The following is a 57,052-nucleotide window of genomic DNA, read 5'->3' on the forward strand; positions in this document are numbered from 1 at the left end:
GGTGCGTCGAAGTTGACCGTCTTCTTAACGCGGCGCAGGCCGAGCGTGTTGGTGAAAAACTGGTTGTTGGTACGTGCGTCGTCAGCCATCGAGGTGACGTGATGCAGGCCCTTGATCTGGTTGAGCATGACAAATCCTTTCTGTCCCCTTTGACGTTTCCGGGACAATCTTCATGGCCCATAATTGGCGCTTTCTGCGCGCCATAACAGCCCAGCCGACAGAGACGGATTGTTCTTGCTTTGTGAACGATTACCGGAAAGCGTTCACCCCTGCATCGGATCTTGCGGCAATTGCCAGTCGACCGGTTCGACGCCCCTGGATTCCAGGAAAGCATTGGTCTTGGAGAAGGGCTTGCTGCCAAAGAAGCCGTTATGCGCCGATAGCGGCGAGGGATGCGGCGACTTAAGCACAAGATGGCGTTGCTGGTCGACAAAGGCGGCCTTCTTCTGGGCATAAGAGCCCCAGAGGATGAAGACCACGCTGTCGCATTCCTCGTTGACGACCCTGATCACCGCATCGGTAAACCGCTCCCAGCCGCGGCCTTGATGCGCCGCTGCCTTGCCCTCTTCCACCGTCAGCACGCTGTTGAGCAGCAGCACGCCCTGCCGGGCCCAATGCTCCAAAAATCCATGCTGCGGCGGTTTGATGCCGAGATCGCTTTCCATTTCCTTGTAGATGTTGACGAGCGACGGCGGGATGCGCACGCCGGGCTGCACGCTGAAGCACAGGCCATGGGCTTGGCCTGCGCCGTGATAGGGATCCTGGCCCAGGATGACCACCTTGACCTCGTCGAGCGGGGTCAGATCCAGCGCGCGGAAATATTGCGAACCCTTGGGAAAGACATGCTTACCCTGGGCCTTTTCCTCCTGCAGGAAGGCCTTGAGTTCCCGCATGTATTCGCTCTCGAATTCGGGAGCCAGCGGCTCCTTCCAGCTTTCCTCGAGCTTCACATCACCTGCCGCCATGGCATCATTCCCCTCGTTATTGCCGGTTTAGAGATAGCGCCCGCGCCGCTGCAAAACCTCGATCTTGTAGCCGTCAGGATCGGTCAGGAAGAAGAACCGGGCGAGCGGCGCGCCGCCATGGGCCATGTCGATGATCTTGCCGGGCGCCATCATGGCCTCCGTCAGGCGCGCATGCTCGGCATCGAGGTCATCGACCGACACCGCCAGATGCCCGTAACCATCGCCCAGCGCATAGGGTTCCGTCCGCCCCTTGTTGATCGTCAGCTCCAGCTCGAAGCCGGTCTCGGCATTGCTCATGTAGATCAGCGTGAAGCTGTCGAACTCGACGCGATCCGCCACCGCAAGACCAAAGGCACGGGCGTAGAAGTCGACAGAACGGGCCTCGTCGAGCACCCGGATCATGGAATGGATCATCTTGGCCATTGCGGTACTCCTCGTATTTCCAAATCAACCATCAGCGCGTCAGGCCAAGGCCTCGACGGCTTTAACCACATCGTCCTCAATGTCGAGACCTGTCTCATAGGCCTGCCGCCGGAGGCTCTGGCCGCGACGGCCGGGAATACGCACACCCTCCTGCGCCGACAATTCCCCCGCCAGGCCCTTCAGCCTCTCGACCGTATGCTCACCGGTCGCGTCAGGATCAATGGCGATGATGGTCTGGCCAAGCCCCACGGGCGGCCCCTTGTCATCGAACAACGAAGAGGATTCATAGGCATAATTGGCATCGATAAGGCCTGCGGACAGGATCTCCACCATCAGCGCCAGTGCCGCACCCTTGGCGTCCCCCATCGGTGCCATGGTGCCGGCAAGGCCACGATGGGCATCGGTGGTGGAGTTGCCATCGACATCGAAGGCCCAGTCGGCCGGGATCGGTTCATTCTTCTGCGTCGCCGCCATGATCTTGCCGCGCGCGACCTTGGAGAGGGCCAGATCGATGACGATCGGATCCTCACCGGCAATGGGAACGGCAAAGGCAATCGGGTTGGTGCCATAGAGCGGCTTGCGCCCGCCCCAGGGCGCCATCGACGCCGGCGCATTGGCAAACATCAGGGCCACCAGCCCCTGCTCTGCAAAACGCTCGACCGTCAGCGCCATCACCCCCGCATGGTGGGAGCGATAAAGACCGGCAAGCGCAATGCCCTGGCGGCGCGCCATGTCCGGCAATTTCTCGACAGCAAGATCAAGCGCCGGATAAGCAAAACCGTTGGCAGCGTCGATCCGCAGCACGCCGGGCCGAGTAGCACTGGCAATCGGCGTTGCCTTGCCATCCACCTTGCCAGCGACGGCCTGCGCGGCATAGGCCGGTACGCGCCGCAGGCCATGCCCACTTTGCCCGGCTGCCTCCGCCGCCACGAGGGCGCGGGCCACTGGAACCGCGTTTTCGCTGGTTACACCGCTTGCGCTGAGCGCTCGCAGCACCAGTGCCTCGGCTTCCGCGACCATCAGTTTCATGCGATTTCCGTTCGATTCTGTGCCTGAAAGAGGCGCTTTGCGTTGCCTTGCCCCACGATCGGGTGCCACTCTTGAATAGCCAAGGCCAACGAAAGTGCAAGGGCGCGGCGATGTCGGTTACCGGTCATGCGGCTTGTCCGGTCAGACCATACAGGCCGGCCGCCACCCTTGGCATCGGACGAAGAACGGCTAAAACAGTGCTTGGCATTGTCAGGAGGAGACACCATGACCGAGACCCCGGAGCCCTGCTACGACGTCGCCCATCTGGGCCATGTCGAAGTTCTCACCAACAAGTTTGACGAGAGCCTTGATTTCTTCACCCGCGTCTATGGGCTGAAGGAAAGCGGGCGGGACGAAAACTCCGCCTATCTGCGGGCCTGGGACGACTATGAATTCCACACGCTGAAGCTCACGCGCTCCGATACGACAGGCGTCGGCCACATCGGCTATCGTGTCTCTTCACCACAGGCGCTGGAACGACGCGTCAAGGCGATCGAGGCGAGCCGCTTCAAAGTGATAGGCTGGGTGGACGGCGACATGGGCCACGGCAAGGCGTTCCGCTTCGAGGATCCCTTCGGACACGTGTTCGAACTCTACTGGGATACCAATCGCTACGTTCCGCCGGCAGAAGACAAGCCGGCCCTGAAAAACATGTCGAGCCGGTTCCACGCCCAGGGTGCAAGCCCGCGCCGCCTCGACCACCTGAACCTCCTTTCATCCGATGTGACCGAATTCCGCGACTTCATGGTGACCTGCCTCGGCAGCCGCGTGACGGAACAGATCCAGTTGGACAATGGCCGGCTCGGCGGCTGCTGGTTCACCGTCAACAACAAGACCTACGACCTCGCCTGCACAGAAGAGCATGGCGGCGGCAGCGGCCGCTTCCATCACGTCACCTATGCCACCGACCAGCGCGAGGACATCCTGCGCGCCGCCGATATCTTCCTGGAAAACGGCGTCCATATCGAAACCGGCCCGCACAAACACGCGATCCAGGGCACCTTCTTCCTCTATGTCTGGGAGCCCGCGGGCAATCGCGTCGAGCTTGCCAATGCCGGTGCAAGGCTGATCCTGGCACCGGACTGGCAAACCGTGACCTGGACCGAAACCGAGCGCAAGAAGGGCCAGGCCTGGGGTCTCAAGACCATCGAGACCTTCCACACCCACGGCACGCCACCGGTGAAGAAATAGGCGGCTTGCCTGTTGGGGCTACCCCCTCTGCCCTGCCGGGCATCTCCCCCTCAAAGGGGGAGATCGGATGGAGCCGCTGCGCCAATTCCATTGCGACGCAAGTGAGCAGGTGGGGATCGCGCCGCTTGCGGATCTCCCCCCTTGAGGGGGAGATGCCCGGCAGGGCAGAGGGGGGTACCCCGCAATGCAACCGAGCCACCCATTTCCAAGGCTCCCGCTATAGCTGATTGATTGACAGGCCCACGGACCGCCGCTACCGATTAGCACCGGAAGGATCATCATGGCACGCAAGGCAGGCAATCAGGGACGGTTTGACGACGCTGCCCGCGCGGGCTGGCTCTATTACGTGGCCGGGCGTACCCAGGACGAGATTGCCTCCATCATGGGGATTTCCCGCCAGAGCGCCCAGCGGCTCGTCTCGCTGGCGGTGGCGGAAAAGCTGATCAAGGTTCGTCTAGACCACCCCATCGCCACCTGCCTCGAGCTTGCCGATGCCGTGCAGCAGAAGTTCAACCTGCGGCAGGTCGAGGTGGTGCCCTCCGATCCCGGTTCCGATTCGGCCACGTCGGGTATCGCCGAAGCAGGTGCCGCCGAAATCGAGCGGTGGCTGAAGCAGACCGATCCCCTGATCATGGCGATCGGGACTGGCCGCACGCTGCGCGCCGCTGTCGATCAGCTGCTGCCGATGGAATGTCCCCAGCACCGGATCGTGTCGCTGACGGGAAATGTCAGCCCCGACGGCTCGGCGGCCTATTACAACGTCATCTTCTCCATGGCCGACGCCATCAAGGCCCGGCATTTCCCCATGCCGCTGCCCGTTCTCGTATCCTCGCGCGAGGAGCGGGAACTGCTGCACAGCCAGGCACTGGTCCATCCAACGGTGGAACTGGGCGCCAAGGCCGACGTCACCTTTGTCGGTATCGGCGATCTCGGCCTGAATGCACCGCTGCTGGTCGACGGCTTCCTGCAGACGGCGGAGATGGAGAGCCTGATGGCCGAGGGCGCCGTCGGCGAAATCTGCGGCTGGATCTTCGATGCCAATGGAAAGCTGCTGGAAAACTCCGTCAACGACCGGGTTGCCAGCATTGCGCTGCCCTCGCGGGAAAACAGCTGTGTCATCGGCATGGCCAAGGGCAAGCGCAAGCATGCCGCCATTCGCGGGGCCGTGTTGGGCGGGCATGTCAACGCCCTCATTACCGACGAAGATGCGGCACGCTACCTGCTTCGCGGCTGATCCCCATTAAATTTTTCCTTTTCGGCACAATCGCTTAACTGCGTCTTTCGGCGCTGCAGCATGGATTCTGCATTGACTTTCTGCGCCGATGAATCGAGTAATTGCCCATGAGCAAAGCGAATGCTCATTTCTCTTCTGGGAGGAAGATATGACATTGAAGACGATTCTGCTGGGCGCATGCTCGGCTCTGGCATTGGCTGGCATGGCTTCTGCCGAAACCCTCACCATCGCAACGGTCAACAACGGCGACATGGTCCGCATGCAGGGCCTGACGAGCGAGTTCACCGCGAAAAACCCCGACATCACGGTCGAATGGGTCACGCTCGAAGAAAACGTCCTGCGTGAACGCGTCACCACTGACGTTGCCACCAAGAGCGGCCAGTACGACATTATGACGATCGGCACCTATGAAGTGCCGATCTGGGCCAAGCAGGGCTGGCTGCTGCCGCTCGACAATCTCGGCGCCGATTACGATGTCGACGACCTCCTGCCGGCCATCCGTTCGGGCCTGACCGGCGAAGACGGCAAGCTCTATGCGGCGCCCTTCTACGGCGAAAGCTCGATGGTCATGTACCGCAAGGACCTGATCGAAAAGGCCGGGCTGAAGATGCCCGACGCACCGACCTGGGACTTCATCGCTGATGCGGCCCGCAAGATGACCGACCGCGCCGCCGGCATCAACGGCATCTGCCTGCGCGGCAAGGCCGGCTGGGGTGAGAACATCGCCTTCCTGACGGCAACGGCCAATGCTTTCGGTGCTCGTTGGTTCGATGAGAACTGGAAGCCGCAGTTCGACCAGCCCGAATGGAAGAATGCGCTCGACTTCTACGTCAAGCTGATGAACGACGCCGGCCCGCAGGGCGCCTCGTCCAACGGCTTCAACGAGAATCTGGCGCTGTTCCAGCAGGGCAAGTGCGGCATGTGGATCGATGCCACGGTTGCGGCCTCCTTCGTCACCAATCCGAAGGATTCGACCGTTGCCGACAAGGTGGGCTTCGCGCTCGCTCCGGATACCGGCCTCGGCAAGCGTGGCAACTGGCTTTGGGCCTGGAACCTCGCGATCCCGGCTGGCTCGCAGAAGGCTGAAGCAGCCGAGAAGTTCATCTCCTGGGCAACCAGCAAGGCCTATCTCGAGCTCGTCGCCTCCAAGGAAGGCTGGGCAAACGTTCCTCCGGGCACCCGCACCTCGCTCTATGAGAATGCGGAATACCAGAAGGCAGCGCCCTTCGCCAAGATGACGCTCGACTCGATCAACGCTGCCGATCCGAAGAACCCGACCGTCAAGCCGGTGCCTTATGTCGGCGTCCAGTTCGTGGCGATCCCGGAATTCCAGGGTCTCGGCACGACCGTGGGCCAGCTGTTCTCGGCAGCACTTGCCGGGCAGATGTCGGTTGACGACGCACTCGCCCAGGCACAGCAGGTCTCGACCCGCGAAATGACCCGCGGCGGCTACATCAAGTAAGTTTCCCACCCAGGGGAAAGACGCTGCCCGGATCGCAAGCCGGGCAGCCATGTCAATGGCGCCGCGCCCCAGCCTGCCGTTTGGGCGCGGATGTCTCTGGGCAAAACCAAGAACGAGCTGACACGCTAGGAGGCCATGACGGCCGCGACGTCAGCCATGAGGGTGGGTGCAGCTATGGCAACGCAAAACACGAAGACGCTGGCGCGTCTGATGATGGCGCCCTCCGTGGGCCTTCTCCTGATCTGGATGATCGTTCCCCTGGCGATGACGCTGTGGTTCTCGTTCCAGAACTATAATCTGCTGAACCCTGCCAATGTCAGCTTCGGCGGCCTGTTCAATTACCAGTATTTCTATACGGATCCTGCCTTCTTCCAGTCCATCTGGAACACGCTGCTGATCGTTGGCGGCGTGCTTTTTATCACCGTGATCGGCGGCATCGCCATCGCGCTTCTGCTCGACCAGCCGATGTTCGGCCAGGGCATCGTGCGCATCATGATCATCTCGCCCTTCTTCGTCATGCCGCCGGTGGCGGCACTCGTCTGGAAGAACATGATCATGCATCCCGGCTATGGCGTGCTGGCAGACATCAACCGAGCGCTCGGTTTCCAGCCGGTGGACTGGTTCGCGCAGTATCCGCTGTTTTCGATCATCATCATCGTTGCCTGGCAGTGGCTGCCATTCGCGACGCTTATCCTGCTCACCGCCCTGCAATCCCTTGATGGGGAGCAGAAGGAAGCGGCCGAGATGGATGGCGCCGGCTTCATCAGCCAGTTCATCTACCTGACGCTGCCCCACCTCGCCCGCGCGATCACCGTCGTCATCCTGATCCAGACCATCTTCCTGCTCGGGGTCTATGCCGAAATCCTGGTCACGACCAATGGCGGCCCGGGCTACGCCTCCACCAACCTCGCCTTCCTGATCTATCGCACGGCGCTGCTCGGCTATGACGTAGGCGGTGCATCGGCAGGCGGCATCATCGCAGTCATCCTCGCCAACGTGGTCGCCTTCTTCCTGATGCGCGCCGTCGGCAAGAACCTTGATCGCTGAGGAGAAGACATATGGCTCGCGCAGTCTCGACAAAACGCAAGATCGCCTTCTCGCTCGCCGCTTGGATCGTGGCATTGGTGATCTTCTTCCCGATCCTCTACACGCTCATCACCTCGGTGAAGACCGAGACCGAGGCGATCCAGGGCTTTGACCTCATCCCGTCGTTCACGCTGGAAAACTACGTGACGGTGCAGACGGAGCGCGACTACTTCAAGCCCTTCATGAACTCCGTGGTGATCTCGGTCGGCTCCACCATCCTGGCGCTGATCGTCGCGATCCCCTCGGCCTGGGCCATGGCGTTCTCGCCAACGAAAAGGACCAAGGACATCCTGATGTGGATGCTCTCCACCAAGATGATGCCGGCGGTCGCCGTTCTCGTGCCGATCTATCTCTTGTTCCGCGATTTCGGCCTGCTCGACACCCGCATCGGCCTGACCATCATGCTGATGCTCATCAACCTGCCGATCGTCGTCTGGATGCTCTACACCTATTTCCGCGAGATCCCCGGCGAGATCCTGGAGGCCGCGCGCATGGACGGCGCCTCCCTGTTGAACGAGATCATCTATGTGCTGACGCCGATGGCGGTTCCCGGCATCGCCTCGACCATGCTCTTGAACATCATCCTGGCCTGGAACGAGGCCTTCTGGACCATCCGCCTGACGACCACGAACGCGGCACCGCTGACGGCCTTCATCGCCTCCTTCTCAAGCCCGCAGGGTCTGTTCTGGGCCAAGCTCTCGGCAGCCTCGACGCTCGCCATCGCGCCCATCCTGATCATGGGCTGGTTCAGCCAGAAGCAACTCGTGCGCGGCCTGACATTCGGCGCGGTGAAATAAGACAAGTCGGCAATCCGACACGGCCTGATGGCCACGGGGAGAACACATATGGGTAACATCGTACTCAACAAGGTCACCAAATCCTTCGGGGCAACCACGGTCATCCCCGGCATCGACCTCGACATCAAGGAAGGCGAATTCGTCGTCTTTGTCGGCCCCTCCGGCTGCGGCAAGTCCACCCTGCTGCGCCTCATCGCCGGCCTTGAAGACACAACGACCGGCAAGATCATCATCGATGGCCGCGATGTGACGGACGAAGCGCCCGCCAAGCGTGGCCTCGCCATGGTGTTCCAGTCCTACGCGCTCTATCCGCATATGAGCGTGCGCAACAACATCGCCTTCCCCCTGAAGATGGCCAAGCTCGACCAGGCGACCATCGACAAAAAGGTGACGGACGCCGCCCGCGTATTGAACCTCACCAACTATCTCGACCGGCGCCCCGGCCAGCTCTCGGGCGGCCAGCGCCAGCGCGTAGCGATCGGCCGCGCCATCGTGCGCGAACCCTCGGCCTTCCTGTTCGACGAACCGCTGTCCAACCTCGACGCCTCGCTGCGCGGCACGATGCGGCTGGAGATCAGCGAACTGCACTACCAGCTAAAAACCACGATGATCTACGTCACCCATGACCAAGTCGAAGCCATGACCATGGCCGACAAGATCGTGGTGCTGAATGCAGGCCATATCGAACAGGTCGGCTCGCCGCTCGACCTCTACAACAAGCCCGACAACATCTTCGTTGCCGGCTTCATCGGCTCGCCGCGCATGAACTTCGCGACGGGAGAAATCGCCTCCGGCTTCAATGCCCACACGATCGGTTTCAGACCGGAACATATCCGGCTGTCGAAGGAGAGCGGCACATGGTCCGGTGTCGTCGGTGTGGCCGAGCATCTGGGATCCGATACCTTCCTGCACGTCAAGGTCGACAAGATCGGCATGGTGACCGTGCGCACCAGCGGCGACGTGCCCGTCTCCCATGGCGATACCGTATTCCTGACCCCCGACCCCGCACGCATGCACCGCTTCAACGACAAGGGGCTGGCGATATGACTGGCAGGCTCCAGGGAAAATCGGCGCTGATCACGGGTTCGGCCCGCGGCATCGGCCGCGCCTTCGCCGAGGCCTATGTCCGCGAGGGCGCAACAGTCGCGATAGCCGATATCGATTTCGCCCGCGCCAGCCGCACGGCGAGCGAAATCGGCGAGGCCGCCTATGCCGTGAAGCTTGATGTTACCGACCAGGCCTCCATCGACGCCGCCATCAGGGCAGTTGAGGACAAGAACGGCGGCCTCGATATCCTAATCAACAACGCTGCTCTCTTTGATCTCGCACCAATCGTCGAGATCACCCGCGAGAGCTATGACCGTCTCTTCTCGATCAACGTCGCTGGCTCGCTGTTCATACTGCAGGCCGCCGCCAAGTCCATGATCGCGCGCGGCAAGGGCGGCAAGATCATCAACATGGCAAGCCAGGCCGGCCGGCGCGGCGAAGCTCTGGTGGCCGTCTACTGCGCGACCAAGGCCGCCATCATCTCGATTACCCAATCCGCCGGGCTCGACCTCATCAAGCACGGCATCAATGTCAACGCGATCGCCCCCGGCGTCGTCGATGGCGAACATTGGGACCATGTCGACGCGCTATTCGCAAAGCATGAAAACCGGGCGCTGGGCGAGAAGAAGAAGCTGGTTGGTGAATCCGTTCCGTTCGGCCGCATGGGGCGCGCCGAGGATCTGACCGGCATGGCGATCTTCCTCGCCTCACCGGACGCCGACTACATCGTCGCCCAGACATACAATGTCGACGGCGGCAACTGGATGAGCTGAGGCCATCCGATCTTTCAATGCCTCTCGATTTCGAGGATACCGACATGACCTGCAAACTCTCGCTCGCAACCCTTGAACAGGCCGCACAGACGGCCGCCGTACCGGCCTATGCCCGCGAGCGGCTGAAGGCGGGCATCCTGCATTTCGGCGTCGGCAATTTCCACCGCGCCCACCAGGCCATCTACCTTCACGAGCTGTTCAACCGGGGCAAGGACCTAGATTGGGCCATTCTTGGCGCCGGTGTGATGGCATCCGACCAGAAGATGAAGGAAAAGCTGGCGGCGCAGGATTTCCTGACGACGGTTGTCGAGCAGGACAACAATGTCAGCAAGGCGACCGTAACAGGGCCGATGGTCGGTATCCTCACCGCGCCGGATTTCGACCAGATCATAGCCGCCATGGCGGACCCGGCGATCAGAATCGTTTCGATGACGATCACCGAAGGCGGCTATTTCATCGACCCGGCAACCGGCCATTTCGACCCCACCCACCCGGCGATCGTCGCCGACAGCCAGAACCCGGCCAGCCCTAAGACCGTGTTCGGGTTGATCATCGCAGGCCTCAAGGCGCGCCGCGATGCCGGCATCGCGCCGTTCACCGTGATGTGCTGCGACAACATTCCCGGCAACGGCGAGGTGACGGAAGCGACGGTGACGGGGCTGGCCAAGCTGTCCGACCCTGATTTCGCCCATTGGATCCACGAGAATGTTGCCTTCCCCAATTCCATGGTGGATCGCATCACACCGGCCACCGGCGACCGCGAGGTTACCATGACCCGGGAAGTCTACGGGATCGAAGACAACTGGCCCGTCTTCTGCGAGGAATTCAAGCAATGGGTGATGGAGGACAAGTTCCCGCTTGGCCGCCCGGCGCTGGAAGAGGTAGGCGTAACCTTCGTACCCGATGTTGCCCCCTATGAGCTGATGAAACTGCGCATCCTCAATGGCGGCCACGCGGCGATCGCCTATCCGGCGGCGCTGATGGACATCCACTTCGTGCACGAGGCGATGGAAAACCCGCTGATCCGCGCGTTTCTCGCCAAGCTGACCCATGACGAGATCATCCCGGTGGTGCCGCCGGTGCCGAACACCAGCCTTCAGGACTATGCCGCGCTGATCGAAAGCCGCTTCTCCAATCCCAAGATCGGCGACACCATTCCACGGCTGGCTCAGGACGGTTCCAACCGCCAACCGAAATTCATCCTTCCGTCCACGGCAGACCGCCTGGCCAAGGGGCTCGACATCAAGGGCCTGGCGCTGGTTTCCGCGCTCTGGTGCCGCTATTTCGAGGGCAAGTCCGACAGTAGACAGGACATCGTGTTCAACGATGCCAGCGCCGAGCGCCTGCAGGCAACGGCGCTTGCCTCCCGCACCGACCCGAACATCTTCCTCGGCCTCTCCGATATCTTTGGCAAAGTCGGGGAAAGCCAGTTTTTCCGCAAGCGATTCGCAGAGGCTCTTGCTAGCTTGCGCGAGGTCGGCACCGCGCAAACCCTGCAGCGGTATCTCGACGGCACGCTTGGGGGATAGGAAGACCGCATGACCGAGACGGCACGCCAGCTGATCATTTTCGATTGCGATGGCGTGCTCGTGGACAGCGAGCCGATCTCGATCGAGGTTCTGGTCGATGCCTTGAGCGCGGCCGGCATGCCGATCGACAGCGAGATGGTGCATCGCCGCTTCCTGGGCCGCAGCCTCGGTGCCGTTATCTCGACCGCCCGGGACGAATACGGCCTCGACATCAACGAGGCCTTTCTCTCAGCGATGCGGGCCAGCCTCTATGATCGTTTCCGCGCTGAACTGGAGCCCATGGCAGGGATATCAGAGGCTGTCAGAGGCCTCGCCCAGGAGAATTTCGACTGGTGCGTCGCCTCCTCCAGCCAGAAGGAGCGCATCGAGCTGTCGCTGACGGTGACGGGCCTGATCGATTGCTTTCCCAACATCTTTTCCGCCACCATGGTGGAACGCGGCAAGCCGGCGCCGGATCTCTTTCTGTTTGCGGCGCGCCAGATGGGCTACGAGCCCTCGCGCTGCATCGTCATCGAAGACAGCCCCGCCGGGGTTGAAGCGGCAAAGGCCGCCGGCATGACGGTGTTTGCCTTCACCGGCGGTGGCCATGCCAAGGGCACGCATTATCATCAGGCCCTGCTGGCCCTTGAACCCGATCAGACGTTTGACGCCATGGCCGATTTGCTCCACCTTGTGGCAAAAACAGGCGACAGGGACGGAAACCAGCCATAATGCGCGACCACGTAATTGCGGTGGATGTCGGAACGGGCAGTGCGCGCGCCGGCGTCTTCGACCAAGCGGGCGCCCTTTTGGCCCGGTGCGAACGGCCGATCCTGCTCTATCGCCCGCGTGACGACAGAGGCGAGCATGATTCGGAAGAAATCTGGGCCGCAAGCTGCGGCGCGGTGCGGGATGCGCTGGCAGAAAGCGGCATAGACGCAGCACGCATCGCCGCCATGGCCTTCGACGCCACCTGTTCCCTCGTCTTGCGCGGCGCCGATGGCACCCAACTGCCCCTGACTCAGACCGCAAGCCATCGCTTCGATACCATCGCCTGGCTCGACCACCGGGCAACGGCAGAAGCCGATGAATGCAGCCGCACCGGCCACAAGGCAGTGCTGCATTCCGGCGAGGTGATGTCTCCGGAGATGGAAATCCCCAAGCTGATGTGGCTGAAGCGGCACCGGCCGGACCTCTGGCAGCGCGCCGGCCTGTTTCTCGACCTTGCCGATTTCCTCACCTGGAAGGCGACCGGCTCCCCCGCCCGCTCCCGATGCACGCTGACCGCCAAATGGACCTACATGGCGCAGTCCGACAACGGCTGGCAGCGGGATTTTCTGGCCATGGTCGGTCTTGAAGATCTGACCGAGCGTGGTGGATTGCCGGATGAAACGGTCCCGATCGGTGCCGCTGTCGGCACGCTGTCGGCGGAGGCTGCAGCCGCCTTTGGACTTGACGAAGGCATTCCGGTCGCCGCGGGCATGGTGGATGCCTATGCCGGCGCACTGGGCGTGCTTGGCTCGTCCGGCGGCAATGACGACAGCCTTGATGGCCAGGTCGCCATCATCGGCGGCACGTCGAGCTGCATCATCGCCTTTGCCAGAGAGCCGCGTTTTGGCCGCAGCCTCTGGGGTCCCTATTACGAATCCGTCTTTCCGGAGCACTGGCTGGTGGAGGCCGGGCAATCGGCCACCGGCGGCTTGCTCAACCACCTGCTGCAGATCCACAGCGCCACAGCGGACTCGAGCGTCCCGCGCCACCAGCAGGTGATCGCCCGCATCCTGGAACTCAAGGCGGAGGAAGGGCCTGACTTCGCCGATGGCATCAATATCCTGCCGGACTTCCACGGCAACCGCTCTCCGTTTGCCGATCCGCACATGACAGGCGTCATTTCGGGCCTGACGCTGGACACCTCCTTCGATGGCCTCTGCCGGCTCTATTGGCGCGCCTGCGTAGCGATCGCGCTTGGGCTGAAGCAGATCCTCGATACCATGGGCCAGAGCGGCTATGCCCATGAGCGCATCACGCTGACAGGCGGCCATGTGAAGAACCCATTGCTGACCCAGCTCTATGCCGACGTGACCGGCTGCCCGATCGTGCTGCCCGACGTCGCCGACGCGGTTCTGCTCGGAACGGCCATCAACGCGGCCACATCGGCGGGTTGGCATCCCACGCTGTTTGCATCAGGCACCGCCATGCGCCGCGGCGGCAAGGTGATTGCGCCGGATACCTCCGCTGCCAGCCGCTACGAACGGGACTACAAACGCTTCCTTGCCATGCAACGGCATCGGGCGGAACTGAGTGAGATGTAAGCTTAGTGCCGCTGCGGGCTTGTTGAATGAATAGCCCTCATCCATGTGGGGGCCAGCACAAATGTGTTAAGGCGGTCGTATGAAAACAAGGGCATTTCAGCGTCCGCTTCTTATTGCGCTTGGCTTTGGCGTACTCGTTGGTGTGATCGTTGCGTCCATGGTGACCATGATTGTAATGCGCAACGGAACGCATGCCGCATATTGTCCCGCATCAAGTGCAGTGTGGATCATTCCGTGTGTCCCGACTGCGACTTCTATCTTGATGTTTGGTTGGGTAGTGTTGCTCTTCAGTCTGCCAATTTCCATGATCCTGTTCCTCATTTTCAGGATCAAGCGTTAGCCCCAACGCCCAAACACAGGGAGAGGTGCGCCGAGCAAAGCAACGGCATCGGGCGGAGCTGAGCGGGATGTAGCCGCAAGGCGTGTACTGGCACCGATGGCGATGCACTTATGGTCACCCCCCTCTGCCCTGCCGGGCATCTCCCCCACAAGGAGGGAGATCGGCTTGGCGATGTCGTCCGCTCCCTATCAAAGCAAACCGTGCGCCGATAGCTCTTGGCGAGGCATTCGCCGCGAGTCGATCTCCCTCCTTGTGGGGGAGATGTCCGGCAGGACAGAGGGGGGTAAGCCGCAAACGCTATCGTATCGTATGCCGGGATCGAAAAACGATTGCTCACCCCCAAAGCCCAGCCTCTGGCGCGAACATCGTCGACCCCTCATAGCGGATCGGCACCTCCCGATCCCCCGCCAGGAGCAGCGGCCCGTCGAGGTCGACAAATCCTGCCCCCTGCCCCACCAGGAAGGCCGGGGCCATGGCGAGCGACGTGCCGAGCATGCAGCCGACCATGATGTCGAACCCCGCCACGACGGCAGCGTCACGCATGACGAGTGCCTCGGTCAGGCCGCCCGTCTTGTCGAGCTTGATATTGACGGCATCATATTTGCCGGCGAGCTTTGTAAGCGAGGCGGTGTCGTGGCAGCTTTCATCCGCGCAGATTGGCAAAGGTCGCGCGATGCCCAGAAGCGCACTGTCATCGGCCGCCGGCAGCGGCTGCTCGACCAGGGCCACGCCAAGCCGCGACAGAACGGGCGCAAGCTCCAGATATTGCGACACCGTCCAGCCCTCATTGGCATCGACGATGATGCGGCTCTCCGGCGCGCCCTGGCGCACTGCCTCGATCCGCTCCAGATCGCCCTCGCCACCCAGCTTGACCTTCAACAGCGGCCGCGTCGCATTCTTGGCCGCTGCCGCCCGCATGCTCTCGGGCGTTCCCAAAGACAGGGTAAAGGCCGTTTGCAGGGGTTGCGGTGCCACAAGCCCGGCGAGTTGCCAGGCCGGCTTGCCCACCCGCTTGGCCTCCAGATCCCAGAAGGCACAGTCCAGCGCGTTGCGGGCGGCGCCCGGCGGAAGCAGGCCTTGCAGGGCGAAGCGGTCGAGACCATCGGCCAGCGCGCCACGCACCGAAAGGATCGTCGCAATCACGCCCTCGACGGTCTCGCCATAGCGGGCATAGGGCACGCACTCGCCACGCCCCCGATGAACGCCATCCGACAGCGTGACCGTGACCACGCGGATCTCGGTGCGGGAGCCCCTTGATATGGTGAAGGCACCATCGACGGGAAACCGTTCTTCAACTGCCTCGAGCGTCACTCTGGACCCCATGTCAGACCTCATTGCACACCATGCCGAATCACTGCCTCTTGCCTGAAGGGGCAATCCTTTCTATATCCGTCAACAATAGCGGCGAAATCGCGTTTTCGCCTGCCCGCAAGCGGCTCCGTCCCGGTCCAGTGCACCGGGAGACTGCGCCGAGCAACCCTTTTATTTGCCGAGACGCCCGTGAATACGCTCGATTTTGACAAGAAGCCGGAAGATACCCGCGTCGTCGTCGCCATGTCCGGTGGCGTCGATTCCTCCGTCGTGGCCGGCCTGCTGAAACGCGAGGGCTACGACGTCATCGGCATCACGCTGCAGCTTTATGATCACGGCGCCGCGGTGCACCGGGCCGGTTCCTGCTGCGCCGGCCAGGACATCGACGACGCGCGCCGCGTCTGCGAAACCCTTGGCATTCCCCATTACGTGCTGGACTATGAACAGCGCTTCCGCGACACGGTCATTAACCCGTTCATGGACAGCTATGTCGCTGGCGAAACACCGATCCCCTGCGTGGCCTGCAACCAGACGGTCAAGTTTGCCGATCTCCTGGCGACGGCACGAGAGCTCGGTGCGGATGCCCTGGCCACAGGCCACTATATCCGCTCGAAATCCGTGCCGCTGACCAATGACCCAGATCACCGCGCCCTGTTCCGTCCCATCGACAGCGAGCGCGACCAGAGCTACTTCCTGTTCGCCACCACGCAGGAACAGATCGACTACCTGCGCTTTCCCTTGGGCGGCATGTCAAAGGCGGAAACCCGCAAGCTTGCCGAGGACATGGGCCTCGTCGTCGCCAAGAAGGCCGATAGCCAGGACATCTGTTTCGTGCCCCAGGGCAAGTATGCCGATATCATCACCAAGCTGAAGCCGAATGCGGCATTGGCCGGCGACATCGTGCATCTGGACGGCCGCGTGCTGGGCCAGCATGACGGCATCCTGCACTACACCATCGGCCAGCGCAAAGGCCTCGGCGTTGCCACCGGTGAACCGCTCTATGTGGTCTATCTCGACGCCCGCTCGCGCCGCGTCGTCGTCGGCCCGCGTGAGGCGCTGGAAACCCACCGCGTTTATCTGCGCGACATCAACTGGCTCGGCGACCGGACGCTGGCGGAAGAAGCGGCCGACGGTTTCGCCTGCTTCGCCAAGGTGCGCTCGACCCGCCCGCCGACGCCTGCCGTGCTGCACAGCGATGCCAACGGCACCTATGTCGAGCTCGAACAAGGCGAAGCCGGCGTTGCACCCGGACAGGCCTGCGTCATCTATTCCGCCCCCGGCCCCGACGCCCGCGTCTATGGCGGCGGATTCATCGAACGCTCGGAACGATCCGGCGCCGCCGAGGCAAGCCTGAAGGCTCTGCTGGCCGACACGGTCGCGGCATGACACGGCACTGAAAGCGCTGGCGATTTTTCCCGCGGCAAAGACGATGACAGTGCTTGACAGGGTGCGCGGCAGCACCTTATAAGCCGGCCAACCTAATCGACGGGGCGGCTTTCAGTCTCTCCGGACCCCTGTGGCGGGGTAGCTCAGTTGGTGAGAGCGCAGGATTCATAACCCTGAGGTCGGCAGTTCAATTCTGCCTCCCGCTACCATTTTTCTCTTGTAGATGCTGGATTTTTAAGCGCTGCTAAGTGCGATTGCGCGCCTGTCAGTCGCGCAGTTCGGGGCCTGTTTCCAACATATAAATCAGCTCATCCTTAGAGCGAAACCCTGCCTTGAAGAGTTGAACGATCGAGGCGGCAAAATCGTCGGCCTCGGCGGTTTTCGCGTCGAAGCCCCGGGTTTTGCGCAATTCATCGAAGACGCTCTGCAGCACCTGCAGGTCTTCCGGCAGGATGGCGCCGTCATCGTCAAAAAATCGCGCTGGCATTCAGCATGGTCCCCCTGCGAATCGCACCAGTGCATTGTCCGCATCACGTGATAGGTTTGTATGCGAACAACCCTATCAGTCAATTGCCGTCTACGCTGGCACCAACATCATAGCCTACAACACGTCGTCGGGGTTGCGGCCGGGCAACGCCCTGCCAATCGGCAGCGTCCAGCCGTAGTGAAGGGCACCGCCCCGCACGATGAAGGCCGCGAGCACGCCGAGCGTCGACGCCGCCCAGAGCGGCAATGCCAGCCAGGAGGCAGCCACGAAGACGAAGGAGCCGACCAGCGCGGCGGTGACATAGATCTCCGGCCGCAGCAGGACGGACGGCTCATTCGCCAGCAGATCGCGCAGCACGCCGCCAAAGGTGGCGGTCAGGGCGCCGGTGACCAGCGCCACCGTCATGGAGCCGCTTGCGGCCAATCCCTTGGCCGCCCCCATCACGCAATAGGCAGACAGCCCGACCGCATCGAGCCAGACGAGCACACGGTAGCGCGACTGGAACAGATGGGCGGTGAAGAACAGGAGGACGGCCACTGCCGCGCAGACGATCAGCGGCGCCGGGTTCAGCACCCAGAAGACAGGCGTGGCGCCCAGGATCACGTCGCGCAGCGTGCCGCCGCCAATGCCTGTGGCCGATGCCAGGAAGACATGGCCGATGATGTCAAGCTGCTTGCGGGAGGCAGACAAGGCGCCGGTCGCCGCAAACACCGCAATACCGGCATAGTTCAAGATCTCCAGGATCGGCATAGTCTTTCCTCCCAATCCGACCCGGCGCGTCACACGGCAGCGACAGCGCAGGCCACGGGCGAACCATCGGCTTTCTGTCCCGCAAGCACAATCAGGCACTGCTGTTTTGCACAGTTGGTCCAGATCGCCGGGAGCCTGATTTTTTTAGGTACAAGCATACCTTTTATTAAATTTTTAACATTAGGCTCGCCGGAAAGAGAGGTCTGGCGATGCGTAGCGTTTTTGTCGTTATCCTTCTGGCGTCGACTTTGGCTGGCTGTGCCACGCCACCGAGCCACACGCGCAATGCTTGCGCCATATTCGATCAGCGGGATAGCTTCTTCAACAATTGGCGCAGCGCGACCGAGCATGCCTCGCGCCAATATGGCGTGCCGGTGCCGATCATCCTGGCGACGATCTATACCGAATCCGGCTTCCGTCATAATGCGCGCCCACCGCGCACCAAGCTTTTCGGCTTCATACCCTGGAAACGGCAATCGACGGCCTATGGCTACTCCCAGGCTCTGGACGGAACCTGGGACCGCTATCAGCGCGAGACCGGACGCGGCGGCGCGCGGCGCACCAATTATGCCGATGCCGTACAGTTCATCGGCTGGTATCACCGCGACAGCCATGAAAAAGCGGGCATTCCGCTCAACGACCCCTACAATCTTTACCTTGCCTATCACTCCGGCGTGGAAGGCTATAAGCGCGGGTCATGGCGCAGCCGCCCGGAGGCGACGCGCGGCGCCAAACGCTTCACCGACATCACCTACACCTATGCCCGTCAGTTGCAGAGCTGCGACTGAACTCCCCCTGTTCTCATGCCATGCAAAAAGGCGGCCGGTTGCCCGACCGCCTTTCTTTTTGTCTCAATCAGATCGCTTAGTTAGCGCCCTGGATGGCCGAGATCAGCCACTCGCCACGGCCCTTGCGGGTGAATGTCCAAAGCTCAACCGATTCCGACGGCTTGTCCGGGTCGCCTTCGACCACTTGGCCGCTCGCACGGTCGCGCATGACGTCGATCGCCTCGTAACGCATCGCCACCGTCGCATAATCCACAGGGCCTTCGCGCCAGGTTTCTGCAACGTCGCCCTGGACGAGATGCACATCGCGCACCTCGTTCTTCAGGCCCTTTGTGGCGTTCTCGCTCAATTCCTCGGCCAGATAGGACATCGCCTCCGGCGTCGTGATCTTGCGAAGCGCCGCGTAGTCTTCAGCAGCGTAAGCCGCCTGCAACTGCTTCAGCATTGCTTCGAAACGGTCGAGGTCGACATTGGAAATGCCGATTTCATCCGGGTTCTTCGGCCGTGCCGGGGCAGCGGCAGCGCCACCCATGCGCGGCATCTGGAACGGAGCCTGGCCGGCACCACCCGACATGTCCTGGCGGGCGGAATAGCTGGCACCGGGGGCAGCCGGCTGCTGGCGACGGGCGAACATGCGCATCAGGAAGCCGATAAGCAGGGCGATCAGGATGCCCTGGAAGATCAGGCCCAGGAAGCCGAAGCCGCCGCCGAAACCGGTACCAAGCAGCATGCCGAACAGGCCGCCCATCAACAGGCCACCCATGAGGCCGCCACCAAGACCGCCGAAGATGCCGTTACGGGCCGGTGTCGTCGCATTCGGTGCAGCGGCCGGACGGGTCGCCTGGCTCTGTGGCGTCATCGTGCGTTCGATCGGCGCGGCCGGAGCCGGGGCCGTGCGCGTGGCAGGTGCGGAGTCAAATGTCCGCGTACCGCGGCTGCCGAAACCGCTGCCGGCGCGCCGGGCTTCGGCGAAATCGACAGCGGACATCATGACCACCATGCCAATCGCCAGAGTTGCAAATAACTTACCGTAGCTGCGCATCGATCCATCCCATTTTTAAGAACGCCGAGCAAACCCGGCAGATTTTATTTACATATGAGGACTGCGGCCCCGGATTGAAAGGGCCGGCTGCTCGTTTTTCATCGGGGGCTGAAGTTCGGTTAAGGCTTGCTTGCTCACGCTCCAAGCCAGAACTTGATGCCGTATCCCACAATCGTCACCGTCCCGACGCCGGCGGCCCATAGACCCACGAACCACAAGAGCCTGGATCCCCACGAACGATTGTCGTCCATCAGTGATAGCCCTCCTCCGGATTGACCTTTCCGCGGAACACCCAATAGGCATAGCCCGTATAGATCAGGATGATCGGCACCAGGACCACAGCGCCGACGAGCAGGAAGGCCAGGCTTTCATCCGGCGCCGCCGCTTCCCAGATGGTGAGCGATGTCGGCACGATATAGGGATAGAAGCTGATCCCGATGCCGGCATAGCCAAGGACGAACAGCCCGAGCGATGCCAGGAAAGGCTGCGTATCGCGCTCATTGCGCAGGCCCGTGAAGAGCAGATAGAGGCAGCCCAGCACCAGAAGCGGCACGATGATCGAGAAGATCATGGTAGGGTAACCGAACCAGCGGGCAAGGTAGAGCGGCTCGAGAAACGGCGTCCAGAGGCTGAACACACCCATGGCCGCAATGGTCGCAATGGCAAGCCGCAGCGACAGGACCCTCGCCTTCTCGGCCAGCTCGCCTGCGGTTTTCATGACCAGCCATGTGGCGCCGAGCAGAGCATAGCCGATGACCAGCGCCAGACCGGTCGCCAGCGAGAACGGGGTGAGCCAATCCCACCAGCCGCCGGCATAGGCGCGATCGACCACGGGAATGCCCTGCACCAGCGCGCCAAGTGCCACGCCTTGGGCGAAGGCCGCCAGCATGGAGCCACCGGCAAAGGCCCAGTTCCACAGATACTCGGCCCGCTTGGTGCGCCAACGATATTCGAAAGCGACCCCCCGGAAGATGAGCCCCAACAGCATAGCGATGATAGGGGCGTAGAGCGCCGGAAGGATGGTGGCATAGGCCAGCGGGAAAACGGCCATCAGCCCGCCGCCGCCGAGCACCAGCCAGGTCTCATTGCCGTCCCACACCGGCGCGACCGAGTTCATCATCACATCCCGGTCGTGCTTATGGGGAAAGAACGGGAAGAGAATGCCGACACCGAGATCGAAACCATCAAGGATGACATAGGCAAGCACGGCAAAGGCGATGATGCCCGCCCAGATGAAAGCGAGATCAATGACCATGATGGCCTCCCTGATGCGACGTGCCATGAGTCTGGGCGGCCGGCGTGATGCCGGCGGTGCGGATCGGCCCCTCGTCGAGATCCGGCATCGGATCCCGCGGCAGGCGGGCCATCAGGCGGAGAATGTAGAAGGTACCGGCACCGAAAACGATGAAATAGACGATGACGAAGGCGATCAACGACGCCGCAACCGCAGGCGCCGCGATTGGCGACAGGGACTCCGACGTCAGCATATGGCCATAGACGGTGTAGGGCTGACGACCGACCTCCGTCGTCACCCAGCCCGCCAGCACGGCGATGAAGCCCGAGGGTCCCATAACCACCGCCGCGCGATGCAGCCAGGCATTTTCCCGCAGGGTACCACGATACCGACACCACAGGCTCCACAATCCGAGCCCCAGCATGGCGAAACCGATCGCCACCATGATGCGGAATGACCAGAAGACGATGGCCACGGGCGGTTCGCGATCATCCGGGATCGTATCGAGGCCGGCCAGAGGCGCGTTCAGGTCGTGCTTCAGGATCAGACTCGATAGTTTCGGGATCTCGATGGCGTAATCGACACGCTTTTCCTCCTGGTTCGGGATGCCGAACAAGATAAGCGGCGCCCCATCGGGATGGCTGTCGAAATGGCCTTCCATGGCCATGACCTTGGCCGGCTGGTGCTCCAGCGTGTTGAGGCCATGGAAATCGCCGGCAATGATCTGGATCGGCGCAACGATGGCCGCCATCCACATCGCCATGGAGAACATCTTGCCCGCCCGGCGCGGCGCGGTATGACGCAGCAGATGCCAGGCACCAACCGCGCCGACCACGAAGGCGGTCGTAAGATAGGCGGCAATGACCATATGTGTGAGGCGATAGGGGAAGGACGGGTTAAAGACGATTGCCCACCAGTCCACCGGTATGAACTGCCCGACATCGTTCATCGCAAAACCATCAGGCGTCTGCATCCAGGAATTGACCGCCAGGATCCAGGTGGCCGAGATCAGCGTGCCGAGCGCCACCATGCCCGTTGCAAGAAAATGCAGTCCTGGCCCTACCCGGTTCATGCCGAACAGCATGACACCGAGGAAGCCCGCCTCCAGGAAGAAGGCCGTCAGCACCTCATAGCCCATCAGCGGACCGATAACGGGTCCGGCCTTCAGCGAAAAGACACTCCAATTCGTCCCGAACTGATAAGCCATCACGATGCCCGACACGACGCCCATGCCGAAGGCGACGGCAAAGATCGTCTTCCAGAAATTGAACAGCTCGAGATAGACCTTGTCCTTCTTCCATAGCCACAGCCCTTCGAGCACGAAGAGGTAGCTCGCCAGTCCGATGGAAAAGGCGGGAAAGATGATGTGGAAGGATACTGTGAAGGCAAACTGTATGCGGGCCAGAATTTCTGCGTCGAAATTGTCAAACATCGCACTACCCCTGACGAAACCGAACTCCAGAGCACGCGGCAATCTTCAGGATGCCCACCGTACCCAGGCCGTTTGTTTCCATGCCTGTCAATCTAGAAAACTCAGGCGCTACTTTAGCAACATAGGCTCTAGAACTGATAAACAGCAAATAGGCCAATAGGGCTGGGGATCAATGCGACACGCAGTCCATGCCATGCGTCAGGACCGCGCACTGCAGCAGCTCGTCGGGAGCCCCAACCCGCAAATGCAAAAAGCCCGACGCCGAGAGTTGCGCGTCGGGCTTGAAAACTAACGATTAGGCTGTCGGGAACCGTCGCTCGGACAAAGGTTAAGCTTTCCGCTTGCGGCTCCCCCCCCTCTGGCCTGCCGGCCATCTCCCCCTCAAGGGGGGAGATCGAACTGCGCCGATCTGTCCGTGAAAAAACGGGCCAGCATCTTGCGAGGGTGACGTCAGCGGCTCCAGCCGATCTCCCCCCTTGAGGGGGAGATGCCTGGCAAGGCAGAGGGGGGTTCCGACAATGCCACGATGCTGTTTATTGACCGTCAGTCGATGTTGAACGTAAGCGGCTTGGCCTGCTTGATCGCCGGATTGGCGGTCAGCTTATCCAAAACGGCCTGGTCGATCGGACCGTCGACATAAAGCAGAGCGATGGCATCGCCACCCTGCTTGTCGCGACCCAGCTGGAAGTTGGCAATGTTGACGCCGGCGTCGCCGAGCGTGGTGCCCATGAAGCCGATCATTCCGGGGACGTCGGTATTGGTGATGTAGACCATGTGCTGGCCGACATCGGCGTCCATGTTGATGCCCTTGATCTGGATGAAGCGCGGCTTGCCATCCGAGAACACGGTGCCGGCAACCGAGCGCGTCTGGCGGTCGGTGGTGACGGTCAGCTTGATATAGCCGTCATAGACGCCGGTCTTGTCGCGCTTGACCTCGGAGACGATCACGCCCTTCTCCTTCACCATAACAGGTGCGGAGACCATGTTGACATCGGCAACCTGCGGACGGATCAGGCCGGCCAGCAGCGCGGAGGTCAGCGCCTTTGTGTTCATCGTCGCGGTGACGCCGTCGAACAGGATCTCGATTTCCTTGATCGGGCCTTCCGTGACTTGGCCGACAAAGGCGCCGAGAACATCGGCGAGCCTGATGAACGGCTTCAGGATCGGTGCTTCCTCGGCGGTGATCGAGGGCATGTTGATGGCGTTGGAAACCGCACCCTTGATCAGATAGTCCGACATCTGCTCGGCCACCTGCAGCGCAACATTCTCCTGGGCTTCCGTTGTGGAGGCGCCGAGATGCGGGGTGCAGACCACATTCGGCAGGCCGAAGAGCGGGCTTTCGGTGGCCGGCTCAACCTCGAACACGTCGAAACCAGCGCCGGCGACATGACCCGACTTGATCGCGTCAGCCAAAGCGGCCTCGTCCACAAGGCCGCCACGGGCGCAGTTGATGATGCGCACGCCGGGCTTGGTCTTGGCGATGTTTTCGCGGCTCAGAATGCCGCGCGTCTTGTCGGTCATCGGCACATGCAGGGTGATGAAGTCGGCCTGGGCCAGCAGGTCATCCAGCTCCACCTTGGTCACGCCCATTTCCTGGGCGCGTTCGGCCGAGAGGAAGGGGTCGTAAGCCAGCACGCGCATGCCGAGGCCGATGGCCTTCTTGCAGACGATGCCGCCGATATTGCCGGCGCCAATGACGCCGAGCGTCTTGCCGGTGATTTCGACGCCCATGAACTTGGACTTTTCCCACTTGCCGGCTTGGGTCGAGGCATCGGCCTGCGGCAGCTGGCGGGCGACGGCAAACATCAGCGCGATGGCATGTTCCGCCGTCGTGATGGAGTTGCCGAACGGCGTGTTCATGACGATGATACCGCGGCGCGATGCGGCCGGAATATCGACATTGTCGACGCCGATGCCCGCACGGCCGATGACCTTGAGGTTCGTGGCAGCGGCAATCAGCTTTTCCGTCGCCTTGGTGGCGGAGCGGATGGCCAGGCCATCGTAGTTGCCGATGATCTCGGCGAGCTTTTCCTTGTCCTTGCCGAGCTTCGGCTGGAAATCGACTTCAACGCCGCGATCGCGAAAGATCTGGACGGCGGTTTCCGACAATTCGTCGGATACGAGAACGCGAGGTGCCATGACGAGGCCTCCTTCAAAGAGTTCGTTTCATTGGGAATGATGAGAATTCAAAATGGCTCCGCCGTCAGCCGACGGAGCCGGAAAAATCAGGCCGCAGCCTTGGAAAGCGACGCCTTCTGCGTCTCAAAAGCCCAGGCGAGCCAGGGCATCAGCGCTTCCATGTCCGATGTCTCGATGGTCGCACCGGCCCAGATGCGCAGGCCCGAGGGAGCATCGCGATAGGCGCCGATATCGAAGGCAACGCCTTCCTTTTCGAGAAGGCTGACCAGGCCCTTGGCAAAGGCCGCCTGGCCATCGGCATCGAGCGCCAGCACATCCTTGTCCACGATGGTCAGGCACACCGATGTATTCGAGCGGGTTTCCTCGACCTTGGCGAGATTGGCAAGCCAATCCGTCTTGGCGGCAAAGTCGAAGATGACCTTGGCATTGGCATCGGCGCGGGCGATCAGGGCTTCCAGACCACCCAGCGACTTGGCCCATTGCAGGGCGTCGATATAGTCTTCGACGCAGAGCATGGAGGGCGTGTTGATCGTCTCGCCGACAAAAATTCCCTCGATCAGCTTGCCGCCCGAAGTGAGACGGAAGATCTTCGGCAGCGGCCAGGCCGGGACATATGTCTGCAGGCGTTCGACGGCGCGGGGGCTGAGGATCAGCATGCCATGGCCGCCCTCGCCGCCCAGAACCTTCTGCCAGGAGAAGGTGACGACGTCGAGCTTGGAGAAGTCCATGTCCTGGGCAAATGCCGCCGAGGTGGCGTCGCAGATCGTCAGGCCCTTGCGGTCGGCCGGAATGAAGTCGGCGTTCGGAACGCGAACGCCAGAGGTCGTGCCGTTCCAGGTAAAGACCACGTCGCGGTCGAAATCGACGGCGGAAAGGTCGGGAAGTTCGCCATAGGCGGCGTTGAACTTGCGCACATCGGCCAGCTTCAACTGCTTGACCACGTCGGTCACCCAGCCGGCACCGAAGCTTTCCCAGGACAGCATGTCGACGCCACGTTCGCCAAGCAGCGACCACATCGCCATTTCAACGGCGCCGGTATCGGATGCGGGAACGATGCCGATACGGTAATCGGCAGGCACGCCCAGAATTTCGCGGGTGAGGTCGATGGCCTGCTTGAGCTTGGCTTTGCCAACCTTGGCACGATGCGAACGACCGAGCGGCGCATCGGAAAGCGCTTCAAGCGACCAACCGGGGCGCTTCGAGCAAGGGCCAGAAGAAAAATGAGTGTTGTTCGGACGCAGGTCCGGTTTCGCGGCGTTTGCCATATGGCTATCCTTCCAGATAGATGGCTCCTCGTTGGGGAGGAGTGTCCCGCCGCTGGAGATACGCCTGTCGGGGACTCTCGTCAAGCGGGCTGATGTCGCAACGAGAAAATATTTTGACGCCTTGATGGCAGGACCGGAAACGCAAAAAGACCGCCCGCGACGTGCGGACGGCCTTCGATCAAGGAAACCGGAATTCTTACTTGTAGACGATCGGCTGCGGCGGGGGCTCGTAGGCCACCGGCTGGGCGCAATCGGTGAACACATAGCGTGCACCCAGGCGCAGCTCGTGCGAATCGATGCCCTTGTCGTAGCCCGGGCCACCGTTCAGCTTGTAGCCGAACATGTCGCCACCTTCGATATGGCGGAAGCGGTAGCCGGCATCGGCCTTGATGTTGCAGGTGACGTCGATGGTCGCACCGGCCATCAACTGATAGGCGAAGCGCCAGCTGCCCTTGCCGTCATGCGTGACCGTCGGGTCGCAGCCAATGCCGTTGTTGGCGCAGGAGGTGTTCTTCAGGTCCTTCCACTTCACATTGGCGCCACCGATACCGGCACCGACGTAAGGCGTGAAATAGCCATAGGTCCCCAGATCGACATAGGCGTTGGCCATCAGCGTGTAGGCGGTCATCGATGTCAGGTCTTTCGAGGTGCAGGCGGTAGAAACGCCGCAGCCACCCTTGGTCGAGCCGTTGAAGTCGCTCTTGAACAGGTAGTCGAAGGTCAAGTCCGTACGCAGGTAGTTATTGACCTGATAACCGACACCAGCGCCGAGGCTGAAGCTATCCTTCAGAGAAGCGGTCGCAAAGTCGGCCTTGGAGCCGTTCGAACCCTGGAAGAAGTTTGCGCCGCGCAGCTTGTTGAAGGAGTAGCCGAGGTCTCCGCGCAGATACCAGCCTGTCGATTCCGCCACGGCGACCTCAGGGGCGTCAATAACAGGCGGCATGGGCTCGGGTTGATAGACATCGGCGGACAGAGCGGCCGTGCCCGAAAGCAGGACCGCCGACAGGCTGAGGATAAGCGTCTTCATGGCTTCTGAAACTCCAAAATCCCGGTTGATCTCTTCGGCCACGAGGTGCCGTTCTTCCGTTCCGGTGATGGATAATGAAGCACAAAGGTTAATCCACGCTTAACCACGTCAGTTTACCATCAAAGGTAGCGATGGATTCACCATATTCATGGGCTTGCAATATTTCAGGCGCGACAGCCACCGCCGCGTTCGCCAGCGGCTGGTCCTGAATATCTGCTATCTCCGGAAGGTAGCGGTGATCGTGCGGGGGCGGTTCTCGCCATCGATGATGAGCATGACCTGCAGCTCTCCCCGGTCGTAAACCACGGCGATCTTCATCGGTTTCGCCCGACCACCGTTGCGCCAGACGCCATCCCCCTCGACCGAAGACACACCGGCTGCTGAAGGCTTGCGGGCAGCGGTGACTGTCGCAGACCAGTCATTGTTCGCCACCACTTTCAGCCTGGATCCGTTCCGGTCAATCCGAATCGAGCATTTCCGACATTCCCCGGCATTGGACGACACCTGCCTCCAGGTCCCCTCATACACGTCGAGGCGATCCGCCCTCGCGGACGGTACAATCGAAACGGCGAAAACGATGATCGCGACGAAACACTTAAGCGCTGATCGAAAACCCATGCAGTACCCCCAAGCATCGACTTGGCGGCAATTTAGGATTGCACGGCTTTCATCGCGGTAACTTTTATCCGTTGGATTTTAATCTCTGCAGCCACGGCATCTGACGTGTTGGTGTCAGCTCGCCAAACGTTGATGGTTTGCCATGGAGGCTTGCGGCGCGGCCAGCAGGAACTTGCCCAGGCGCCGATCCATCTCCACCGCCTCGGCCGCCAGCATGCGGATTGCTGCGGTGGTCTGCTCGACCATGGCAGCATTCTGCTGTGTCATGGCGTCGAGGCCGGAGACGGCGCCGCTGATTTCCTGCAGCCGCCCGCCCTCTTCTCTCGTCGAAGCCATGATATCGCCGATCTGCCGGTCGATGTCGCTGACCCGATTGCCGATACCATCCAGCGCCTTCCCTGCCCTTTCGACCAGCGACACGCCGTGGGCCACCTCGGAGGTCGAGCGATCCAGAAGCTCGGAGATTTCCTTGGCCGCAGTGGAGGACCGTTGGGCAAGTTCGCGCACCTCCTGCGCCACCACGGCAAAGCCCTTGCCGCTTTCGCCGGCGCGCGCCGCCTCGACGCCGGCATTCAATGCCAGAAGATTGGTTTGGAAGGCGATCTCGTCGATCACCCCGATGATCTGGTTGATCTTCTGCGAGGAATTCTGGATGGCCTCCATGGCGGCAATGGTATCGCGCATGATGTCACCCGAGCGCTCCGCATCCGTGCGGGTCTCGCTAGCCATGCGCGCCGCATGCTCCGCCTTGGCGGTCTGCGTCTTGACGGCTCCGGAAATGGCGTGGATCGCGCTCGCTGTTTGCGTGATCGCCGTGGCCTGGCGCTGCGTGCGATCGGCCAGTTGGTCGGAATCGGTGCGCATCTGCTCTGCCCCGTTGCGCACGGCAACGGAATTGCCGCCGATCGCGGTGAGCGTATCGCTCAATGTTGCCAAAGCCTTGTTGAAATTCTGGCGCAGCGGCTCCAACTCGTCGGTGAACCGCATGCTGATCTGATAGGAAAGCTCGCCGGCCGCCAGGCGTTGCAAGCCCTCGTCCAGCATGCCGACCACGGCCTGCAGCGTGCGCGCCTCGGCGTCTCGATCGGCAAGCCGCTGCCTGCGTTCATGCTCGGCCTGCTGGCGTGCGTCCTCGTTGGCTGCCTCCAACTGCCGCTGCTCGACAAGTGCCGCCCGGAAGCGCTCCAAGGACCGCGCCAGCGTGCCGATCTCATCGCGTCGGTCCTGGCCGATGACGGTTTCATCAAGCTTGCCGTTGGCCACATCGGTCGTCAGGGTCGCAAGCCTGGCAAGCGGCGCAAACAGCCGCCGCGCCAGAAGCCAGGTCGCCACCACCATCAGGACCAGCACCAGCACGCCGGACGATAGCAGAACCGTCGCAATCGACACGGAGCCGGCCTGCAACTCGCTGGTGAGAACGCTCTCGACCACCGCAAAATTCTTTCCGTCGAACTCGACGGGACGAACATAGGCCAGCGCCGGCCCATCGGTTCTCGTGAAGTCGAGCGTCTCCATCTTGCCGCCGGAAAACACGGAAGACGGCACGGCGAAGGCCGCCGCATCCAGATCCCTCAAGGCACCTGTGGAGGTCAGGCCCACGCCTTTGCCGTCAGCGGACAGAAAGGCGGATTGTTGGCTGCTGGCGGCGGTGATGCCCTTGGCGAGCATGCTGCTGATAGCACTTTCGCGCAGTTGGAACAGGAAGACGCCCTTGAAACTGCCAAGCTTGACCACCGGCACAGCAAAATAAATGTCGGGCGCGTTCGGATCGCTACCGACACGCAGACCGGAGAAGCTGGCGGACACGACATCGTCAGTCGCCTTGGCCGCGATGGCGACGCTGTCGGCAAAGGCACGGCCAAGCCCCGTCGCGGCCCAGCTTGCGTCGGTGATATTCTCCGCGAAGGTCGCATCCTTCTTGTAGGAGTAGATGATATTGCCCTCGACATCGGCGATCAGCAGGTCGCGAAACTGGGTGTCCGCCAGAAAGCCTGCGACATCCGTCTGGGTCTTCTCATGGGTGGAGTAGTAGAAACCGCTCGGGCCCTCGGGCTTCAGAAGCTTTTCACGCTCGGCGGCGGGAAACGGATTGTTGCTGACGAAGACATCGCGGAGTTCCTTGCGCGCATCGCCTGACGTCTTGATGATCGTTTTCCAACCGCTCTTAAGCCCGGTCATGGACTGCTGCAGGCTTTCGATCTTGGCAATCGACACCGCCTGGTTCTCGAACTGGTTCAACTGCTCCCGCAGCATGTCGCCCCGGAAGGTCAGCGTGGTTTCCATGGAGCGCTGAACCTGCGCCTCGAAGACCTCGCTGCTGCTCCAATAGGCCACCACGTTCATCAGAACGATCGACAGGGCTGTCAGCAGCAGGAAGAAGGAAACTACCTTCGACGACAAGGAATTGAACCAGTTGGGCATGGCGACGTCCCGCATTCGCGTCGGCGATCCCTCGGAGATGCACGACTATGTCTCAGCTCATGCTTGCGGCCCGCCGCGACTCCCTGCCGCCAGACCGCTTCACATGTGCGTGAGCTTTCGCGAACTTGCTTAAGCCATGGTAAACAATGCTCCGGCAATCGCTAAAATAGCCTAGGGCAGTTGCGTCTTGACGTCTGGAATTGACGGATGTCAGGCGGCCCGCTGCATCAACTGGCCGAGACCGGCGAAGTATTCCACCGACCGCAACCGCGCCTGCAGGTCATGGATAGGCATCGAGATGATCAGCTCGTCGGCGCCGGTGGTCCCGAGGAAATCCGCAAGCTTGCCGGCAACCGTCGCTTTGGACCCGACGACGGCGTAACGCAAGGTGTGCTCGACACCAGCGCGTTCCATCTCGCTCCAGATGCCATCCATGCTGTCCACGGGGCGTGGAAACTGGCTGCGGACATTCCGCCGCAAGTTGATGAACTGCTGCTGCGCCGACGTAAACAGCCGCCGTGCTTCTTCATCCGTATCGGCGGCCACGCCCATCACCCCCACCATGACATGGGGCCGGTCGAGCTGCGGCGATGGCTGGAAGCGCTGCCGGTAAATGGCAATGGCATCCATCAGCGAATCAGGCGCGAAATGCGAGGCAAAGGCATAAGGAAGCCCCAGCGCCGCGGCCAGATGCGCGCTGTAGAGGCTTGAGCCGAGGAGCCAGATCGGCACCTCGCTGCCGACGCCCGGAACAGCACGAAGCCCATGGCCATCGTCATCGGGCCCCATCAGGCGCTGCAATTCGATGATGTCTTGCGGAAAGCTTTCAGCCCCCGCTTCGATATTGCGACGCAGGGCGCGCGCGGTGCGCATATCGGTGCCCGGTGCGCGCCCGAGCCCGAGATCAACCCGGCCAGGAAACAATGCTTCAAGCGTGCCGAACTGCTCGGCAATGACGAATGGCGCGTGGTTGGGCAGCATGACGCCACCCGAGCCGATGCGGATCCGTTTCGTCGCCTGCCCCACATGCGCGATGACGATAGAGGTCGCGGCGCTCGCGATCCCCGGCATGCCGTGATGCTCCGCGAGCCAGAAACGGTGGTAGCCATTCGCTTCCGCCGCCTGCGCCATCTGCCGCGATGCCTCCAGGGCCTGGCTCACGGTCTGGCCTTCTGCAACGGGGGAAAGATCGAGAATGGAAAAGGGAATCATCTTCAGGCCCTCATTGCCGCTGCGACGTCGACTGCGATTGATAAACGAATTTGTTTCTTATGTAGTGATGCCCAAACGCATTACCAGAAAACAGGCTTTGGTTTTCGATCCAGAATGTTTTTGTTTTGTTCACATTTTGCTGGCTAAACCTTGCCTGAAAGAAGTAGGCTTGGCCATGCAGAACACAGTACGAATCATCGGTATCGACCCGGGCCTCAGGCGCACGGGATGGGGCGTGATCGAAACGCTCGGCAATTCCCTGCGTTTCGTTGCCTCGGGAACAGTCCAGTCCGACGGAGACATGGATCTCGCATCGCGCCTGTGCCAGTTGCATGACGGCCTGGCCGAGGTCGTGCACAGCTACCAGCCACACGAAGCCGCCGTCGAGCAGACCTTCGTCAACAAGGACGCGGTGGCGACATTGAAGCTTGGCCAGGCGCGTGGCATTGCGATGCTGGTGCCCGCCCGGGCGGGGCTGCCCGTCTCCGAATATGCGCCGAATGCGGTGAAGAAATCCGTGATCGGCGTCGGCCACGGGGAAAAGCAGCAGATCCACATGATGCTGAAGATCCTGATGCCGAAGGCGGAGTTCAAGGGCAATGACGCCGCCGACGCGCTGGCCATCGCCATCTGCCACGCACACAATCGCGGCGGCGACCGCATGCGGCGAGCCCTTGCCGGCTGAGGCTGGCTCTCGCGCTGCAGACTTTCAGACCATGCCTGTCGTTCCACTTCCACCCACATTCTGACGGACCTTCTCCATGATCGGCAAGCTCAAAGGCACAATCGACGAAATCGGCGACGATCACGTTTTGGTGGACGTGCACGGCGTCTGCTACGTCGCCTTCTGCTCGTCGCGCACCTTGTCACGCATCGGCTCCCCTGGCGAAGCGGTGGTGCTGTTCATCGAAACCTATGTGCGTGAGGACCAGTTGAAGCTGTTCGGCTTCATGAGTGCGCTGGAGCGTGAATGGTTCAACCTGCTGCAAAGCGTGCAGGGTGTTGGTGCAAAAGTTGCGCTGGCGGTTCTTTCGACGCTGACCCCGGGTGAACTGGCCAATGCCATCGCACTTCAGGACAAGGCCTCGGTGTCGCGCGCACCGGGCGTCGGCCCAAAAGTGGCGGTGCGCATCGTAACGGAACTGAAGAACAAGGCGCCGGCCTTTGCCGGTGAAGCGGCTGCCAATATCGGGCTCAAGCAGGAACTCAGCGAAGGCGTCGCCTCTGCCCCAGTGGCGGATGCGGTGTCTGCCCTCACCAATCTCGGCTACTCCCGCGACCAGGCCGCCAATGCCATCGCCGCAGCTTTGAAAAACGGCGGCGAAGGTGCCGACAGCGCCAAACTCATCCGGCTTGGATTGAAGGAGCTGTCGCGTTGATCTCCTTGATTTCTGCAGTCCTCCTTACTAATGTCCCGAAGTAAGGAGATTTCGCGATGAACGTCTTTTACGGCACCATGACATCAAAGGGCCAGACCACGGTTCCTGCGGAAATTAGGGAATTGCTGAAGCTGAAGCCGGGAGATCGGATCCGCTATGTCGTGCAGGACGGCAACATCAGTCTGAAAGCGAAGAACAAACGGCTGAGCGATCTGGCAGGCATACTGCATAGGCCGGGCATGACGCCTATGAGCTTTCAAGACATGGATGACGCAATCGGCGAAGCAGTCTCCGAGCATGTGATGCAACGCGAATGATCGGGATCGACACCAATATTCTCTTACGGCTGATATGCCAGGATGATGCGGAACAGTCCGAGTTGGTGACCAGATGGGCAGAGAGCCTGACAGCGGAGGAGCCGGGCCTCATCAACAGCGCTGTTCTGCTGGAGCTCATCTGGACCGCACGGCGGCGCCTCAAAATGTCACGGTCAGAACTCAAGCTGATCCTGTCAGGCCTGCTTGAGTCCGAAAACCTAGTCATGGAAGACGAGAGCCTGATCGAACTGGCGCTCGATGAGATGGATCGCTCGACGGAGGAGTTCGCAGATATCTTTATCGCTCTCAAGAACCGAGAGCTAGGATGCCGGACCACCATGACCTTGGACAAAATAGCGGCGGGGCGCATACCCGGCATGGAACTTCTCGCATGAGCGCACAAAATCCGATCCTCACCCCCGAGAAGAAAGGCGAAGACGTCGATGCGACGCTGCGCCCGCAATCGCTCGACGATTTCACCGGCCAGGCGGAGGCCCGCGCCAATCTCAAGATCTTCATCGAGGCGGCGAAGAACCGCGGGGAAGCGCTGGACCACGTGCTGTTCGTCGGGCCGCCCGGTCTCGGCAAGACGACTCTCGCCCAGATCATGGCGAAGGAACTCGGCGTAAACTTCCGCTCCACCTCAGGCCCTGTCATCGCCAAGGCGGGCGATCTCGCCGCCCTGCTCACCAATCTGGAAGAGCGTGACGTCCTGTTCATCGACGAAATCCACCGGCTCAATCCGGCGGTAGAGGAAATCCTCTATCCTGCTATGGAGGACTTCCAGTTGGACCTGATCATCGGGGAAGGCCCCGCCGCCCGTTCGGTCAAGATCGACCTGTCGAAATTCACGCTCGTGGCGGCCACGACCCGACTTGGGCTGCTCACCACGCCCTTGCGCGACCGTTTCGGCATTCCCGTGCGTCTCTCCTTCTATACCGTGGAGGAACTGGAACTGATCGTGCGCCGCGGCGCCCGGCTGATGGGATTGCCGATGACCGATGACGGCGCCCGCGAGATCGCCCGGCGCGCCCGCGGCACGCCGCGCATTGCCGGACGGCTTCTGCGCCGGGTCCGCGACTTTGCCGAAGTGGCGAAGGCAGAGGCCGTGACGCGCGAAATCGCCGACGAGGCCCTGACCCGACTGCTGGTGGACAATATGGGCCTTGATCAGTTGGACAAGCGCTACCTCAACATGATCGCGGTGAATTTCGGCGGCGGCCCAGTGGGTATCGAAACCATCGCCGCTGGTCTCTCCGAGCCGCGCGATGCGATCGAGGATATCATCGAGCCCTATATGATTCAGCAGGGCTTCATCCAGCGAACGCCGCGCGGCCGCGTTTTGACCGCAAACGCGTGGAAGCATTTGGGCATGCAGCCACCCAAGGACCTGGAGGCGGCACAGTTCCGTCTCAGCCTTGAGGATGAATGAATGATATCTCGGCGGGGCCTGCTGAAACTGCTGGGAACGGGGTTCCTCGCCCTTTCAGCCACCGCCGCCTACCCCTTCGTCGAGGTTTTCGGCCGGCCTGGCATCCGGCAATACGCGTTTTCGCCGCGCGGCTGGACGCCTGGACTGAAGCTGAAGGTAGCGGTGCTGGCCGATCTCCACGCCTGCGAGCCGTGGATGACTGTCAGCCGGATCGACAGCATCTGCCGTCAGACTATGGATCTCGAACCGGATATCATTCTCCTGCTGGGGGACTATGTCTCCAGCATGAACCTGGTGACCGGGCAGGTGCATTCCTCTGAGTGGTCGAAATCCCTCAGCGCACTCAAGGCGCCGCTGGGCGTGCATGCCATCCTGGGCAACCACGATTATTGGGATGACCTGACCTTTCAGCGTGACCAGGCCGCCGCGCCCTATGTTGTCAAAGCGCTGCGCAATGCCGGCATCTCAACCCATGTCAACGACGCCGTCAGGCTTGAGAAAGACGGAAATGGGTTCTGGCTCGCGGGGCTGGGGGATCAGTTGGCGCTGCTCCCCGGCAGGGCCCACGGACGCAAGCGCATGCAAGGCATTGATGACCTCGATGCAACCCTCGCCAAGATCACCGATGATGCGCCCGTCATCATGATGGCGCATGAGCCGGATATCTTTCCCTCCATGAGCCCACGGGTCAGTCTGACCCTGAGTGGTCACACCCATGGCGGCCAGCTCAACTTCTTCGGCTGGCGTCCATTCCCGGCGTCACGGGGATCGGCGGTTTATCCGGCCGGCTATTTCAACGAGGATGGTCGCGAACTCATCGTCTCGCGCGGGCTCGGGTGCTCCGTCCTGCCGCTGCGCATCGGCAGCTATCCCGAAATCCTGCTGCTCGAACTGGGATAGGCCATGCCGCAAGACAACCGCATCCGGCTGAAGCTTAAGGGCCGCCGCATCTTCCAGATGCGCGTTGCCGGCCTTGCCTTGCGGGATAACCATGTCCTCGTGCATCGCGCCACCCATGAGCGGATCTGGACCTTCCCCGGCGGACGGGCTGAAGTCGGCGAGACGTCGGCAACGACGCTCGCAAGGGAGATGCAGGAGGAACTCGGCGTAAAGGCGGAGGTCGGCCGGCTTTTGTGGAGCGTTGAAAACTTCTTCCGCTATGAAGGGCGGGACTGGCACGAACTGGGCTTCTACTACCTGATGGACCTGCCCGGGAGCTTTCCGTTTCACCCCGGCGAGATCGTCCATCGCAACACCGATGGCAAGAACGCGTTGGAGTTCAAATGGGTGCCGGCGACACGCACCGCATTGACCGCGCTCGACATTCCGCCCTATTTCATCGCCGACGAAATCGAGAACCTGCCGCAGGCGCCGCGCCATCTGGTGTGGGATGATGGAGACCTGGACGCCAAATGACCGCCACTGCCGAGCGCCACATGATCCGCATAGACCGCAAGCCGCAGCTTTTCAGCTTCCGGGTGGCGGGACTGATTTTTCACGAAGGTCACGTCCTGGTGCAGCAAATCCCCGGTGAGGATTACTGGGCCATGCCCGGCGGTCGCGCCGAGATCGGCGAGACGAGTGCCCGGACCATCGTCCGCGAAATGCAGGAGGAACTGGGTTGCGAGGTTGAGGTGAAGCGACTGCTCTGGACGGTGGAGAACTTCTACGCCGACGGGGACTACCGATACCACGAACTCGGCTTCTACTACCTGCTGACGCTGTCAGAGGACTTTCCGTTCCACCCGCAAGATATTGTCCACACGGTTGTCGATGGCCCAACCACTGTGCAGTTCCGCTGGCTGCCGGCAACACAGGCCGCTTTCGAGGAGGCAAGGGTCTTTCCCTTGTTGCTGCGCGAGCGCATCGAAAATCTTCCTGCGAGCCACGAGCACGTGGTTTCGATTGAAGAAGGCTATGCACCGTGAGCGAAATCCTGGACCCCGCACGGTCGTTCCGAAAGCTGGCCCGCAACAACAGGCTTGCCAACACAAGGCTGCATGCCACCTGTGCAAAGCTTCTTCCTGGCGAGTTCGAGGCGAAACGAACGAGCTTCTTTCCCTCGATACGCGCCACGCTCAATCACATCCTCACCGTCGACTGGTTTTATGTCGATGCGCTGGAGGGCGGGGACCTGGGCTTGAAGGCGTTCGAACGAGACGAGCCCTTTGCCGACTTGCCTCATCTTGCGGAAGCCCAGGCGGCGGTCGACATCCGGCTTTTGTCCCTGTGTGAAAATCTCAGGGCGGATCAACTGGCAGATCTTGTCCGGGTTCACAGGGGTGAACGCGTCCAGGTCGATCGCCGCGACGATCTGCTGAACCACCTCTTCCAGCACCAGACCCATCACCGTGGCCACGTGCACGCCATGCTGTCGGGCACCTCGGTTGCCCCTCCTCAACTCGACGAGTTCATCGTCGCGGACGACGCAGCCGCCCGAGCCGCAGAAATGAAGTCCCTTGGGTGGGGCGAACCACGCGTGATGTCTTGAGCTCCTTGCGCAGCGCGCTGCGCACCAAAAGGCGCACGGTCTTTTCCAGCAGAGGACGCCCGCCCGGCCCCCAGCCGAGCGAAAGTATGCCTGAGGTGTCCATCACAGCGACGGAACTACGGTCTGCGGCCTCGGGCAGTGGATGGGTGCTGGCGGTTTCCGACTGCACGATCGACAATATCTCCCTGTTGTCGGTCACCACATCAGAGACATTGAAACTCCGGCCCGCTATCGACTGCGGATGGCGCACCAGCAACAAGCCGACTGCCTTGCCGACATCGCGTCCGTGTACCTCCGTGCCCGCACGGGATGGGACGGGGCGTCCGGCCAGATAATCGGAAATCAGGGCATCCCACTTGTTGGGCCGCAGATGACCATAGACCCCGGTCAGTCGCAGGCTGGCCCCCAGAAACCCCTCATCCGTCATCTCGGCAAGGGCGCGCTCCGTCTCCAGCTTGATTTCGCCGTAGAGCGTGGTGGGCGCCAGCACGGCGTCTTCCCTGAGCTTGGTGCCGTCAGGCAGGCCATCATAGACGGCCCGGCTGGACAGGAACACACAGCGCCTGACGCCGGTCTTGCGGGCGGCCGCAAACATCGAGAGCGTGCCATCAAGGTTGCGTCTCCGGAAGGCCTGGGGATCGTCCCCCTCGCCGCCACGATATTTGCCGCTGACATGATCGAACGCGGCATGCACATAGGCATCCATGCCGCTGAAGGCGTGGGAGTGATCGTGATCGGGATCAAGCCGCAAGGGAACGAAGCCCACCGTCTGCGAAAAGAAGCGGGCTGGCGGACAGGTGCGGCCGCCCACGGTGACCGAATAGCCGGACGCCAGCAATTCCTCGACGATGTAGCGTCCGACAAGGCCTGTTCCGCCGGACACGAGAACCCTCATGCCGCTCGATCTCGCGCCGGATTGGCAAGCGATTCGATGTCAGGAATGTCGCGGCCCTGATAAAAAGCATGCCAAAGGTCGATCAGCGGTTTCAACTGCTGTGCCTTCGGATGATCCCCCTCCCAGGGCTTCTCATATTGATAGTGCAACACCCCGACGCTCCTCCAGTCCCATAGCTCAGGCAGGTTGAACCACACATACTGCAGCATATTCATGGTCACCGGCAAGCCATGCCAGTCGGGAAAGAACTGTTCGAGGAACGTCTGGTCCGTTCGCCGCCAGAATGCATCCGGCCGGTCGAGGCGTTTCAGCATGCTGTCGAAGGTGGCAAGCGAGGGTCGAGCGACGAAGACGCCGGAATTCAGGCGGTGGAAATCGGCCAGGCTTTCATAGACATTGGGCGCTGCAGAGAACTCCGGATAGTCGAACAGCTTGTCGATGTTGCGAAGCACGATGGCATCGGCATCAATGAAAACGCAGGCGCGATATTCCATCAATTGCCATAGACGCAGCTTGCAGAAATTATCGAGCGGGGAATGAAAGCTCGGCTTGCGCCCCTTGGTAAAGGGTGCGGCACCATGCAGGCTGCCCCGGGAATGCCGCTGGTTGAACCCGTCGGACAGCGGCAGGTGATCGACCTCGACGAGACGACAGCCAAGCGTCTCCAGCCCTGAAAGGGCAGCAACGTCGACGCCACCGGTATGCAGCACGACGATATCGGCATTCGTGCCGGTCCGGCGTAACGAACGTGCCAGCGCCGTGGCGCCCATGACGTAATCGCTATTGGTCACCAGCGTCACATAGGCTTCGCGGGAGGCCGGCGTGGTTGCTGAGCGGATCCCGCGCAATATTTCACTGCCGATCATCATGAGACGGACTTCAACTTCCTTCCTTCCGGATCGCGATTAACGGTTTTCGCGATATCGCGGGTCCATGCGGAGACCGCAGGCACGCGGCTGCGATCGACACGATAGGCGAATTTTTTCGCGACATCGACAATTTCCGCAAGCAGGCCATCGGCCAATGTCGTGGGTTTCAACCCGAGGCCCAGGAACTTGTCATTCTTCACGATCAGTTCGTTTTCAGCCGCCTCCTTGCGCGGATTGGGCAGCCAGGCGATCTCGGCCCCGGTCATGCGGGCCACCATCGCGGCAAGATCCCGCACCCGATGCGTCTCGGTCATCTGGTTGAAGATCTCGACGCGGGCATTGCGAGCGGGCGGATTGTTCAGCGCGATCTCGATGCAGCGAACCGAATCCTGGATATGGATGAAGGCGCGGGTCTGGCCACCAGTGCCATGGACCGTCAGCGGATAGCCGATCGCAGCCTGGATCAGGAAGCGATTGAGCACCGTGCCGTAGTCGCCGTCATAGTCGAACCGGTTGACCAGTTGCGGATGGCGGCGCGTCTGTTCGGTATGGGTGCCCCAGACGATGCCCTGGTGCAGATCCGTAATCCTGAGACCGTCATTTTTGGCATAGAACTGGAACAGCAGTTGATCCAGGCACTTGGTCATGTGGTAAATCGAGCCGGGATTGGCGGGATAGAGAATTTCCTGCGAAACCGTGCGGCCATCCGGCGTCTCGATACCGACAGGCAGATAGCCTTCCGGTATGGCGGCGCCGACCGAGGAATAGCCATAGACGCCCATCGTCCCCAGATGCACGAGATGCGCGTCGAGCCCCAGCTCCACCATCGCGTTCAACAAATTATGCGTGGCGCTCACATTGTTGTTGACGGTGTAGTTCTTGTGGCGGTCGCTCTTCATCGAATAGGGCGCGGCACGCTGTTCGGCGAAATGAATGATGGCATCTGGGCGGTTCGCGGCCAGCCAGTTCTTCAGCAGTTCGTAGTCCTTGCCGAGATCAATCAGGTGAAAATGGATGCGCCGCCCGGTCTCCGCGTGCCAGATGCGCGTGCGCTCCTGGATACTGTCCATCGGCGTCAGGGACTGCACGCCAAGCTCGGTGTCGATCCAGCGTCGGGAAAGATTGTCGAGGATATGGACTTCATGGCCCGCATCGGACAAATGCAGCGATGTTGGCCAGCCAATGAAGCCGTCGCCTCCCATAACCGCAATTTTCATGGAATCGTCTCCTTTGCCGGTTAGCAGAAGACTTTTTGATACTGCCCCTTTGTGACAGAACTACAAGCGGTGCCAGCGGCGGCGGTTGCAGCGGCGCAGTGCATCAGAAGGAATAAACGCATGGAAACCCAAGTCTTTTCGATCGCCGGCAGCCTGGAAGGCGAAGGCCATGTTCTGCATCAGCGGGTCTATTACGAAGATACTGATTTCTCCGGGCTGGTCTATCACGCGCGCTATCTGCACTTCCTGGAGCGCGGGCGCACCGACTACCTGCGTTGTCTCGGCGTCGAACAGAGCGCCCTGATCGGCATAGACGAGGAAGGTCTGGTCTTCGTCGTGCACCGCATGGAACTCGACTTCCGTTCCCCTGCCCGCATGGATGACGTGCTTCGGATTGAGACAGTCACGGAAAAGGCAGGCGGTGCCAAGATGGTGCTGCGCCAGCAGATCCTGCGCGGCGAGACACAGCTGATCGCCGCGAAGGTGGTGATCGCCGTCGTCAACCGAAATGGCCGTCCCCGCCGGCTGCCTGAGGGTCTGGCACAAAAGTTCCTTGGCTGACCGACACGGGCCTGCCGCCTATTGGTAAAGGGCCGGCGGGTTTTGCTAAGGCTCTTTTAACGATAATGATGTCTTACTGGCGCAGGTTTGATATTGTGCGCCGCACGCCTTCCTTTGACCAAATTTCACGGCAAAAAGGCGGGTAGGCACCTTGAAGCGAATGGGCTTTCGTCTTCAACCACCAGCCAATATCGAAAATACGCTTTGATCCGCCCGGTCCAGTGCCGGGCGTTTGGATTTCGGGGACGATGGAACGATGGAACAAGTAGGTTTGGCCGCGGCGCATACCGATGTGAGCCTGTGGGCGCTGTTCATGCAGGCCGGCTTGATCGTTAAGCTTGTCATGCTGGGTCTGGTCGGGGCCTCGATATGGACCTGGGCGATCATGATCGACAAGTATCTGAGCTATTCCAGGGCCAAGCGGCAGTTTGATCAGTTCGAACAGGTCTTCTGGTCCGGGCAGTCCCTGGAAGAGCTGTACCGCTCGCTGGCGGAGCGCACCAATACCGGCCTCGCCGCGATTTTCGTTGCCGCCATGCGGGAATGGAAGAAGAGCTTCGAGCGCGGCGCCCGTTCGCCGATCGGCCTGCAGATGCGTATCGACCGGGCGATGGACGTGACCCTTGCCCGGGAATCCGAGCAGTTGGAAGCGCGGCTGAGCTCGCTGGCAACCATTGGCTCGGCCGGTCCCTTTGTCGGTCTGTTCGGCACGGTCGTGGGCATCATGACCTCGTTCCAGGCAATCGCCGGCTCCAAGTCGACCAACCTGGCGGTCGTCGCACCCGGTATCGCCGAGGCGCTGCTGGCAACCGCCATCGGCCTGGTCGCGGCTATCCCCGCGGTCATCGCCTACAACAAGTTCTCGGGCGAGGCCGGCAAGCTTGCCGCCCGCATGGAAGGCTTTGCGGATGAATTCTCCGCCATCCTTTCGCGCCAGATTGATGAAAAGCTGCAACCGCGACAGGCCGCGCAATAATTTCGCGGCCAGCGACGGAAGAGTGACCGGAGTAAACGATGGGAATGTCAGCGGGAGCCCAGGGCGGTGGTGGCGGACGGCGTCGCGGTTCGCGACGCGGCGGTGGCCGGCGCGCGCCTGTCAGCGAAATCAACGTGACGCCGCTGGTCGACGTCATGCTCGTTCTCTTGATCATCTTCATGGTGGCTGCACCAATGATGACGGTCGGCGTGCCGATCGACCTGCCGGAAACCCAGGCCAAGGCGATGAACTCGGATACGCAGCCGATCACCATCTCCGTCAATCCCGCGGGTGAGATATACCTGCAGGAAACGGCGATCCTGATCGATGACGTCGTGCCGAAGCTCGAGGCCATTGCCACCACGGGCTACAACGAACGCATCTATGTGCGCGGCGACACGGCTGCCGCCTATGGCACCGTCATGAAGGTCATGGCGCGCATTTCCGCCGCCGGTTTCAAGAATATCGGCCTCGTGACGCTGCAAGAACAGGACCAGTGATCGACAAAGATGAAGACAAGTCTTGTCACATCGTCGGTTTTACATGGACTGGTGCTCGCCTGGGCGCTGGTTTCCATCGGCACGCCTGCCCAGCTTGAGGTAGCCGATGTCGAGGCGCTGCCCGTGGATCTCGTTCCCATCGAGGAAATCACCCAGATCCAGCAGGGCGACAAGACGGCAACCGCCCGGGAAAAGGCAGCCCCCGTTCCGACGAAGCGTCCGGATCCGGTGGAAAATGCCGAAAACACCGGTGACAACGATGTCGACCTGAAGGCACCGCCGACACCGGCGAAAAAGCCGAATACCGAAGTGGCGGCCGCGCCTGAGAAGGTCGACAAGGTCCTGCCCGTCAAGAGCGACGAGACCAACGACATCAAAGAAGTCGCCAAGGAAGAAACCGTCACGGCTCCGGCCACGGAGGTTGCGGCCAAGGCCGAGCCGCCGCGTGAGGTAACACCGGCACCGAAGCCCGAGGCCGCGCCGGCAGAACAGGCACCGGCGGAGACGGCGGAAGAGATTCCGCTGCCGCAGAGCGTGCCGCTGCCGGCCGCGCGCCCGAAGCCGGAGCCGCCAAAGCCAGCCGAACAAACCGCCGAGGCGAAGCCCGCCGAAGCCCAGTCGCAGACCGCCAAGACCCCCGACCGCAAGGTCGATGAGAAGAAGCAGGAAACCGCCAAGGCGAAATCCACCAAGGAAAGCGATTTCAACGCCGACGAGGTGGCCGCCCTTCTCAACAAGCAGGAAGCGGCTGGCGGCGGCGCCAAGCGCTCTTCCGACGAGGCAGCACTTGGCGGCAAGAAGACGACATCGGGCTCCAAGCTCAGCCAGAGCGAGATGGACGCCCTGCGCGGCGTCATTCAGAACAACTGGTCGTTCATCCCCGGTCTAGCGGGTATGGACGGCATGGTGATCCAGGCGCGCTTCAAGCTCGACGAGTCAGGCAACCTGGTCGGCGAGCCGGAAGTAACCGCCAAGGGCGGCGAGCCCTCCACCCAGCAGGTCATGATCAGCAGCGCCCGCCGCGCCATTCTGCGATCTGCTCCGTTCACGAACCTACCTCGTGACAAATACGATGCATGGTCGGAGGTCATCGTGAACTTCGACCCCACTGAGATGATGTAAAAGCTAAAAGGCTTGAACAGATGACAAAGACCTCCTTCATCCGCTTTCTCGTCGCCGTATGCGGCCTGGTGGCCGCATATGCGGCTCCGGCCCATGCGGTGGTCGAGATCAACATCAACAAGGGCAATGTCGAGCCGCTGCCGATCGCGATCACGGATTTCGTGGCCAGCGGCGATATCGGCGCCAAGATTTCGGCTGTTGTCGAAGCCGACCTGAAGCGCTCCGGCCTGTTTGCGCCCGTGGCACGCAGCGCCTTTATCGAAAAGATCGCAAACCCGGACCAGGCCCCGCGCTTTGAAGACTGGAAGGTCATCAACGCCCAGGCGCTGGTGATCGGCCGCGTCACGCAGGAAGGCGATGGCCGTCTGCGCGCCGAATTCCGCCTGTGGGACACCTTTGCCGGCCAGCAGATGACCGGCCAGCAGTTCTACACGCAGCCGGAAAACTGGCGGCGCGTGGCCCATATCATTGCCGACGCCATCTATGAGCGCATAACAGGCGAAAAGGGCTATTTCGATACCCGCGTAGTGTTCGTCTCCGAAAGCGGCTCTAAGATCGATCGCAAGCGCCAGCTCGCCATCATGGACCAGGACGGCGCCAACATGCGCATGCTGACCAATTCCAACAGCATCGTCCTGACGCCGCGCTTCTCGCCGAGCCGGCAGGAAATCACCTATATGTCCTTCGAGGGCAACCAGCCCCGCGTCTACCTGCTCCAGTTGGAGACCGGACAGCGCGAAGTGGTGGGCAACTTCCCCGGCATGACCTTCTCCCCCCGCTTCTCGCCCGATGGCCAGCGCGTCATCATGAGCCTGCAGCAGGATGGCAACGCCAATATCTACACCATGGACCTGCGGTCGCGCACCACCACGCGCCTCACCAACACTGCCGCCATCGACACCTCGCCGTCTTATGCTCCTGACGGTACCCGGATCGTGTTTGAAAGCGACCGTGGCGGACGCCAGCAGCTCTATGTTATGGGTGCAGATGGCTCCGGACAGAAGCGTATCTCCTTCGGTGACGGCTCCTATTCCACGCCGGTCTGGTCACCGCGCGGCGACCTGATTGCCTTCACCAAGCAGTCCGGCGGCAAGTTCTCCATCGGCGTGATGAAGCCGGACGGTTCGGGCGAGCGTATTCTGACCACCGGTTTCCACAACGAAGGCCCGACCTGGGCGCCGAATGGTCGCGTGCTGATGTTCTTCCGTCAGAATGCCGGTGCCGGAGGCCCGCAGCTCTACTCGATCGATCTGACCGGATATAACGAGCAATTGATCCGCACCCCGACCTTTGCATCGGACCCGGCATGGTCTCCTTTGCTCGAATAGGGCAAAACCGCCTCTTTCTTGCCGCAAACGGCGGGGATTGAGAATCTCTGTGGTTCGGTTCACCAAAAGTTAACCATAGATCTTCGATCCCGGTTAACCGCATATGGTTAAAGTCCGGCAACCCTAATGAAGTCGTACCAAGGAGATCGGCAATGAGCCGTACCCACGTTCCGGCGAAAAGCCGCATGCAGCAGTTCGCCAGCAACCCCGCCGTCCTGGCCGTCGCCCTGACACTGGCGCTGGCCGGCTGCGCCAACAAGAAGAACCTGCCCAACAGCGCCTCCGACCTGGGCCTCAACGGCTCGAACGCAACGCCTGGCTCGACCCAGGACTTTACCGTCAATGTCGGCGATCGCATCTTCTTCGACACCGACAGCTCGTCGATCCGCGCCGACGCACAGCAGACGCTCGACCGTCAGGCTCAGTGGTTGCAGCGTTATCCGAACTACGCGATCACGGTCGAAGGCCATGCCGACGAGCGCGGCACGCGCGAATACAACCTGGCGCTCGGTGCCCGCCGCGCCGCCACCACGCGCGACTACCTGATCTCGCGCGGTGTTCCGGCCCAGCGGCTGAAGACGATCTCCTACGGCAAGGAACGCCCCGTCGCAGTGTGCGACGACATTTCCTGCTGGTCGCAGAACCGCCGCGCCGTCACGGTGCTCGGTGGCGCCGGTCTCTGATCGACAACGCATCACGAAGCTTTGAAAGGCGGCCCGCTCTGGGCCGCCTTTTCGCTTTTTTGTCCATACTTTGGCCGAACTTCCATTGCTTTTTGTCAGCAATTGGAAAACTGTCCTTGTCGCCCTTCCGGGCGCAACCCCAATTCAAAAAATCAGGAAAGAGGACATGAAGAAACTTGTCATGGCCGCGCTTCTTGCGACGGCCGCCCTGGCCGGGCCGCCGGCGAGCGCAGGCGCAATGCAGCTGCTGCCCCCGCCCTTGGCGGTGGAACAGCGCCAGCAGGCGCCCGCCGCACCCGCAGCCCCGCCAGTGCAACTGGCGCAGGCCGGCGATCCGGCTATGCGCGTGCTGCAGCTCGAGGAGGAAATCCGCGCGCTCAATGGCCGTATCGAGGAAATGAGCTTCCAGCTGCTGCAAATGCAGGAGCAGATCCGCAAGAGCCAGGAAGACAACGAGTTCCGCTTCCAGGAGCTGGAAAAATCCGGCACCCGGAAGAGCGGTTCGCTGGAGCCTTCGTCGCAACCGGCACCGGTTCAGACGCAGGATTCCGTCGCGCAGATCATCACCGCCGATCCTCCCGCCGCTGCTGGTCCGGGCGCCCCGGAACAGCAGCTCGGCTCCATCGAGCTCGACGCATCCGGCATGCCGAAGACGGCAACCATCAACGACCCATCGAAGGATGGGTCGGCACTGCCAGGCGTGACCTCCGGCGTCTCCTTGCCGGCACCCACTGCGGCGACCCCTCCGGTCTCGGCTACGGCCGACCCCGCCTCCCCGCAGATTGCATCGCTGAACAGCGAAGCCGATGTCTACCAGTCGGCCTATGGTCATGTTCTCTCCGGCGACTATGCGATTGCCGAAGCCGAGTTCCGCGACTTCGTACAGCGCTACCCGCAAAGCAAGAAGATTGCCGACGCCAATTTCTGGCTGGGTGAAGCCCAATTCTCCCAGGGCAATTACAACGAGGCGGCCAAGACCTTCCTCAACGGACACCAGGCCTACAGCTCCTCGGCGAAGGCGCCGGAAATGCTGCTGAAGCTCGGCATGTCGCTGGCCGCGCTCGACAACAAGGATACCGCCTGCGCCACGATGCGCGAGGTTTCCAAGCGCTACCCCAAGGCCTCCCGCGCCGTGATACAGAAGACTTCCAGCGAGATGAAGCGCCTGAGCTGCTGAGCCCGATCGGCCGATAGCTCATGACCGACACTGACATTTCTCCCACTGCTGCCGTTGACCATTTCCTGTCTTCGCTGAAACGCCCGGTCCGCCTGCTCGTCGCTATTTCGGGCGGCAGCGATTCCACCGGCCTGCTGCTTGCCCTCGCCAAGGCAATCCGGACCAGAGCCGACAGTGACATCTCCCTCTGCGCTGCAACTGTAGACCACGCCCTTCGCGCCGCATCGGCCGGCGAAGCGCTCGAGGTCGCAGCCCTTTGCGCCCGTCATTCCATTCCGCATGTGATCCGCCGCTGGGAGGATGACAAACCTCTATCGGGAGTGGCCGCTGCTGCGAGGCTGGCGCGATATCGCCTGCTTGCAGATGCGGCCGCCGAACTTCACGCGGATGCCATCGTCACCGCCCATACCCGCGACGACCAGGAGGAAACCATCGCCATGCGCAGCGCCCGCAACGGCGACGAGGATGCGCTCGGCCTGGCAGGCATGGCGCCGGCCACGCTTTACGGCGGCAAGACCTGGATTCTGCGGCCGTTCCTGGCATGCCGTCGCGAAGCCATCAGATCATTCATCCGGCAGGAAGGCGAAGGCTGGATCGACGATCCCAGCAACATCGATCCACATTATGAGCGAGTAAGAACGCGGTTTTCGCTCGCATCCATTCCGCCCAAACCGGATCTCACAGCAAAGGCCGCTGAGCGGCGGTGCAACCTCTCATCAGCCGCCGCCGAGTTGCTGGCAAGCCATGGCACCATCCACGCCAATGCCGTCGCACAATTGGACCACGAGGCGCTGCTCGGGCGTAACGAGGTCCTGCGCTACATGCTTGGGGGCCTTCTTGCCGTGATTGGCGGCGTCAGCCACCGACCGGGCACGGCGGTCATGGACAAGGTCATGGCCTTCACGGCTAAAGGCTTCGGCCGCATGACCGCATCCCGATGCCTGCTGCAGCGACGGCGCGAAGGCCTGTTCATCATGCGCGAACACCGCGCCATTTTGCCGCTGGTGCTGCGGCCCGGCGAGGCCGGCATCTGGGACGGACGGTTTTTTGCAAGGAATGGGGGATCGGTTTCAGCGACGATCGAAACCGGCATTGAAGCGGAGACGCAGATCGCAGCATACCCCCTTCCCTCCTCGATATCGCGGCACATGGCCCATATCCTGCCGCGAAACGCGCCGGAAGATGTGCAAATCACTGCGGTTGCGCCGCATTTCGATCAGTTCCTGCCGGAATATGATCTGGCCTTTGCCAATGCCGTTGCGAAGCTGATGGCACGACCGCCCTATCCGCCGCCGCCACGCGCATCTTGTTAACGGAAAACACCACGAAACTGACGGTTTGCCTTGGCAAGGCCGTAGTGGGAACCTATGTTACCTGACAAAGCTGTAGCCGCATCGGTGGCTGCCTATATTTCCGGGGAGTTCAATGAACCCAAATTTCCGAAATTTCGCGCTGTGGGCGATCATCGCCCTGCTGTTGATCGCGTTGTTCAGCATGTTCCAGACGACGCCTTCGCAGACGAGCTCGCGCGAGATCCCGTATTCGCAGTTTATCCGCGAGGTGGACTCCGGCCGCGTCCGTGACGTGACGGTGACGGGCAATCGCGTCCTGGGTACCTATGTCGAGAACGGCACTGCCTTCCAGACCTATGCACCCGTCATCGACGAGACGCTGCTGGAACGGCTGCAGTCCAAGAACGTCATGATCGTCGGTCGCCCGGAAACGGACGGCTCCTCGGGCTTCCTGAGCTATCTCGGCACGCTGTTGCCGATGCTGCTGATCCTCGGCGTCTGGCTGTTTTTCATGCGCCAGATGCAGGGCGGTTCGCGCGGCGCCATGGGCTTCGGCAAGTCCAAGGCCAAGCTGCTGACCGAAGCGCATGGCCGCGTCACCTTTGAAGACGTCGCGGGTGTCGACGAGGCAAAGCAGGACCTGGAAGAAATCGTGGAATTCCTGCGCGATCCGCAGAAGTTCCAGCGCCTCGGCGGCAAGATCCCGCGCGGCGTTCTGCTGGTCGGCCCTCCGGGTACTGGTAAGACGCTGCTCGCCCGCTCCGTTGCCGGCGAAGCCAACGTGCCCTTCTTCACCATCTCCGGTTCCGACTTCGTTGAGATGTTCGTCGGCGTTGGCGCAAGCCGCGTCCGCGACATGTTCGAACAGGCCAAGAAGAATGCGCCTTGCATCATCTTCATCGACGAAATCGATGCCGTCGGCCGTCATCGTGGCGCCGGTCTCGGCGGTGGCAATGACGAGCGCGAACAGACCTTGAACCAGCTGCTGGTCGAGATGGACGGCTTCGAGGCGAACGAGGGCATCATCCTGATCGCCGCGACCAACCGTCCTGACGTTCTCGATCCCGCACTGCTGCGTCCGGGCCGCTTCGACCGCCAGGTCGTCGTTCCGAATCCTGACATTGTCGGCCGCGAACGCATCCTGAAGGTGCATATCCGCAACGTGCCGCTGGCCCCGAATGTTGATCTGAAGGTTCTTGCCCGCGGTACGCCCGGCTTCTCCGGTGCCGACCTCATGAACCTCGTCAACGAAGCTGCCCTCATGGCCGCCCGCCGCAACAAGCGCGTCGTGACCATGCAGGAATTCGAGGACGCCAAGGACAAGATCATGATGGGCGCGGAGCGTCGCTCGTCCGCCATGACCGAAGCCGAGAAGAAGCTGACCGCCTATCACGAAGCCGGCCATGCAATCACTGCGCTGAAGGTTGCCGTAGCTGACCCGCTGCACAAGGCGACGATCATTCCGCGCGGCCGCGCGCTTGGCATGGTCATGCAGTTGCCGGAAGGCGACCGCTACTCCATGAGCTACAAGTGGATGGTCTCGCGTCTGGTCATCATGATGGGTGGTCGCGTCGCGGAAGAACTGACCTTCGGCAAGGAGAACATCACCTCGGGTGCTGCCTCCGATATCGAGCAGGCCACCAAGCTTGCCCGTGCCATGGTCACCCAGTGGGGCTTCTCCGATGTGCTCGGTCACGTCGCCTATGGCGAAAACCAGCAGGAAGTGTTCCTCGGCCATTCCGTTTCGCAATCGAAGAACGTGTCGGAATCGACCGCTCAGAAGATCGACAACGAAGTGCGTCGTCTGATCGATGAAGCCTATACCGAAGCAACCCGGATCCTGACGGACAACCACGATGGTTTCGTCGCGATTGCCGAAGGCCTGCTGGAATACGAAACGCTGAGCGGCGACGAGATCAAGGCGATCCTGCGCGGCGAAAAGCCGGCCCGCGACCTGGGCGATGACGGCCCGCCGAACCGCGGTTCCGCCGTTCCAAGCGCCGGCACCAAGAAGGACGCGCCCAAGGGTGGCGAGCCGGAAGGTGGCCTGGAACCCCAGCCACACTAAGCTGCCATAGCACTTGAATTTGGGGGCCGCTCGTTAACCAACGGGCGGCTTTCTTACGTTTTGGTAACGGGATATGTTATATTTTGACCGTATTTTACGTGCTGTAGCCGCAAATTTGTGCGATAGCAGCGACGAATTTTGCTGGATGCGGGCGCAGACCTCCCTGTAGCGGACGGATAAAAGCAGCCTCGCGACCGCCTAACATCAGGAGAGCGAATGACGCGTCGGTATTTCGGAACGGATGGTATCCGTGGTCAGTCCAATGTCTTCCCGATGACGCCAGACCTTGCCATGCGGGTCGGCATAGCCGTAGGCACGATCTTCCGGCGTGGAGACCACAGGCATCGCGTGGTCATTGGCAAGGATACGCGCCTCTCCGGTTACATGCTGGAAAATGCCCTGGTGGCCGGCTTTACCGCCGCTGGTCTGGACGTCTTTCTGCTGGGACCCATTCCGACGCCGGCCGTGGCCATGCTGACGCGCTCATTGCGCGCGGATATCGGCGTGATGATCTCCGCGTCGCACAATCCCTTCGCGGACAACGGCATCAAGCTCTTCGGACCTGATGGATACAAGCTTTCGGATGCCATCGAACTGCAGATCGAAGAACTGCTTGACCAGGACATCTATAAGCAGCTCGCGCCCGCCGAAGAGATCGGCCGCGCCAAGCGCGTCGAGGGCGATATCTATCGCTACATCGAATTCGTGAAGCGCACATTGCCGCGGGATGTTACCCTGAACGGCCTGCGCGTTGCCATCGACTGTGCCAATGGTGCCGCCTACAAAGTTGCGCCGCTCGCCCTCTGGGAGCTGGGTGCCGATGTCGTCTCCATCGGCGTTGAGCCTAATGGTACCAATATCAACCTGGAATGCGGCTCCACGCATCCGGCAGCGTTGCAGAAGAAGGTGCATGAGGTGCGCGCCGACATCGGCATCGCGCTGGATGGCGACGCTGATCGCGTCATAATCGTCGACGAGAACGGCGCCATCATCGACGGCGACCAGCTAATGGCCGTCATTGCGGAAAGCTGGGCTGCGGACCAGACCCTGAAGGGCGACGGTATCGTTGCGACCGTGATGTCCAATCTCGGCCTCGAACGTTTCCTCGCGGACAAGGGCCTCAACCTGGCCCGCACCAAGGTCGGCGACCGCTATGTCGTCGAACACATGCGCCAGCACAATTACAATGTGGGTGGCGAACAGTCAGGCCATATCGTGCTGTCGGACTTCGGAACGACAGGCGATGGCCTGGTAGCTGCGCTACAAGTGCTCTCTCGCGTCAAGCGAACCGGCAAGCCGGTCAGCGAAATCTGCAAACGCTTCGAGCCAGTGCCGCAATTGCTGCGCAATGTGCGTTTCTCCGGCGGCAAGCCGCTCGAGGATGCGGCCGTCAAGCAGGCGATTGCCGATGCCGAAAGCGAATTGGCCAAGCATGGTCGCCTGGTGATCCGCCCATCGGGCACCGAGCCGCTGATCCGCGTCATGGCAGAAGGCGATGATCGCGGCCAGATCGAGCGTATTGTGAATGACCTCATCGGCGTCATCGCCAACGTCCGCAGCGCTGCGGCCTGACGGACGTTTACCCTGCGGCGATCCTCAAGGCGAACTGAACAGCAGCCTTGAGGATGGCAACCGCGCCGCCGAACTTAGTTCAGCGACTGCCATTCGTTGCGGACTTCATCCGCATTCTTCGCCAGATGCACGTGGCTTTCGATGCGCTCCACCCAGGCGAGCGGGATGAGGTGGTGCTTGCCGTCGGGCGAATCCGTCTTGGTCAGCTTGATGCGGCTGGCACCGTCCATGTGATCGACGGTGCCGACCTGGGCGCCATCGGCGGCCATGACGGGCATATGTTCGCGAATCTGTTCTGCAGAGATCATCGGATATCCTCCTTTGCGGGGTGAGTTCGTGCCACCTTTGAACGCGCGACGCTACACAACCGTTCCTCCGAAAATCGCAGTCGCGATGCTGCCAGTGACGTCTTTTTCTCGCATCGCCCCACTCTGATCATGATTGCCTGCCAATCCTGAAAATGCCGTTCGGCACCTGTTACTTCTTGAACATAATCCCCCCGCCGCGCGTGGGGGTGAGTGACCAACGCCCTGGCGAAAAGCCTGGGCGGGGATGGGTGCTGCGCGACTTGCTGTCACCGAAGGCGTGACGGCAGCATCGTTCGGAAGAGGATAGAGGGTTGCACGAATTCTACGCAGTGACGCTGATTGCCACGGCCCTCGTTCTTCTGGCTGCCTTTTCGAGCATGATCGCCTTTCGGTTCGGCGCGCCGCTGCTGCTGCTGTTCCTGTTGATCGGGCTCGGCGCCGGCGTCGACGGCCTGGGCATCGATTTCTCGAACTTCCCGCTGGCCTATATCGTCGGCTCGCTTGCGCTGGCCGTCATCCTGTTTGATTCCGGATACGGCACCTCGCTGCAGTCCTTCAGGATGTCCGCCGCTCCGTCCCTGACGCTCGCCACGGTCGGGGTGCTGCTCACCACGCTGCTGTTCGGCCTGATGGCGAGCCTGATCCTTGGCCTCACCTATTTAGAAGGCATGCTGCTCGGCGCGATCCTCGCCTCGACCGATGCGGCGGCCGTGTTCTTCCTGCTGCGCATTGGCGGCATCAATATTCGCGACCAGGTGCGATCCACGCTGGAGGTGGAATCAGGCACCAACGACCCCATGGCGATTTTCCTGACCATTGCCCTTGTCGAAGTTATCTCAGCCGGACAAGGCTATGCCGGCCTCAATCTCGATCTTCTCCTGTTGTTCGTGGAGCAAATGGGCCTAGGCCTGCTCTTCGGTTTGATGGGTGGCGCCCTGATTGTCCTGGTTCTAAGGCGTATGCGGATAGAGCCGGGCCTGGCACCAATCTTCATGCTGGCGCTGGCGCTGCTGGTCTTCGCCTTCACCGGTATCGTCGGCGGCAGTGGATTCCTCGCTGTCTATGTCGCCGGCATCTATGCCGGTTCGCGCAAGCTGCCGGCGGGCTCGGCCATCCGCCGGTTCCAGGATGGCATGACCTGGCTTGCCCAGATCATCATGTTCCTGCTGCTGGGGCTGCTCGCCACCCCCTCGCAATTCCCGGAGATCCTCTTGCCCGCAATCCTGCTCGGCCTGTTCCTGGTGTTCATCGCCAGGCCAATTGCGGTCTGGCTCTGCCTTCTGCCCTTCAGCTTTACGCAGCGGGAAACCGGCTTCATCGCCTGGGTCGGGCTGCGCGGCGCCGTCTCCATCCTGCTCGGCATCCTGCCAATCCTCGGAAATCTCGAAAACAGCCACATCTATTTCAACACGGCCTTCATCGTCGTCATGATCTCCCTGATCGTCCAGGGTTGGACCATCAAGTCCATGGCTAGCCGGCTCGGGCTAATCGTGCCGCCACGCATCGGCGCGATCGATAAGGTGGAACTAGACCTGCCCGGTGCCGCCAACCACGAATTGCTGGCCTACCGTGTCGTTGCCGGAAGCCCCATCCTGTCGGGCGAGCGCATCCCGCGCTGGGCCATGCCATCCCTGGTCATCCGCGATGGCAAATCGATGCGCTACCAATATGCCGGGCGCCTGCGGGAAAATGATCAGGTCTACCTCTTCATCGCTCCCGGATACTCCCCCCTGCTCGACCGGCTATTTGCCGGCCGCGCCGCGGTGACCAAGGATGATAGCGAATTTTTCGGCATGTTCACGATCCAACCGCAACGTCCTGCCGAGGATCTGGATGCGGCCTATGGTCCCGGCCTGATTTCGGAAAGCGAACGTGGCAAGACGGTGGCCGAACTGATGGAGTCCCGGCTTGGCGGGCGGGCCGAATATGCCGACCGGGTGCGGCTGGGCAAGCTGATCCTGATCGTGCGCGATACCGACGAAACCGGCAGGATCTCCGCCGTCGGTATCTCGATGGAGGTCATGGAACCGGTAACGAAAGTGCCGATCTTCCTCAATATCAGAGAGATGGCGCATGCGCTGCGTGATGCGATCCGCCGTATCAGGGCCCGCCGAAGGGCCGCGGCTTCATCCTAAAATACCGCCGCCCTCGCCTTGCATCAAAGGTCAGGCGTAGTAATGTCCGCGCGAACAGCTGAAGCTCCCTTCAACATTTCGAACCGACGGATGGAACCATGCCGGCTTTCAAGACAATCGACGACATCTCCGACATCGCGGGCAAGCGCGTCCTCGTTCGCGTGGACCTCAACGTACCCGTGACGGACGGCAAGGTCAGCGATACCACGCGCATCGAGCGCGTTGCCCCGACTATCAAGGAACTGTCGCACAAGGGTGCAAAGGTCATCCTGCTCGCGCATTTTGGCCGGCCCAAGGGCGAGCCGGTGGCGGACCAATCGCTGTCGCTGATCGCGCCGGCCGTCGAGGAAGTCCTCGACCAGAATGTGACTTTTGCCACGGATTGCATCGGCTCTGCCGCGGCAGATGCCATCGCCAAGATGCAGAACGGCGATATCCTCCTGCTGGAAAACACCCGTTTCCACAAAGGCGAGGAAAAGAACACGCCCGAATTCACGGCGGAACTGGCCAAGAACGGCGACATCTATGTCAATGACGCCTTCTCGGCAGCCCACCGCGCCCATGCCTCGACCGAGGGCCTCGCCCATCTCCTGCCTTCCTACGCCGGCCGCACCATGCAGGCAGAGCTGGAAGCACTGGAAAAGGGCCTCGGAAATCCCGTCCGTCCGGTCGTTGCCATCGTCGGTGGCGCAAAGGTCTCGACCAAGATCGACCTCCTGTCCAACCTCGTGAAGAAGGTGGACGCGCTGGTCATCGGCGGCGGCATGGCCAACACCTTCATCGCCGCCCAGGGCATTGATGTCGGCAAGTCGCTGTGCGAGCATGACCTTGCCGAGACCGCGCGCTCCATCATGGAAACCGCCAAGGCCTCGGGTTGCGCCATCGTGCTGCCGGTCGATGGCGTGGTAGCCCGCGAGTTTAAGGCTGGCGCCGCCAATGAGACCGTCGACATCCAGTCGATCCCGTCAGATGCCATGGTGCTCGATGTCGGCGCTAAGTCCATCGAAGCCGTCAACGACTGGATCAGCAAGGCCTCGACACTGGTCTGGAACGGCCCGCTCGGCGCATTCGAGATCGAGCCCTTCGACACCGCAACCGTGGCGGCGGCAAAGCATGCCGCAGCCCGCACGGTCGAGGGCAAGCTGACCTCGGTGGCCGGCGGCGGTGACACGGTATCCGCCTTGAATCATGCCGGCGTTGCCGATGACTTCTCCTATGTCTCGACGGCCGGCGGTGCTTTCCTGGAATGGATGGAAGGCAAGGAACTGCCGGGCGTGGCCGTGCTGGCCAAGAGCGCCTGAGCTATCCTCTAGGGCCGGCCACGTGCCGGCCCTCACACATTAACTGTCTTTAAAATATTTAACAGATTTCAAACGATTGAAATGATTTCAATCGTTTCAAGTACTTAAGGGAACGTTTCCCTAGAATTAAACTTCTGTTATCGCCCCATGGTAGCCCTTTGGAGACGTTGAAACGCCGCAAACTTTTGTGGCTTTCAATGCGGGCGCTGAACAATTCGACAGGCCGATTGTTCATCAAATCAGGGATCAATGAGCGCGTAACGCGCCATTTTAGCGATAGGAGTGAGACATGGTGAACGCGAAGATGTTGGACAAGATCAGATCGGCGCCGGGATTCATTGCGGCGCTGGATCAGAGCGGTGGTTCAACACCCGGAGCGTTGCGTCTCTATGGCATCTCCGAGTCGGACTACAATGGCGATGACGAGATGTTCCAGCTGGTGCATGCCATGCGCGTGCGCATCATGAGCGCGCCTGCCTTTTCCGGCGACAAGGTGATCGGCGCGATCCTGTTCGAGCGCACCATGGATGGCGACGTGGAGGGCGAGCCTGTTCCCTCCTATCTCTGGGAAAAGCGCGGCGTTGTACCCTTCTTGAAGGTCGACAAGGGCCTGATGGCAGAAGAAAACGGCGTGCAGCTGATGAAGGCTATGCCGGATCTCGATCCCCTGCTCATTCGCGGCCGCGAAAAGGGCATTTTCGGCACCAAGATGCGCTCGGTCATCGCCAATGCCGACAAGGCCGGCATCGCCGCCGTGGTCAAGCAACAGTTCGAAGTGGCCCGCCAGATCATCGGCCAGGGCCTGATGCCGATCGTCGAGCCGGAAGTCTCCATCAAGAGCCCGACCAAGCAGGAAGCAGAAGCCATCCTGCGCGATGAGATCGTCAACCAGCTCGACAAGCTGCCGTCTGGCGAAACCGTGATGCTGAAGCTGACGATCCCGACGGTGGCCGACTTCTATGCGCCCCTGGTTGACCACAAGTCCGTGGTGCGCGTCGTGGCGCTCTCCGGCGGCTACTCGACCGTCGATGCCTGCGAAAAGCTGAGCCACAACCGCGGCATGATCGCAAGCTTCTCCCGTGCCTTGGCAGAAAACCTGCGCGTCAGCATGACCGATGCCGAATTCAATGCCAGCCTGTCGGACACGATCGACCAGATCTACGGCGCAAGCGTCAACAAGCACTGAGCGAACGGCCTCGGCGGCATCTCAACTGCGAATATCCTGAGCACGATCCCAAGTCCCGCCATCGCGGGGCTTGATCTTTATGCGCCTCGTGCGTGCATGGCCGACACTACGGACGGATCAGCAGCGTCACGGACCAGATCACGAACGCGATGATCGCGATTTTCCAGAAGTCGCTGCGCTTGTAGAAGCCGGGAACGCCGAACGGCTTGATCACCTGCACCAGCATGGCCAGCATCAGAAACCCGGCAACGGCCTTTCCTAGCATCGGAACACGTCCTTCTCCGGATGTTAACCCCGCCCGTCATAAGCTGGTCAAGATTACGAGCCACGAAACCGGCATTACCGGATAAACCCTAGGACTCGCCGGCGCAATATTTCGTTTCGCCGCGCGTCGCAATCCATGCCGTCCTTGCCAGCCACGAATGAAGTCAAGATCATGAGACGAAACCTCCTGCCAGTCCTGGCGCTCCTGTCCGGCACGCTCTTCCTGTTTTTGGGAAATGGCTTGCACGGCCTGCTCCTACCAGTCAGAGGCTCGGCAGAAGGCTATTCCAACGAGGTTCTCGGCCTTCTCGGCACGACCTGGGCCACTGGCTTCGTCATGGGTTGCTTCTTTGCCCCGAAGCTCGTGATGCGGATCGGCCATGTCAGGGCTTTTTCTGGCTTCGTCTCTGTGATCGCCATCATCTCGCTGTCCACCGGCATCATCGTCGACCAGTACTGGTGGGTCGCCGTACGCGTCCTGACGGGCTTCTGCACCGCCGGCACATCCATGATTGTGGAAAGCTGGCTGAATGAACGCGCCACCAACGAAAGTCGCGGCACGATCTTCTCCTTCTATATCTCCATCACCCTGATGGGCGTCGTGGCCGGACAGATGCTGCTGCCGGTTGCCGACAGCATGACCACCATCCCCTTCATGCTCTGTGGCATCTTCTATTGCCTCGCGATGCTGCCGACCACCCTT

Annotated in this window: 56 protein-coding genes and 1 tRNA gene (2 of these 57 cut by a window edge); 36 read left to right on the top strand and 21 right to left on the bottom strand. The window is 61.5% G+C overall.

All coding sequences use genetic code 11. From position 1 onward, the window contains the following. From B9A97_RS00580 to B9A97_RS00595, 4 genes are all read right to left on the bottom strand, one after another. On the bottom strand, positions 1 to 128 hold the 5' portion of the coding sequence (locus B9A97_RS00580; protein WP_084363037.1) for a ring-cleaving dioxygenase. It extends 820 nt beyond the left edge of the window; only the first 128 of its 948 coding nucleotides appear in the window; the start codon lies at positions 126 to 128; its stop codon lies beyond the left edge, outside the window. A gap of 135 nt (positions 129 to 263) precedes the next feature. Beyond that, complete coding sequence (gene ung, locus B9A97_RS00585) at positions 264 to 965, bottom strand: uracil-DNA glycosylase (protein ID WP_084363038.1); 702 nt, start codon at positions 963 to 965, stop codon at positions 264 to 266. A gap of 27 nt (positions 966 to 992) precedes the next feature. Further along, positions 993 to 1,388 (bottom strand): VOC family protein, encoded by a 396-nt coding sequence (locus B9A97_RS00590; RefSeq protein WP_084363039.1) that lies wholly within the window; start codon positions 1,386 to 1,388, stop codon positions 993 to 995. Positions 1,389 to 1,427: 39 nt separating this feature from the next. Then, entirely contained in the window at positions 1,428 to 2,417 is a 990-nt protein-coding gene (locus tag B9A97_RS00595) for an Ldh family oxidoreductase (RefSeq protein ID WP_084363040.1), read from the bottom strand. A 225-nt stretch (positions 2,418 to 2,642) separates the two neighbouring features. Between B9A97_RS00595 and B9A97_RS00600 the strand changes: the two genes are divergently transcribed. The 10 genes from B9A97_RS00600 (at position 2,643) to B9A97_RS00650 (ending at position 13,827) form a co-directional block, all read left to right on the top strand. After that, a complete protein-coding gene (locus B9A97_RS00600) occupies positions 2,643 to 3,608 on the top strand; it encodes a VOC family protein (RefSeq protein WP_084363041.1) in 966 nt (321 codons plus the stop codon). Between the two features lie 280 nt (positions 3,609 to 3,888). After that, complete coding sequence (locus B9A97_RS00610) at positions 3,889 to 4,842, top strand: sugar-binding transcriptional regulator (RefSeq protein ID WP_084363043.1); 954 nt, start codon at positions 3,889 to 3,891, stop codon at positions 4,840 to 4,842. A 148-nt stretch (positions 4,843 to 4,990) separates the two neighbouring features. Then, on the top strand, positions 4,991 to 6,304 hold the full coding sequence (locus B9A97_RS00615) for an ABC transporter substrate-binding protein (protein ID WP_084363044.1): 1,314 nt from the start codon (positions 4,991 to 4,993) through the stop codon (positions 6,302 to 6,304). A 174-nt stretch (positions 6,305 to 6,478) separates the two neighbouring features. After that, positions 6,479 to 7,351, top strand: coding sequence for a carbohydrate ABC transporter permease (locus B9A97_RS00620; RefSeq protein WP_084363045.1), 873 nt, complete (start codon positions 6,479 to 6,481; stop codon positions 7,349 to 7,351). Positions 7,352 to 7,362: 11 nt separating this feature from the next. Continuing rightward, the gene (locus B9A97_RS00625) at positions 7,363 to 8,187 is read left to right on the top strand and encodes a carbohydrate ABC transporter permease (RefSeq protein ID WP_084363046.1); all 825 of its coding nucleotides are present in this window, start codon (positions 7,363 to 7,365) and stop codon (positions 8,185 to 8,187) included. Positions 8,188 to 8,235: 48 nt separating this feature from the next. Further along, entirely contained in the window at positions 8,236 to 9,234 is a 999-nt protein-coding gene (locus B9A97_RS00630) for an ABC transporter ATP-binding protein (RefSeq protein ID WP_084363047.1), read from the top strand. Further along, positions 9,231 to 10,007 carry an L-iditol 2-dehydrogenase gene (locus tag B9A97_RS00635; RefSeq protein ID WP_084363048.1) on the top strand — a complete coding sequence of 259 codons (777 nt, stop codon included), beginning with the start codon at positions 9,231 to 9,233 and terminating at the stop codon, positions 10,005 to 10,007. Before B9A97_RS00630 ends, B9A97_RS00635 begins: the two co-directional genes overlap by 4 nt. A 44-nt stretch (positions 10,008 to 10,051) precedes the next feature. After that, positions 10,052 to 11,536: a mannitol dehydrogenase family protein gene (locus tag B9A97_RS00640; protein ID WP_084363464.1), complete on the top strand. Its 1,485-nt coding sequence runs from the start codon at positions 10,052 to 10,054 to the stop codon at positions 11,534 to 11,536. A 9-nt stretch (positions 11,537 to 11,545) separates the two neighbouring features. After that, positions 11,546 to 12,247, top strand: coding sequence for an HAD family hydrolase (locus B9A97_RS00645; protein WP_084363049.1), 702 nt, complete (start codon positions 11,546 to 11,548; stop codon positions 12,245 to 12,247). Beyond that, entirely contained in the window at positions 12,247 to 13,827 is a 1,581-nt protein-coding gene (locus B9A97_RS00650) for an FGGY-family carbohydrate kinase (RefSeq protein WP_084363050.1), read from the top strand. Before B9A97_RS00645 ends, B9A97_RS00650 begins: the two co-directional genes overlap by 1 nt. A 673-nt stretch (positions 13,828 to 14,500) precedes the next feature. On the opposite strand, the gene dgcA is transcribed toward B9A97_RS00650, so the two are convergent. Then, entirely contained in the window at positions 14,501 to 15,490 is a 990-nt protein-coding gene (gene dgcA, locus B9A97_RS00665) for an N-acetyl-D-Glu racemase DgcA (protein WP_143530281.1), read from the bottom strand. Positions 15,491 to 15,667: 177 nt separating this feature from the next. On the opposite strand from dgcA, the gene mnmA reads away from it, so the two are divergent. Both mnmA and B9A97_RS00675 read left to right on the top strand, forming a co-directional pair. Beyond that, positions 15,668 to 16,864, top strand: coding sequence for a tRNA 2-thiouridine(34) synthase MnmA (gene mnmA / locus B9A97_RS00670; RefSeq protein ID WP_084363053.1), 1,197 nt, complete (start codon positions 15,668 to 15,670; stop codon positions 16,862 to 16,864). Between the two features lie 132 nt (positions 16,865 to 16,996). Further along, a tRNA-Met gene (locus tag B9A97_RS00675) sits at positions 16,997 to 17,073 on the top strand. 56 nt (positions 17,074 to 17,129) lie between these two features. Here B9A97_RS00675 and B9A97_RS00680 read toward each other — a convergent pair. Beyond that, entirely contained in the window at positions 17,130 to 17,351 is a 222-nt protein-coding gene (locus B9A97_RS00680; RefSeq protein WP_084363054.1) for a hypothetical protein, read from the bottom strand. Between the two features lie 114 nt (positions 17,352 to 17,465). After that, complete coding sequence (locus B9A97_RS00685) at positions 17,466 to 18,101, bottom strand: trimeric intracellular cation channel family protein (RefSeq protein WP_084363055.1); 636 nt, start codon at positions 18,099 to 18,101, stop codon at positions 17,466 to 17,468. A gap of 209 nt (positions 18,102 to 18,310) precedes the next feature. Here B9A97_RS00685 and B9A97_RS00690 point away from each other — a divergent pair, with 209 nt between their 5' ends. Continuing rightward, positions 18,311 to 18,889, top strand: a complete 579-nt coding sequence (locus B9A97_RS00690) for a transglycosylase SLT domain-containing protein (RefSeq protein WP_084363056.1) — start codon at positions 18,311 to 18,313, stop codon at positions 18,887 to 18,889. Between the two features lie 76 nt (positions 18,890 to 18,965). Here B9A97_RS00690 and B9A97_RS00695 read toward each other — a convergent pair whose 3' ends face one another. From B9A97_RS00695 to B9A97_RS00740, 9 genes are all read right to left on the bottom strand, one after another. Continuing rightward, positions 18,966 to 19,928 (bottom strand): Tim44 domain-containing protein, encoded by a 963-nt coding sequence (locus B9A97_RS00695; protein ID WP_084363057.1) that lies wholly within the window; start codon positions 19,926 to 19,928, stop codon positions 18,966 to 18,968. Positions 19,929 to 20,178: 250 nt separating this feature from the next. Next, positions 20,179 to 21,183 (bottom strand): cytochrome d ubiquinol oxidase subunit II, encoded by a 1,005-nt coding sequence (gene cydB, locus B9A97_RS00700; protein ID WP_084363058.1) that lies wholly within the window; start codon positions 21,181 to 21,183, stop codon positions 20,179 to 20,181. Next, the gene (locus B9A97_RS00705) at positions 21,173 to 22,594 is read right to left on the bottom strand and encodes a cytochrome ubiquinol oxidase subunit I (RefSeq protein ID WP_084363059.1); all 1,422 of its coding nucleotides are present in this window, start codon (positions 22,592 to 22,594) and stop codon (positions 21,173 to 21,175) included. Before B9A97_RS00705 ends, cydB begins: the two co-directional genes overlap by 11 nt. Positions 22,595 to 23,137: 543 nt before the next feature. Continuing rightward, a complete protein-coding gene (gene serA / locus B9A97_RS00715; RefSeq protein ID WP_084363060.1) occupies positions 23,138 to 24,733 on the bottom strand; it encodes a phosphoglycerate dehydrogenase in 1,596 nt (531 codons plus the stop codon). 86 nt (positions 24,734 to 24,819) lie between these two features. Beyond that, the gene (locus B9A97_RS00720; RefSeq protein WP_084363061.1) at positions 24,820 to 25,998 is read right to left on the bottom strand and encodes a phosphoserine transaminase; all 1,179 of its coding nucleotides are present in this window, start codon (positions 25,996 to 25,998) and stop codon (positions 24,820 to 24,822) included. A 196-nt stretch (positions 25,999 to 26,194) separates the two neighbouring features. Beyond that, positions 26,195 to 27,025: an outer membrane protein gene (locus B9A97_RS00725; protein ID WP_084363466.1), complete on the bottom strand. Its 831-nt coding sequence runs from the start codon at positions 27,023 to 27,025 to the stop codon at positions 26,195 to 26,197. A gap of 216 nt (positions 27,026 to 27,241) precedes the next feature. Next, complete coding sequence (locus B9A97_RS29250; protein WP_143530282.1) at positions 27,242 to 27,457, bottom strand: hypothetical protein; 216 nt, start codon at positions 27,455 to 27,457, stop codon at positions 27,242 to 27,244. A gap of 300 nt (positions 27,458 to 27,757) precedes the next feature. Further along, a complete protein-coding gene (locus B9A97_RS00735; protein ID WP_084363467.1) occupies positions 27,758 to 30,064 on the bottom strand; it encodes a methyl-accepting chemotaxis protein in 2,307 nt (768 codons plus the stop codon). A 210-nt stretch (positions 30,065 to 30,274) separates the two neighbouring features. Beyond that, positions 30,275 to 31,276: an LLM class flavin-dependent oxidoreductase gene (locus B9A97_RS00740; protein WP_084363063.1), complete on the bottom strand. Its 1,002-nt coding sequence runs from the start codon at positions 31,274 to 31,276 to the stop codon at positions 30,275 to 30,277. A gap of 175 nt (positions 31,277 to 31,451) precedes the next feature. Here B9A97_RS00740 and ruvC point away from each other — a divergent pair, with 175 nt between their 5' ends. The 9 genes from ruvC (at position 31,452) to B9A97_RS00785 (ending at position 36,895) form a co-directional block, all read left to right on the top strand. Next, positions 31,452 to 31,961, top strand: a complete 510-nt coding sequence (gene ruvC, locus B9A97_RS00745) for a crossover junction endodeoxyribonuclease RuvC (protein WP_084363064.1) — start codon at positions 31,452 to 31,454, stop codon at positions 31,959 to 31,961. A 76-nt stretch (positions 31,962 to 32,037) separates the two neighbouring features. After that, positions 32,038 to 32,655 (top strand): Holliday junction branch migration protein RuvA, encoded by a 618-nt coding sequence (gene ruvA / locus B9A97_RS00750; RefSeq protein ID WP_084363065.1) that lies wholly within the window; start codon positions 32,038 to 32,040, stop codon positions 32,653 to 32,655. A 56-nt stretch (positions 32,656 to 32,711) separates the two neighbouring features. Then, positions 32,712 to 32,972, top strand: a complete 261-nt coding sequence (locus B9A97_RS00755; RefSeq protein ID WP_084363066.1) for an AbrB/MazE/SpoVT family DNA-binding domain-containing protein — start codon at positions 32,712 to 32,714, stop codon at positions 32,970 to 32,972. Further along, positions 32,969 to 33,367, top strand: a complete 399-nt coding sequence (locus B9A97_RS00760; RefSeq protein WP_084363067.1) for a PIN domain-containing protein — start codon at positions 32,969 to 32,971, stop codon at positions 33,365 to 33,367. Before B9A97_RS00755 ends, B9A97_RS00760 begins: the two co-directional genes overlap by 4 nt. Beyond that, complete coding sequence (gene ruvB / locus B9A97_RS00765; RefSeq protein ID WP_084363068.1) at positions 33,364 to 34,404, top strand: Holliday junction branch migration DNA helicase RuvB; 1,041 nt, start codon at positions 33,364 to 33,366, stop codon at positions 34,402 to 34,404. The genes B9A97_RS00760 and ruvB overlap by 4 nt, the downstream gene beginning before the upstream one ends. Beyond that, on the top strand, positions 34,405 to 35,304 hold the full coding sequence (locus B9A97_RS00770) for a metallophosphoesterase (protein ID WP_084363069.1): 900 nt from the start codon (positions 34,405 to 34,407) through the stop codon (positions 35,302 to 35,304). It begins immediately after the preceding gene. Positions 35,305 to 35,307: 3 nt separating this feature from the next. Beyond that, positions 35,308 to 35,820, top strand: coding sequence for an NUDIX hydrolase (locus B9A97_RS00775; protein WP_084363070.1), 513 nt, complete (start codon positions 35,308 to 35,310; stop codon positions 35,818 to 35,820). Further along, entirely contained in the window at positions 35,817 to 36,332 is a 516-nt protein-coding gene (locus tag B9A97_RS00780) for an NUDIX hydrolase (RefSeq protein WP_084363071.1), read from the top strand. Before B9A97_RS00775 ends, B9A97_RS00780 begins: the two co-directional genes overlap by 4 nt. After that, positions 36,329 to 36,895: a DinB family protein gene (locus B9A97_RS00785; RefSeq protein ID WP_244564072.1), complete on the top strand. Its 567-nt coding sequence runs from the start codon at positions 36,329 to 36,331 to the stop codon at positions 36,893 to 36,895. Before B9A97_RS00780 ends, B9A97_RS00785 begins: the two co-directional genes overlap by 4 nt. Here the strand turns inward: B9A97_RS00785 and B9A97_RS00790 are convergent. From B9A97_RS00790 to B9A97_RS00800, 3 genes are read right to left on the bottom strand one after another with little or no spacing between them, the layout of a single operon-like run. Next, positions 36,816 to 37,790, bottom strand: a complete 975-nt coding sequence (locus B9A97_RS00790; protein ID WP_084363072.1) for an NAD-dependent epimerase/dehydratase family protein — start codon at positions 37,788 to 37,790, stop codon at positions 36,816 to 36,818. The two genes, B9A97_RS00785 and B9A97_RS00790, sit on opposite strands and share 80 nt — an antisense overlap. Next, positions 37,787 to 38,656 carry a glycosyltransferase gene (locus B9A97_RS00795; protein WP_244564099.1) on the bottom strand — a complete coding sequence of 290 codons (870 nt, stop codon included), beginning with the start codon at positions 38,654 to 38,656 and terminating at the stop codon, positions 37,787 to 37,789. The genes B9A97_RS00790 and B9A97_RS00795 overlap by 4 nt, the downstream gene beginning before the upstream one ends. Further along, entirely contained in the window at positions 38,656 to 39,876 is a 1,221-nt protein-coding gene (locus tag B9A97_RS00800; protein WP_084363074.1) for an NAD-dependent epimerase/dehydratase family protein, read from the bottom strand. The genes B9A97_RS00795 and B9A97_RS00800 overlap by 1 nt, the downstream gene beginning before the upstream one ends. A gap of 120 nt (positions 39,877 to 39,996) precedes the next feature. Here B9A97_RS00800 and ybgC point away from each other — a divergent pair, with 120 nt between their 5' ends. From ybgC to glmM, 10 genes are all read left to right on the top strand, one after another. After that, entirely contained in the window at positions 39,997 to 40,437 is a 441-nt protein-coding gene (gene ybgC, locus B9A97_RS00805; RefSeq protein ID WP_084363075.1) for a tol-pal system-associated acyl-CoA thioesterase, read from the top strand. A 256-nt stretch (positions 40,438 to 40,693) separates the two neighbouring features. After that, on the top strand, positions 40,694 to 41,413 hold the full coding sequence (gene tolQ / locus B9A97_RS00810; protein ID WP_084363076.1) for a protein TolQ: 720 nt from the start codon (positions 40,694 to 40,696) through the stop codon (positions 41,411 to 41,413). A gap of 38 nt (positions 41,414 to 41,451) precedes the next feature. Next, positions 41,452 to 41,913 carry a protein TolR gene (gene tolR, locus B9A97_RS00815; RefSeq protein ID WP_084363077.1) on the top strand — a complete coding sequence of 154 codons (462 nt, stop codon included), beginning with the start codon at positions 41,452 to 41,454 and terminating at the stop codon, positions 41,911 to 41,913. A 9-nt stretch (positions 41,914 to 41,922) separates the two neighbouring features. Continuing rightward, complete coding sequence (locus B9A97_RS00820; RefSeq protein WP_084363078.1) at positions 41,923 to 43,035, top strand: hypothetical protein; 1,113 nt, start codon at positions 41,923 to 41,925, stop codon at positions 43,033 to 43,035. A gap of 20 nt (positions 43,036 to 43,055) precedes the next feature. After that, entirely contained in the window at positions 43,056 to 44,363 is a 1,308-nt protein-coding gene (gene tolB / locus B9A97_RS00825) for a Tol-Pal system beta propeller repeat protein TolB (protein WP_084363079.1), read from the top strand. Positions 44,364 to 44,515: 152 nt separating this feature from the next. Further along, a complete protein-coding gene (gene pal, locus B9A97_RS00830) occupies positions 44,516 to 45,046 on the top strand; it encodes a peptidoglycan-associated lipoprotein Pal (RefSeq protein ID WP_084363080.1) in 531 nt (176 codons plus the stop codon). A gap of 166 nt (positions 45,047 to 45,212) precedes the next feature. Continuing rightward, entirely contained in the window at positions 45,213 to 46,223 is a 1,011-nt protein-coding gene (gene ybgF / locus B9A97_RS00835) for a tol-pal system protein YbgF (protein ID WP_084363081.1), read from the top strand. Positions 46,224 to 46,243: 20 nt separating this feature from the next. Further along, positions 46,244 to 47,536: a tRNA lysidine(34) synthetase TilS gene (gene tilS / locus B9A97_RS00840; RefSeq protein WP_084363082.1), complete on the top strand. Its 1,293-nt coding sequence runs from the start codon at positions 46,244 to 46,246 to the stop codon at positions 47,534 to 47,536. 112 nt (positions 47,537 to 47,648) lie between these two features. Beyond that, entirely contained in the window at positions 47,649 to 49,583 is a 1,935-nt protein-coding gene (ftsH, locus tag B9A97_RS00845) for an ATP-dependent zinc metalloprotease FtsH (RefSeq protein WP_084363083.1), read from the top strand. A 216-nt stretch (positions 49,584 to 49,799) separates the two neighbouring features. After that, on the top strand, positions 49,800 to 51,155 hold the full coding sequence (gene glmM / locus B9A97_RS00850; RefSeq protein ID WP_084363084.1) for a phosphoglucosamine mutase: 1,356 nt from the start codon (positions 49,800 to 49,802) through the stop codon (positions 51,153 to 51,155). A gap of 74 nt (positions 51,156 to 51,229) precedes the next feature. Here glmM and B9A97_RS00855 read toward each other — a convergent pair whose 3' ends face one another. After that, on the bottom strand, positions 51,230 to 51,463 hold the full coding sequence (locus tag B9A97_RS00855; protein WP_084363085.1) for a DUF2171 domain-containing protein: 234 nt from the start codon (positions 51,461 to 51,463) through the stop codon (positions 51,230 to 51,232). A 311-nt stretch (positions 51,464 to 51,774) separates the two neighbouring features. Here B9A97_RS00855 and B9A97_RS00860 point away from each other — a divergent pair, with 311 nt between their 5' ends. From B9A97_RS00860 to B9A97_RS00870, 3 genes are all read left to right on the top strand, one after another. Beyond that, the gene (locus B9A97_RS00860) at positions 51,775 to 53,598 is read left to right on the top strand and encodes a potassium/proton antiporter (protein ID WP_084363086.1); all 1,824 of its coding nucleotides are present in this window, start codon (positions 51,775 to 51,777) and stop codon (positions 53,596 to 53,598) included. Between the two features lie 98 nt (positions 53,599 to 53,696). Beyond that, the gene (locus B9A97_RS00865) at positions 53,697 to 54,899 is read left to right on the top strand and encodes a phosphoglycerate kinase (protein WP_084363087.1); all 1,203 of its coding nucleotides are present in this window, start codon (positions 53,697 to 53,699) and stop codon (positions 54,897 to 54,899) included. Between the two features lie 289 nt (positions 54,900 to 55,188). Further along, positions 55,189 to 56,085, top strand: coding sequence for a fructose bisphosphate aldolase (locus B9A97_RS00870; RefSeq protein WP_084363088.1), 897 nt, complete (start codon positions 55,189 to 55,191; stop codon positions 56,083 to 56,085). A gap of 106 nt (positions 56,086 to 56,191) precedes the next feature. On the opposite strand, the gene B9A97_RS29675 is transcribed toward B9A97_RS00870, so the two are convergent. Then, on the bottom strand, positions 56,192 to 56,350 hold the full coding sequence (locus B9A97_RS29675) for a hypothetical protein (protein ID WP_179145184.1): 159 nt from the start codon (positions 56,348 to 56,350) through the stop codon (positions 56,192 to 56,194). 171 nt (positions 56,351 to 56,521) lie between these two features. Here B9A97_RS29675 and B9A97_RS00875 point away from each other — a divergent pair, with 171 nt between their 5' ends. Then, on the top strand, positions 56,522 to 57,052 hold the beginning of the coding sequence (locus B9A97_RS00875) for an MFS transporter (protein ID WP_084363089.1). The gene runs 756 nt beyond the window's last position; the window shows 531 of its 1,287 coding nt (coding positions 1-531); the start codon lies at positions 56,522 to 56,524; the stop codon falls past the right edge of the window.

This window comes from Rhizobium sp. RU36D (assembly GCF_900176345.1).
GTDB lineage: Bacteria > Pseudomonadota > Alphaproteobacteria > Rhizobiales > Rhizobiaceae > Allorhizobium.

Coding starts and splice junctions, on each gene's coding strand:
- ybgF (WP_084363081.1), top strand. CDS start 45,213: ATGAAGAAACTTGTCATGGCCGCGCTTCTTGCGACGGCCGCCCTGGCC.
- B9A97_RS00640 (WP_084363464.1), top strand. CDS start 10,052: ATGACCTGCAAACTCTCGCTCGCAACCCTTGAACAGGCCGCACAGACG.
- B9A97_RS00645 (WP_084363049.1), top strand. CDS start 11,546: ATGACCGAGACGGCACGCCAGCTGATCATTTTCGATTGCGATGGCGTG.
- ybgC (WP_084363075.1), top strand. CDS start 39,997: ATGGAAACCCAAGTCTTTTCGATCGCCGGCAGCCTGGAAGGCGAAGGC.
- dgcA (WP_143530281.1), bottom strand. CDS start 15,490: ATGGGGTCCAGAGTGACGCTCGAGGCAGTTGAAGAACGGTTTCCCGTC.
- B9A97_RS00610 (WP_084363043.1), top strand. CDS start 3,889: ATGGCACGCAAGGCAGGCAATCAGGGACGGTTTGACGACGCTGCCCGC.
- B9A97_RS00695 (WP_084363057.1), bottom strand. CDS start 19,928: ATGCGCAGCTACGGTAAGTTATTTGCAACTCTGGCGATTGGCATGGTG.
- B9A97_RS00595 (WP_084363040.1), bottom strand. CDS start 2,417: ATGAAACTGATGGTCGCGGAAGCCGAGGCACTGGTGCTGCGAGCGCTC.
- B9A97_RS00740 (WP_084363063.1), bottom strand. CDS start 31,276: ATGATTCCCTTTTCCATTCTCGATCTTTCCCCCGTTGCAGAAGGCCAG.
- B9A97_RS00725 (WP_084363466.1), bottom strand. CDS start 27,025: ATGAAGACGCTTATCCTCAGCCTGTCGGCGGTCCTGCTTTCGGGCACG.
- glmM (WP_084363084.1), top strand. CDS start 49,800: ATGACGCGTCGGTATTTCGGAACGGATGGTATCCGTGGTCAGTCCAAT.
- B9A97_RS00600 (WP_084363041.1), top strand. CDS start 2,643: ATGACCGAGACCCCGGAGCCCTGCTACGACGTCGCCCATCTGGGCCAT.
- tolB (WP_084363079.1), top strand. CDS start 43,056: ATGACAAAGACCTCCTTCATCCGCTTTCTCGTCGCCGTATGCGGCCTG.
- tolQ (WP_084363076.1), top strand. CDS start 40,694: ATGGAACAAGTAGGTTTGGCCGCGGCGCATACCGATGTGAGCCTGTGG.
- B9A97_RS00820 (WP_084363078.1), top strand. CDS start 41,923: ATGAAGACAAGTCTTGTCACATCGTCGGTTTTACATGGACTGGTGCTC.
- B9A97_RS00635 (WP_084363048.1), top strand. CDS start 9,231: ATGACTGGCAGGCTCCAGGGAAAATCGGCGCTGATCACGGGTTCGGCC.
- cydB (WP_084363058.1), bottom strand. CDS start 21,183: ATGGTCATTGATCTCGCTTTCATCTGGGCGGGCATCATCGCCTTTGCC.
- B9A97_RS00770 (WP_084363069.1), top strand. CDS start 34,405: ATGATATCTCGGCGGGGCCTGCTGAAACTGCTGGGAACGGGGTTCCTC.
- ftsH (WP_084363083.1), top strand. CDS start 47,649: ATGAACCCAAATTTCCGAAATTTCGCGCTGTGGGCGATCATCGCCCTG.
- B9A97_RS00775 (WP_084363070.1), top strand. CDS start 35,308: ATGCCGCAAGACAACCGCATCCGGCTGAAGCTTAAGGGCCGCCGCATC.
- B9A97_RS00865 (WP_084363087.1), top strand. CDS start 53,697: ATGCCGGCTTTCAAGACAATCGACGACATCTCCGACATCGCGGGCAAG.
- pal (WP_084363080.1), top strand. CDS start 44,516: ATGAGCCGTACCCACGTTCCGGCGAAAAGCCGCATGCAGCAGTTCGCC.
- B9A97_RS00735 (WP_084363467.1), bottom strand. CDS start 30,064: ATGCCCAACTGGTTCAATTCCTTGTCGTCGAAGGTAGTTTCCTTCTTC.
- B9A97_RS00800 (WP_084363074.1), bottom strand. CDS start 39,876: ATGAAAATTGCGGTTATGGGAGGCGACGGCTTCATTGGCTGGCCAACA.
- ruvB (WP_084363068.1), top strand. CDS start 33,364: ATGAGCGCACAAAATCCGATCCTCACCCCCGAGAAGAAAGGCGAAGAC.
- B9A97_RS00630 (WP_084363047.1), top strand. CDS start 8,236: ATGGGTAACATCGTACTCAACAAGGTCACCAAATCCTTCGGGGCAACC.
- B9A97_RS00720 (WP_084363061.1), bottom strand. CDS start 25,998: ATGGCAAACGCCGCGAAACCGGACCTGCGTCCGAACAACACTCATTTT.
- B9A97_RS00685 (WP_084363055.1), bottom strand. CDS start 18,101: ATGCCGATCCTGGAGATCTTGAACTATGCCGGTATTGCGGTGTTTGCG.
- B9A97_RS29675 (WP_179145184.1), bottom strand. CDS start 56,350: ATGCTAGGAAAGGCCGTTGCCGGGTTTCTGATGCTGGCCATGCTGGTG.
- B9A97_RS00795 (WP_244564099.1), bottom strand. CDS start 38,656: ATGATCGGCAGTGAAATATTGCGCGGGATCCGCTCAGCAACCACGCCG.
- B9A97_RS00625 (WP_084363046.1), top strand. CDS start 7,363: ATGGCTCGCGCAGTCTCGACAAAACGCAAGATCGCCTTCTCGCTCGCC.
- ruvC (WP_084363064.1), top strand. CDS start 31,452: ATGCAGAACACAGTACGAATCATCGGTATCGACCCGGGCCTCAGGCGC.
- B9A97_RS00760 (WP_084363067.1), top strand. CDS start 32,969: ATGATCGGGATCGACACCAATATTCTCTTACGGCTGATATGCCAGGAT.
- B9A97_RS00780 (WP_084363071.1), top strand. CDS start 35,817: ATGACCGCCACTGCCGAGCGCCACATGATCCGCATAGACCGCAAGCCG.
- B9A97_RS00690 (WP_084363056.1), top strand. CDS start 18,311: ATGCGTAGCGTTTTTGTCGTTATCCTTCTGGCGTCGACTTTGGCTGGC.
- B9A97_RS00755 (WP_084363066.1), top strand. CDS start 32,712: ATGAACGTCTTTTACGGCACCATGACATCAAAGGGCCAGACCACGGTT.
- B9A97_RS00590 (WP_084363039.1), bottom strand. CDS start 1,388: ATGGCCAAGATGATCCATTCCATGATCCGGGTGCTCGACGAGGCCCGT.
- serA (WP_084363060.1), bottom strand. CDS start 24,733: ATGGCACCTCGCGTTCTCGTATCCGACGAATTGTCGGAAACCGCCGTC.
- B9A97_RS00705 (WP_084363059.1), bottom strand. CDS start 22,594: ATGTTTGACAATTTCGACGCAGAAATTCTGGCCCGCATACAGTTTGCC.
- B9A97_RS00650 (WP_084363050.1), top strand. CDS start 12,247: ATGCGCGACCACGTAATTGCGGTGGATGTCGGAACGGGCAGTGCGCGC.
- B9A97_RS00790 (WP_084363072.1), bottom strand. CDS start 37,790: ATGAGGGTTCTCGTGTCCGGCGGAACAGGCCTTGTCGGACGCTACATC.
- ruvA (WP_084363065.1), top strand. CDS start 32,038: ATGATCGGCAAGCTCAAAGGCACAATCGACGAAATCGGCGACGATCAC.
- ung (WP_084363038.1), bottom strand. CDS start 965: ATGGCGGCAGGTGATGTGAAGCTCGAGGAAAGCTGGAAGGAGCCGCTG.
- B9A97_RS00615 (WP_084363044.1), top strand. CDS start 4,991: ATGACATTGAAGACGATTCTGCTGGGCGCATGCTCGGCTCTGGCATTG.
- B9A97_RS00680 (WP_084363054.1), bottom strand. CDS start 17,351: ATGCCAGCGCGATTTTTTGACGATGACGGCGCCATCCTGCCGGAAGAC.
- B9A97_RS00855 (WP_084363085.1), bottom strand. CDS start 51,463: ATGATCTCTGCAGAACAGATTCGCGAACATATGCCCGTCATGGCCGCC.
- B9A97_RS00870 (WP_084363088.1), top strand. CDS start 55,189: ATGGTGAACGCGAAGATGTTGGACAAGATCAGATCGGCGCCGGGATTC.
- tolR (WP_084363077.1), top strand. CDS start 41,452: ATGGGAATGTCAGCGGGAGCCCAGGGCGGTGGTGGCGGACGGCGTCGC.
- B9A97_RS00620 (WP_084363045.1), top strand. CDS start 6,479: ATGGCAACGCAAAACACGAAGACGCTGGCGCGTCTGATGATGGCGCCC.
- tilS (WP_084363082.1), top strand. CDS start 46,244: ATGACCGACACTGACATTTCTCCCACTGCTGCCGTTGACCATTTCCTG.